Annotated in this window: 58 protein-coding genes and 1 pseudogene (1 of these 59 running past the window's edge); 31 read left to right on the top strand and 28 right to left on the bottom strand. The window is 32.1% G+C overall.

Annotated features, from left to right (window positions below):
* Nucleotides 1-1,187, top strand: partial view of an MFS transporter gene (locus OQH62_RS04205; protein ID WP_266014223.1) — the 3' portion only. The gene continues 103 nt to the left of window position 1, outside the view; 1,187 of the gene's 1,290 nt are visible here — the last part of the coding sequence; its start codon lies off the left edge, out of view; the stop codon is at nt 1,185-1,187.
* Here the strand turns inward: OQH62_RS04205 and cheQ are convergent.
* The 6 genes from cheQ to OQH62_RS04175 form a co-directional block, all read right to left on the bottom strand.
* Nucleotides 1,184-1,660, bottom strand: coding sequence for a cheVAW transcriptional regulator CheQ (cheQ, locus tag OQH62_RS04200; protein WP_266014220.1), 477 nt, complete (start codon nt 1,658-1,660; stop codon nt 1,184-1,186). The genes OQH62_RS04205 and cheQ overlap by 4 nt on opposite strands.
* Before the next feature lie 18 nt (nt 1,661-1,678).
* Entirely contained in the window at nt 1,679-2,542 is an 864-nt protein-coding gene (locus OQH62_RS04195) for an HDOD domain-containing protein (RefSeq protein WP_266014217.1), read from the bottom strand.
* A 124-nt stretch (nt 2,543-2,666) separates the two neighbouring features.
* Nucleotides 2,667-3,854: a molybdopterin molybdotransferase MoeA gene (locus tag OQH62_RS04190; RefSeq protein ID WP_266014214.1), complete on the bottom strand. Its 1,188-nt coding sequence runs from the start codon at nt 3,852-3,854 to the stop codon at nt 2,667-2,669.
* 15 nt (nt 3,855-3,869) lie between these two features.
* Nucleotides 3,870-4,313, bottom strand: a complete 444-nt coding sequence (locus OQH62_RS04185; protein ID WP_266014211.1) for a molybdenum cofactor biosynthesis protein MoaE — start codon at nt 4,311-4,313, stop codon at nt 3,870-3,872.
* Nucleotides 4,314-4,535: a MoaD/ThiS family protein gene (locus OQH62_RS04180; protein WP_266014208.1), complete on the bottom strand. Its 222-nt coding sequence runs from the start codon at nt 4,533-4,535 to the stop codon at nt 4,314-4,316.
* A 13-nt stretch (nt 4,536-4,548) separates the two neighbouring features.
* The gene (locus tag OQH62_RS04175; protein ID WP_266014206.1) at nt 4,549-6,120 is read right to left on the bottom strand and encodes a multicopper oxidase family protein; all 1,572 of its coding nucleotides are present in this window, start codon (nt 6,118-6,120) and stop codon (nt 4,549-4,551) included.
* Between the two features lie 133 nt (nt 6,121-6,253).
* Here OQH62_RS04175 and nspC point away from each other — a divergent pair, with 133 nt between their 5' ends.
* From nspC to OQH62_RS04140, 7 genes are all read left to right on the top strand, one after another.
* The gene (nspC, locus tag OQH62_RS04170) at nt 6,254-7,408 is read left to right on the top strand and encodes a carboxynorspermidine decarboxylase (protein WP_266014204.1); all 1,155 of its coding nucleotides are present in this window, start codon (nt 6,254-6,256) and stop codon (nt 7,406-7,408) included.
* Nucleotides 7,409-7,503: 95 nt separating this feature from the next.
* Nucleotides 7,504-9,600: a type I DNA topoisomerase gene (topA, locus tag OQH62_RS04165; protein WP_266014201.1), complete on the top strand. Its 2,097-nt coding sequence runs from the start codon at nt 7,504-7,506 to the stop codon at nt 9,598-9,600.
* 203 nt (nt 9,601-9,803) lie between these two features.
* The gene (locus OQH62_RS04160; protein WP_266014198.1) at nt 9,804-10,640 is read left to right on the top strand and encodes a biotin synthase; all 837 of its coding nucleotides are present in this window, start codon (nt 9,804-9,806) and stop codon (nt 10,638-10,640) included.
* The gene (locus OQH62_RS04155) at nt 10,621-11,790 is read left to right on the top strand and encodes a cation:proton antiporter (protein WP_266014195.1); all 1,170 of its coding nucleotides are present in this window, start codon (nt 10,621-10,623) and stop codon (nt 11,788-11,790) included. The genes OQH62_RS04160 and OQH62_RS04155 overlap by 20 nt, the downstream gene beginning before the upstream one ends.
* Nucleotides 11,791-11,930: 140 nt before the next feature.
* Nucleotides 11,931-13,196 (top strand): citrate synthase, encoded by a 1,266-nt coding sequence (locus tag OQH62_RS04150; RefSeq protein ID WP_266014192.1) that lies wholly within the window; start codon nt 11,931-11,933, stop codon nt 13,194-13,196.
* A complete protein-coding gene (locus OQH62_RS04145; RefSeq protein ID WP_266014190.1) occupies nt 13,193-13,954 on the top strand; it encodes a 3'(2'),5'-bisphosphate nucleotidase CysQ family protein in 762 nt (253 codons plus the stop codon). The genes OQH62_RS04150 and OQH62_RS04145 overlap by 4 nt, the downstream gene beginning before the upstream one ends.
* Before the next feature lie 39 nt (nt 13,955-13,993).
* Nucleotides 13,994-14,722 carry a hypothetical protein gene (locus tag OQH62_RS04140; RefSeq protein ID WP_323053681.1) on the top strand — a complete coding sequence of 243 codons (729 nt, stop codon included), beginning with the start codon at nt 13,994-13,996 and terminating at the stop codon, nt 14,720-14,722.
* 16 nt (nt 14,723-14,738) lie between these two features.
* On the opposite strand, the gene OQH62_RS04135 is transcribed toward OQH62_RS04140, so the two are convergent.
* The 7 genes from OQH62_RS04135 to OQH62_RS04105 are packed head-to-tail and all read right to left on the bottom strand — an operon-like array spanning nt 14,739 to nt 20,006.
* Complete coding sequence (locus tag OQH62_RS04135; protein WP_266014187.1) at nt 14,739-15,614, bottom strand: ATP-binding cassette domain-containing protein; 876 nt, start codon at nt 15,612-15,614, stop codon at nt 14,739-14,741.
* A gap of 1 nt (nt 15,615) precedes the next feature.
* Nucleotides 15,616-16,290 (bottom strand): molybdate ABC transporter permease subunit, encoded by a 675-nt coding sequence (gene modB, locus OQH62_RS04130; RefSeq protein ID WP_266014184.1) that lies wholly within the window; start codon nt 16,288-16,290, stop codon nt 15,616-15,618.
* Nucleotides 16,291-16,674, bottom strand: coding sequence for a molybdenum-pterin-binding protein (locus tag OQH62_RS04125; protein WP_266014182.1), 384 nt, complete (start codon nt 16,672-16,674; stop codon nt 16,291-16,293).
* Nucleotides 16,671-17,414: a molybdate ABC transporter substrate-binding protein gene (gene modA, locus OQH62_RS04120; RefSeq protein ID WP_266014180.1), complete on the bottom strand. Its 744-nt coding sequence runs from the start codon at nt 17,412-17,414 to the stop codon at nt 16,671-16,673. The genes OQH62_RS04125 and modA overlap by 4 nt, the downstream gene beginning before the upstream one ends.
* A 57-nt stretch (nt 17,415-17,471) precedes the next feature.
* Nucleotides 17,472-18,185 (bottom strand): methyltransferase, encoded by a 714-nt coding sequence (locus OQH62_RS04115; protein ID WP_266014178.1) that lies wholly within the window; start codon nt 18,183-18,185, stop codon nt 17,472-17,474.
* Nucleotides 18,182-18,805, bottom strand: coding sequence for a pimeloyl-ACP methyl esterase BioG family protein (locus OQH62_RS04110; RefSeq protein WP_266014176.1), 624 nt, complete (start codon nt 18,803-18,805; stop codon nt 18,182-18,184). Before OQH62_RS04110 ends, OQH62_RS04115 begins: the two co-directional genes overlap by 4 nt.
* Nucleotides 18,806-18,821: 16 nt before the next feature.
* Entirely contained in the window at nt 18,822-20,006 is a 1,185-nt protein-coding gene (locus OQH62_RS04105) for an aminotransferase class I/II-fold pyridoxal phosphate-dependent enzyme (RefSeq protein WP_266014174.1), read from the bottom strand.
* 193 nt (nt 20,007-20,199) lie between these two features.
* Between OQH62_RS04105 and OQH62_RS04100 the strand changes: the two genes are divergently transcribed.
* Nucleotides 20,200-21,495 carry an adenosylmethionine--8-amino-7-oxononanoate transaminase gene (locus OQH62_RS04100; RefSeq protein WP_266014172.1) on the top strand — a complete coding sequence of 432 codons (1,296 nt, stop codon included), beginning with the start codon at nt 20,200-20,202 and terminating at the stop codon, nt 21,493-21,495.
* A 15-nt stretch (nt 21,496-21,510) separates the two neighbouring features.
* Here OQH62_RS04100 and OQH62_RS04095 read toward each other — a convergent pair whose 3' ends face one another.
* From OQH62_RS04095 to OQH62_RS08800, 5 genes and pseudogenes are all read right to left on the bottom strand, one after another.
* On the bottom strand, nt 21,511-22,137 hold the full coding sequence (locus OQH62_RS04095; protein WP_266014170.1) for a dethiobiotin synthase: 627 nt from the start codon (nt 22,135-22,137) through the stop codon (nt 21,511-21,513).
* 60 nt (nt 22,138-22,197) lie between these two features.
* Entirely contained in the window at nt 22,198-22,512 is a 315-nt protein-coding gene (locus OQH62_RS04090) for a DMT family transporter (protein WP_266014168.1), read from the bottom strand.
* Between the two features lie 7 nt (nt 22,513-22,519).
* Nucleotides 22,520-22,885, bottom strand: a complete 366-nt coding sequence (locus tag OQH62_RS04085; protein WP_323053609.1) for a multidrug efflux SMR transporter — start codon at nt 22,883-22,885, stop codon at nt 22,520-22,522.
* A 52-nt stretch (nt 22,886-22,937) separates the two neighbouring features.
* Nucleotides 22,938-23,378 (bottom strand): methyl-accepting chemotaxis protein, encoded by a 441-nt coding sequence (locus OQH62_RS08805; RefSeq protein ID WP_416333344.1) that lies wholly within the window; start codon nt 23,376-23,378, stop codon nt 22,938-22,940.
* A gap of 792 nt (nt 23,379-24,170) precedes the next feature.
* Nucleotides 24,171-24,929, bottom strand: a pseudogene (locus tag OQH62_RS08800) (cache domain-containing protein); the annotation flags it as partial.
* A 207-nt stretch (nt 24,930-25,136) separates the two neighbouring features.
* Here OQH62_RS08800 and OQH62_RS04075 point away from each other — a divergent pair.
* The 18 genes from OQH62_RS04075 (at nt 25,137) to ubiE (ending at nt 45,974) form a co-directional block, all read left to right on the top strand.
* Nucleotides 25,137-26,678, top strand: coding sequence for a glycerol-3-phosphate dehydrogenase/oxidase (locus OQH62_RS04075; protein ID WP_266014164.1), 1,542 nt, complete (start codon nt 25,137-25,139; stop codon nt 26,676-26,678).
* Nucleotides 26,679-26,690: 12 nt separating this feature from the next.
* Nucleotides 26,691-28,199 carry a glycerol kinase GlpK gene (gene glpK / locus OQH62_RS04070; RefSeq protein ID WP_266014162.1) on the top strand — a complete coding sequence of 503 codons (1,509 nt, stop codon included), beginning with the start codon at nt 26,691-26,693 and terminating at the stop codon, nt 28,197-28,199.
* Entirely contained in the window at nt 28,196-28,936 is a 741-nt protein-coding gene (locus tag OQH62_RS04065; protein WP_266014159.1) for an MIP/aquaporin family protein, read from the top strand. Before glpK ends, OQH62_RS04065 begins: the two co-directional genes overlap by 4 nt.
* 114 nt (nt 28,937-29,050) lie before the next feature.
* Nucleotides 29,051-29,587, top strand: a complete 537-nt coding sequence (locus OQH62_RS04060; RefSeq protein ID WP_266014156.1) for a 50S ribosomal protein L25/general stress protein Ctc — start codon at nt 29,051-29,053, stop codon at nt 29,585-29,587.
* Nucleotides 29,584-30,129, top strand: a complete 546-nt coding sequence (pth, locus tag OQH62_RS04055) for an aminoacyl-tRNA hydrolase (RefSeq protein WP_266014154.1) — start codon at nt 29,584-29,586, stop codon at nt 30,127-30,129. Before OQH62_RS04060 ends, pth begins: the two co-directional genes overlap by 4 nt.
* A 2-nt stretch (nt 30,130-30,131) precedes the next feature.
* On the top strand, nt 30,132-31,190 hold the full coding sequence (locus OQH62_RS04050; RefSeq protein WP_266014151.1) for an LptF/LptG family permease: 1,059 nt from the start codon (nt 30,132-30,134) through the stop codon (nt 31,188-31,190).
* A 20-nt stretch (nt 31,191-31,210) separates the two neighbouring features.
* Complete coding sequence (lysA, locus tag OQH62_RS04045; protein WP_266014147.1) at nt 31,211-32,413, top strand: diaminopimelate decarboxylase; 1,203 nt, start codon at nt 31,211-31,213, stop codon at nt 32,411-32,413.
* Nucleotides 32,414-32,718: 305 nt separating this feature from the next.
* Nucleotides 32,719-35,100 carry an autotransporter outer membrane beta-barrel domain-containing protein gene (locus OQH62_RS04040; RefSeq protein ID WP_266014144.1) on the top strand — a complete coding sequence of 794 codons (2,382 nt, stop codon included), beginning with the start codon at nt 32,719-32,721 and terminating at the stop codon, nt 35,098-35,100.
* Between the two features lie 92 nt (nt 35,101-35,192).
* Nucleotides 35,193-35,963 (top strand): HAD-IIA family hydrolase, encoded by a 771-nt coding sequence (locus OQH62_RS04035; protein WP_266014141.1) that lies wholly within the window; start codon nt 35,193-35,195, stop codon nt 35,961-35,963.
* Nucleotides 35,947-37,020, top strand: a complete 1,074-nt coding sequence (gene pheA, locus OQH62_RS04030; RefSeq protein ID WP_266014138.1) for a prephenate dehydratase — start codon at nt 35,947-35,949, stop codon at nt 37,018-37,020. The genes OQH62_RS04035 and pheA overlap by 17 nt, the downstream gene beginning before the upstream one ends.
* Nucleotides 37,010-38,110 (top strand): histidinol-phosphate transaminase, encoded by a 1,101-nt coding sequence (hisC, locus tag OQH62_RS04025; protein ID WP_266014294.1) that lies wholly within the window; start codon nt 37,010-37,012, stop codon nt 38,108-38,110. The genes pheA and hisC overlap by 11 nt, the downstream gene beginning before the upstream one ends.
* A gap of 76 nt (nt 38,111-38,186) precedes the next feature.
* Nucleotides 38,187-39,872, top strand: coding sequence for a flagellar basal-body MS-ring/collar protein FliF (gene fliF, locus OQH62_RS04020; RefSeq protein ID WP_266014134.1), 1,686 nt, complete (start codon nt 38,187-38,189; stop codon nt 39,870-39,872).
* On the top strand, nt 39,872-40,900 hold the full coding sequence (gene fliG / locus OQH62_RS04015) for a flagellar motor switch protein FliG (RefSeq protein WP_266014131.1): 1,029 nt from the start codon (nt 39,872-39,874) through the stop codon (nt 40,898-40,900). The genes fliF and fliG overlap by 1 nt, the downstream gene beginning before the upstream one ends.
* Before the next feature lie 4 nt (nt 40,901-40,904).
* Nucleotides 40,905-41,699 (top strand): flagellar assembly protein FliH, encoded by a 795-nt coding sequence (fliH, locus tag OQH62_RS04010; protein WP_266014128.1) that lies wholly within the window; start codon nt 40,905-40,907, stop codon nt 41,697-41,699.
* Nucleotides 41,692-43,533, top strand: a complete 1,842-nt coding sequence (gene dxs, locus OQH62_RS04005; protein ID WP_266014125.1) for a 1-deoxy-D-xylulose-5-phosphate synthase — start codon at nt 41,692-41,694, stop codon at nt 43,531-43,533. The genes fliH and dxs overlap by 8 nt, the downstream gene beginning before the upstream one ends.
* 89 nt (nt 43,534-43,622) lie before the next feature.
* Nucleotides 43,623-44,033 carry a peroxide-responsive transcriptional repressor PerR gene (gene perR / locus OQH62_RS04000; RefSeq protein WP_266014121.1) on the top strand — a complete coding sequence of 137 codons (411 nt, stop codon included), beginning with the start codon at nt 43,623-43,625 and terminating at the stop codon, nt 44,031-44,033.
* The gene (locus OQH62_RS03995) at nt 44,005-45,264 is read left to right on the top strand and encodes a hypothetical protein (RefSeq protein ID WP_266014119.1); all 1,260 of its coding nucleotides are present in this window, start codon (nt 44,005-44,007) and stop codon (nt 45,262-45,264) included. The genes perR and OQH62_RS03995 overlap by 29 nt, the downstream gene beginning before the upstream one ends.
* A gap of 2 nt (nt 45,265-45,266) precedes the next feature.
* The gene (ubiE, locus tag OQH62_RS03990; RefSeq protein ID WP_266014117.1) at nt 45,267-45,974 is read left to right on the top strand and encodes a bifunctional demethylmenaquinone methyltransferase/2-methoxy-6-polyprenyl-1,4-benzoquinol methylase UbiE; all 708 of its coding nucleotides are present in this window, start codon (nt 45,267-45,269) and stop codon (nt 45,972-45,974) included.
* On the opposite strand, the gene OQH62_RS03985 is transcribed toward ubiE, so the two are convergent.
* The 3 genes from OQH62_RS03985 to OQH62_RS03975 are packed head-to-tail and all read right to left on the bottom strand — an operon-like array spanning nt 45,971 to nt 48,897.
* On the bottom strand, nt 45,971-47,464 hold the full coding sequence (locus OQH62_RS03985; protein WP_266014114.1) for a tripartite tricarboxylate transporter permease: 1,494 nt from the start codon (nt 47,462-47,464) through the stop codon (nt 45,971-45,973). The genes ubiE and OQH62_RS03985 overlap by 4 nt on opposite strands.
* A 1-nt stretch (nt 47,465) precedes the next feature.
* Nucleotides 47,466-47,921 carry a tripartite tricarboxylate transporter TctB family protein gene (locus tag OQH62_RS03980; protein ID WP_266014111.1) on the bottom strand — a complete coding sequence of 152 codons (456 nt, stop codon included), beginning with the start codon at nt 47,919-47,921 and terminating at the stop codon, nt 47,466-47,468.
* A 4-nt stretch (nt 47,922-47,925) separates the two neighbouring features.
* On the bottom strand, nt 47,926-48,897 hold the full coding sequence (locus OQH62_RS03975) for a Bug family tripartite tricarboxylate transporter substrate binding protein (protein ID WP_266014108.1): 972 nt from the start codon (nt 48,895-48,897) through the stop codon (nt 47,926-47,928).
* 167 nt (nt 48,898-49,064) lie between these two features.
* Between OQH62_RS03975 and xseA the strand changes: the two genes are divergently transcribed.
* Nucleotides 49,065-50,228 (top strand): exodeoxyribonuclease VII large subunit, encoded by a 1,164-nt coding sequence (gene xseA, locus OQH62_RS03970; RefSeq protein WP_266014105.1) that lies wholly within the window; start codon nt 49,065-49,067, stop codon nt 50,226-50,228.
* A gap of 10 nt (nt 50,229-50,238) precedes the next feature.
* Entirely contained in the window at nt 50,239-51,312 is a 1,074-nt protein-coding gene (serC, locus tag OQH62_RS03965; RefSeq protein WP_266014102.1) for a phosphoserine transaminase, read from the top strand.
* A gap of 216 nt (nt 51,313-51,528) precedes the next feature.
* Here the strand turns inward: serC and OQH62_RS03960 are convergent, their stop codons facing one another.
* Complete coding sequence (locus OQH62_RS03960) at nt 51,529-51,738, bottom strand: 4-oxalocrotonate tautomerase family protein (protein WP_266014099.1); 210 nt, start codon at nt 51,736-51,738, stop codon at nt 51,529-51,531.
* Between the two features lie 167 nt (nt 51,739-51,905).
* Between OQH62_RS03960 and OQH62_RS03955 the strand changes: the two genes are divergently transcribed.
* Nucleotides 51,906-53,045, top strand: coding sequence for a YbfB/YjiJ family MFS transporter (locus OQH62_RS03955; RefSeq protein ID WP_266014096.1), 1,140 nt, complete (start codon nt 51,906-51,908; stop codon nt 53,043-53,045).
* Between the two features lie 101 nt (nt 53,046-53,146).
* Here OQH62_RS03955 and OQH62_RS03950 read toward each other — a convergent pair whose 3' ends face one another.
* Genes OQH62_RS03950 through ndk form a run of 5 tightly spaced genes read right to left on the bottom strand, consistent with a single transcriptional unit; the run spans nt 53,147 to nt 56,059 of the window.
* Complete coding sequence (locus OQH62_RS03950) at nt 53,147-54,151, bottom strand: beta-ketoacyl-ACP synthase III (RefSeq protein ID WP_266014093.1); 1,005 nt, start codon at nt 54,149-54,151, stop codon at nt 53,147-53,149.
* Nucleotides 54,129-55,112: a phosphate acyltransferase PlsX gene (plsX, locus tag OQH62_RS03945; protein ID WP_266014090.1), complete on the bottom strand. Its 984-nt coding sequence runs from the start codon at nt 55,110-55,112 to the stop codon at nt 54,129-54,131. The genes OQH62_RS03950 and plsX overlap by 23 nt, the downstream gene beginning before the upstream one ends.
* A 6-nt stretch (nt 55,113-55,118) precedes the next feature.
* Nucleotides 55,119-55,265: a 50S ribosomal protein L32 gene (rpmF, locus tag OQH62_RS03940; RefSeq protein ID WP_266014087.1), complete on the bottom strand. Its 147-nt coding sequence runs from the start codon at nt 55,263-55,265 to the stop codon at nt 55,119-55,121.
* A gap of 22 nt (nt 55,266-55,287) precedes the next feature.
* Nucleotides 55,288-55,644 carry a hypothetical protein gene (locus OQH62_RS03935; protein ID WP_266014085.1) on the bottom strand — a complete coding sequence of 119 codons (357 nt, stop codon included), beginning with the start codon at nt 55,642-55,644 and terminating at the stop codon, nt 55,288-55,290.
* Nucleotide 55,645: 1 nt separating this feature from the next.
* On the bottom strand, nt 55,646-56,059 hold the full coding sequence (gene ndk, locus OQH62_RS03930) for a nucleoside-diphosphate kinase (RefSeq protein WP_266014082.1): 414 nt from the start codon (nt 56,057-56,059) through the stop codon (nt 55,646-55,648).
* 427 nt (nt 56,060-56,486) lie between these two features.
* Between ndk and OQH62_RS03925 the strand changes: the two genes are divergently transcribed.
* Nucleotides 56,487-57,083, top strand: coding sequence for a peroxiredoxin (locus OQH62_RS03925; RefSeq protein ID WP_266014079.1), 597 nt, complete (start codon nt 56,487-56,489; stop codon nt 57,081-57,083).
* A 136-nt stretch (nt 57,084-57,219) separates the two neighbouring features.
* On the opposite strand, the gene OQH62_RS03920 is transcribed toward OQH62_RS03925, so the two are convergent.
* Nucleotides 57,220-57,465 (bottom strand): hypothetical protein, encoded by a 246-nt coding sequence (locus OQH62_RS03920; RefSeq protein WP_266014076.1) that lies wholly within the window; start codon nt 57,463-57,465, stop codon nt 57,220-57,222.
* Between the last annotated feature and the right edge of the window lie 206 nt (nt 57,466-57,671).

Raw genomic sequence — 57,671 nt, 5'->3', positions numbered from 1 at the left:
ATTTCATTTCACAGCATTTTTTTCCACACGATTTAAGTGAATTTTGGAAGGTTTTAAATACTTATGGAACTTTTGCCGCGGGATATTTGGCACGTCCTTTAGGCGGTATTGTAATGGCACATTTTGGAGATAAATTTGGTCGTAAAAATATGTTTGTGCTTAGTATTTTACTTATGGTACTTCCTACTTTTTTATTAGCTTTTTTACCCGGTTTTGAAAGTATAGGATATGCGGCTCCTGTACTTTTACTTCTTATACGAATTTTTCAAGGCATAGCTATTGGTGGAGAATTGCCCGGAGCTTGGGTTTTTGTTACAGAGCACGCTCCAGAGAATAAAAAAGGGATATATCTAGGTGTTTTAACTGCTTGTGTTGTTGGTGGAATTTTACTTGGTAGTGTAGTTTCTTTGATTATGAATGTACTTTACACTCAAGAAGAGCTTCACGCTTGGGCTTGGAGAGTACCATTTTTTCTAGGAGGAATTTTTGGTATTATCTCTTTGTATTTAAGGAGATTTTTACAAGAAACTCCTGTTTTTAAACAAATTCAACAAGAAAAGAGTATAGAGAATTTTCCTTTAAAAGAAGTACTTAAGAGTGCTAAGTTTGAAGTGTTTGTTTCTATGCTTATTACTTGGGTTTTAACAGGTTGTGTTGTTATTTTTATTTTAATAATGCCAAATTTCGTGCAAAGTACTTTAGAAATTAGTACTTTAGAGAGAATTTATTTACAAATGTTAGGGATAGTATTTGCTTGTTTTGGTTGTATTTTCAGCGGGTATTTGTCTGATAAATTTGGAATTTTTGTAATATGTTCTTTCTTTGCATTCTTGCTTGGGATTTCAAGTTTTTGTTATTTTAATGTTTTTTATGCTCTAAAACCTTCTTTACAAAATGTTGTAATTTTTTACCTTATGACTTGTTTTTCAGCGGGAATTACGAATTTTTGCCCCCTTATTATGAGCGGGCTTTTTGATACAAAAGTTCGTTTTTCAGGACTTTCCTTTTCATATAATATCGCTTATGCTATAGCCGGAGGTTTCACACCGCAACTTCTTACTATCTTGCATAGTTATGCTTTAGAGAATTTAGAGCATTGGAGCAGATTTTTTCTTAGTTTTTATGTTTTATTCTTAGCTTTTATTGCTTTGCTTGTTGCTTGTTTGGTGCGTAAAAGACTTGGTTAATAGTATCCAACACACATTGTATCAGTGATTTTGATTCGTTTTTCAAAAGGTGTAGGAGAAAAAAAGCGACATTTTTCTATATAAATATGTTTATTGTAATCAAGCTGTAATAGCTCATAAAAAGCTTTGAGATTGACAAATTTAATTCCGCATACTTCTTTGAGTTCTAAAAGTTTGTAAATAGAAGAATTATTTTTTTTTACTAGATGTGAAGGTGAGAGTGTAGTAAAAGAACAAAAAGCACTTGCAAGAACAAAACCACTTAAGTCGCTACATTTTTTTAAGCTGTTGTAGTGTTTTTCTAAAATGCAATTTTTATGTAAAAATATTATTCGTGTGCCTTGGTATCTTCCAATCTCTACTTTTTTCCAAAATTTATAGGCATTTTTTGAAATTCCGGCTAAATGATGGAATTCTGTATTTAGCACATAATGATCTAAAAACTCATTTGGGGGTAACACAATACTTTTCATTTTTTAAGACACAAAGTTTCATTCTCTTTTTTTGAGATTCTCTTTTGCTTTGCTAGGGAGTTTTTCAAGAAAATTTTCTACATTAAAATAAATACCTTTATGCACAGCCTCTTTGATTAAAGCTAAGGCAGCACGAATATTGAAAGGAGAGGATCCGTTATAAGGAGCAAAAATATGATCTATTATAGCCAAAGCATAGGCAGATTTTTTTACTTGTTTGCTTGCAGAATGCGGGGTACGGACAAAACAAATGCTTTCAATTAAAGTTTCATCAAAATTCCAACGATACAACAAGAAGCCTAAAAATGAAATGTGATCAACACCAAAAAATTCATTTTCTATTACAGAAATATCATCAAATTTATTCTTTTTTAAAAAAGTTAGAAATTCTTTATCTTTGCCATTTTGAATAAGAAAATTTGAAAAAATTACTATACCAAGTCTTAAAAGCATAGCACAAGGGACAAGAAGATGAGAAAGATTTTTATCCTCGTCATTAAGCCAATTTGAGATAAAACTTATTTCATCGCTACAAGCATTAAGAAAATTATATGTGTCTAAACCATATGGTGAAACATCGATTGTGAAGTTTTCTTTTATACAATCAGCAATGATGATATTCTTGACATTGTTAATTCCAAGTAAAGTAATAACTTGAGTTATTGTAGAAATTTCTCTTGAAAAACCATAATAAGGCGAATTTGCTAGTTGTAGAAGTTTTGCTGTTACTAAAGGGTCGCTTGAGATAATTTCTACTATTTTACTTGTTTCTGCATTAGAACCCGCTTCATTGATGTATTTTTTTAGTTTATTTACAGTATCGGGCAAAGGAGGCAACTCTGCGACGCTTTGTAATAACAACTCATTTATATCTGTATTCATTGATTGTGTCCTTATCTTGCTTTAAACGATTAATAATCAAAATAGCGATATTATAGCTAAAATTGAATTTACTTAATTCTTTATTATCCTAAAATGTTTTTTTAAACAGTGTTAATTTTTAAACTTAAGGCAGAAAAAAAACTTCTACTAAACTTCCTTTTTGTACTTCTTTACTATCCTTTGGTACAAGCATTAAGGCTGCTTTATTATTAAGATTTGTAATGATTGCGCTTGAGCCTTGTTTTTTTCCTTCTAAATTTGCAACGATTTTTCCGTCTTTGAAATTCACATTGCAAGCTACAAATTCAAAATGCGGGCTTTTTTTCTTATATGTTTGTTCTAAAAATGCCCTGCAAAGAGATTCTTTCTTTTGTAAAAGCCAAAAAGAGACAATTTCTTTGACATAAAGGCAAAATGTTACGATAGCTGAATAGGGAAAACCCGGGAGAGCAACAAGAAATTTTTGAGAGACTTGAGCGATTTTAATATGTTTTCCCGGTTTTATATCTACCTTGTCAATAAGAAGTTTATACTCTTTAAGTGCCATTTTTATACAATCAAAATCTCCAACAGAAACTCCTCCTGTTGTAACTAATATATCGCAACAAGAAAGAGCATTTTTTAAGGCATTTTTTGCAAGATTTACATCATCGTGTATAAATGGAAATATTCTCGTCTCACAACCAAATTTTTGTGCTAAATTTGATAAAGCAATATGATTGCAAGAGCGAATTTGAGCAGGATGTTCTAAGTTTTCTCCTAAATCTTTAATTTCATTTCCACTGCTTAGAATTCCAATTATAGGTTTAATAAAAACACTAATGTGAAAAAAGCCAAGTTCAGCTAAGAGAGCAAGTTCGCTATATCCGAGTTTTGTGCCTTGAGTAAGTAAAAGTTCGCCTTTAGAATAACTTTCCGCGATTTTTCTTACAGCAAAGCCTTTTTTTACAATTTCTTTGATGAGAATTGTACCATCTTGTATTTCAACATTTTCAAGAGGAATAAGCGTATCAGTACCTTCACTCATCAAAGAACCTGTGAAAGTTTTGACGCATTGACCATTCTGAACGGTACAAAATGGTAAAGCTCCAGCTTCAACAGAACCTAAAATTTTTAAAGTTTGATTCTGATCCTCAAATTTTATTGCATAACCATCCATTGCTGCAGTTTCAAATTCAGGGCAGTTTCTTGGCGCGTATATATTTTGAGCTAAGATGCGATCTAAACATTGTGTTATAGCGATTTTTTCAATTTTCTCATAGGCTTGCAAATGAGAAGAGAGAATTTCTAAACTTTTTTCATAAGAAACCAATTTATATATACTCCTTTAACTTAGAATTCCAAATCCCTTTAGCGTTTTTGCTTGTTCTTTGGCATAAATACGTTGTTTGTCTTTGATAAAGTACTTCCAAATTGGTGCACAGGCTTTAAAATCTTCAACAAATTCATTGATTAAATTGAGCCCAAGTTTTCTTTGTTTGCTAAGTACTCCTGCCATATATGAACTTTGAAAAATACTTACATCGCCTTTTGAGTGTGCAAAAAACACACTCGCTTTTTGTTTTGCAACTTTTTCTTCCCAACGAACAAACCATTGTCGCAACAAAGGCTCGTATATATCAAAACTTAAAGCTTCTATCCCTTCTTCATCACGCACTATACCACAGAAAGTAAGCAAAGCACCGCAGTTTTTTTTCTGTGCTATATCATACCAAATTGTATAAATTTGAGTTACATCTAAAGCCCCATCAACAAGAATGAAATTTTGCATTTAGCCTCCGCATACGGGTGGCAAAAGAGCTATTATATCACCATCCTTCAGATTTTGTTTTTCATCAAAAATAAGAGTTCCATTTAAAGTTACAGCACAAAGTTTCAGCCATTCTTTTAAACTTTCATCTTTATTTAAAATTATTTTAAGCTCTTGCAAAGAATCAACTTGAAATTCTTGACTTTTTTTATTGATGGGTCCTAAAAATTCAACTTTTACCATACTTATTCTTTTGTTATTCTTCTACTTCTAAATTTCCCATCATACCTAAATCCTCGTGTTCTAGGATATGACAATGATACATTCGTGTGCCCGTAAAATTTTGCACCATTCTTAATCGTAGTTCTTCATTAGGACGGACATTTATTGTGTCTTTAAGACTTCTAAATTCAGCTTTTTGTACTTTTCCATTGATTTTTGAACTTATAAGTTCAAATTGTGTACCGTGTATGTGAAAAGGGTGGTCCATATGAGAATTATTAGTAACAATCCATTCCTCGACTTCATTAAGTTTGGAATGTAAGTCAATGCGTTTTATATCGAATGTTTTTCCATTAAGCAAAAACATTGAAGCCAGCACTGTTTTGATTTCTTTTTCATTTTCACTATTGAATACATTCGCATCATCTAAGCTATGCAATTTCATCATATTTGCTTCACTCATCTGAATTTCTTTGAAGGCTTTGGCTTGTTTGAGTGGTTGAAATTTTCTTAAGGTTTGAGGGTATGCAGCAGTGGTATGTTGTATGGAAATGCTAGCAAGAGTAAGTGTGTTTTGCTTTTCTTGTACAAGCATTTTATTTCTGTTGTAGTACACAGTTTCAAGCTCAAATTGCCCTTTTTTTGTAGGTTGAAGCAGGACTTCAACGCGTGAAGCAGGACTTAAAAAGAGTTCTTTGAGTAGTTGAGGTTTTTCTAAAAGTCCTCCATCTGTTCCAACAAGTACAAACTGCACCCCTTGAATGCGTAAGTTCAAATATCTTGCTGCACAGCAATTATAAATGCGAATTCTTTCAGCTTCATTGAAAGTGATTTGAGGTTGAAACTGTCCATTAATCAGTACAAATTCTCCCTCTCTACCATTAAGCCAATCAAGCAGAGTATTTTCTGGAATTTGTGCTTTTTCATCAAGACGCAAATCGCTTATCATTAAATCCCTTTCTTTTAAATGCGATAAGGCATCTTTTTTTGCTTTTACAACAAACACTCCAGCTAAGCCTTTAGCGACTTGTTTTGAGCTTAAAAAATGCGGATGAGGGTGATACCAATATGTACCTGCAGAATTTTCGGGTAATTGAAAGCGGTATATTCTTTCCCTGTTTGGTGCAATAGCATCGTGAGGATTGCCATCGTGTTCAGGAGGGACAGGTAGACCGTGCCAATGGATGGTTGTTGGTTCTTTGAGTTTATTTTTTACGAGAATTTCAACAGTATCACCCTCATAAACCTCTATCTTAGGACCGGGCACGAGTCCATTATAGGTAAAACAATGGGTTTTTTTTCCTTTGATAAATTCTTTTTCATTTTCTGCAATTTCTATACTTGCTCGAAAAAAATTGCTTTCTTTACTTTCGTTTTTTAAAAGTTCTAAAGAGGCTAAATCAACTCCACGTTCAAAGGCTTTTTCGTCTAAAAGTTGAGTCTTGGGTGCAAGTGTGATAAAAGAAGTATCGGTATTTACTGCATCAATATTTGAATGATTCATAGTGTGTGTCATATGGTGGTTTTGCATATCATTGCTTGCATAGCTTAATGAAGTACTTGCTAAAGCAAGTGCGTTTAGTTGCAAAAATTGTCTTCTATTCATTCTTTTTTAATCCTTTTTCAAAGTTTTCTATAGAATTTTATTATAAGCATTTTGTTTAAAAGCTAAGTAAATAGTTTTTAAATACAATAGGGAATTTATTTCTTTGTGTTATGATTATAAGAAAAGGAAAAATATGTTTGATGTTTTAGAAACTCTCAATACTCCAGCTTATATTTTAGAAGAAACAAAATTACGTAGAAATTGTGAGCTTTTAGCTAAGCTTGCTGAAAAAAGTCAGGCAAAGGTACTTGTGGCTTTAAAAGGTTTTGCTTTTTCTAAGGCGATGAGTATTGTAGGTGAATACCTTTCAGGTTGCGCTTGCAGCGGGCTTTGGGAAGCAAAATTCGCCAAAGAATTTATGGATAAAGAAATTCATACGTACTCACCTGCTTTTAAAGATGATGAAATTGATGAAATTGCCAAGCTTTCCCATCATATCGTTTTTAATTCTGTGCACCAATTGATGCAGTTTCAAACGAAGATAAAACAGAGTAAAATAGGACTTCGTTGTAATCTTGAGTTTTCTATGGCTCCAAAGGAGCTTTATAATCCTTGTGGAGCCTTTTCGCGTCTTGGAATTCGTGCTTGTGATTTAGAAAATACTGATTTAAATAGAGTAAGTGGACTCCATTTTCACGCACTCTGTGAAGAGAATGCAGAATCTTTAGAACAAGTTTTAAAAGTGTTTGAAAAAAAATTCAAGAACTTTCTTCACAGAGTGCAATGGGTCAATTTTGGCGGTGGGCATCACATTACGAAAAAAGGTTATAACATAGAAAAACTTGTAGAGCTGTGTAAAAGATTTTCTGATAAATATGGAGTACAGGTATATCTTGAACCCGGAGAGGCTGTTGGTTGGCAATGTGGAGTACTTGCTGCTAGAGTTCTTGATCTTGTTTCTAATGAAAAGATGATAGCTATTTTAGATACATCCAGCGAGGCTCATATGCCAGATACTTTACTTATGCCTTATACGAGCGAAGTGGCGAATGCTAGAATTATAGCTACAAGAGAGGGAGAGAAAATTTCAGAAAAAAGACAGGGAGAATTTGTTTATGTACTCGGTGGCAACACTTGTTTGGCAGGAGATATAATGGGTGAGTATGCTTTTAAAAAAGAGCTTGAAAGGGGCGATGTAGTATTTTTTTTAGATCAAATTCATTATACTATTGTTAAAAATACAACATTTAATGGAGTACGTTTGCCAAATTTAGTGCTTTATACTTCTGAAAAACAATTTAAAATAGTACGGGAGTTTTCTTATTTGGATTATGCAAAACGCAATTAAATTGCAAAGAATTCTTTTTTGTTTTGAAGCAAAAGTAGATTAAATGAAATTTTACGAAATTTTTGTTAAATTCCATTTTTTATTAAAGGGAGTGTATGAAAAAAAAATTGATTATAGTTGAATCTCCAGCAAAAGCACGAACTATAGGGAATTTTCTTGGTCAAAATTATGAAGTTATAGCCTCTAAAGGACATATTAGAGATTTACCAAAAACGAGTTTTGGTATTGATATTACAGATGATGAATTTAAACCACAATATCGTATAAGCAATGACCATTCAGCCTTAGTACAAGAGCTTAAAAGCAAAGCGAACAAGGCTGATGAAATTTATCTTGCAACTGATGAGGATAGAGAAGGAGAGGCCATTGCCTATCATATTGCTAAAGCTATTGAAAAAGATGAAAATTCACTCCCTCGCATTGTTTTTCACGAAATTACGAAAACTGCCATCGAAAATGCTTTAAAAAATCCCAGAAAACTTAATATCAGCTCGGTAAATGCACAACAGGCAAGGAGGTTGCTTGATAGGATAGTAGGTTATAAATTAAGCCCTCTTTTAGGACAGAAAATTCAAAAAGGTTTGAGTGCCGGACGTGTTCAAAGTGCAGCTTTGAAAATTATTGTAGATAGAGAGAGGGAAATTAAAGCATTTGTCCCAATTGAGTATTATAGCATTGATATGATTTTTCAAAAGGACTTAGAAGCTGTACTTGTTGAATTTGAAGGTAAAAAGATAGAAAAGCTTACTCTTACCAATAAAGACAGAGCAAAAGCAGTTTTTGAGTTTTGTAAAAAAGCTGTTTATATTATAGAGGAACTTGAGAGCAAAGAGAGAAAGACTTTACCCTCTCCACCTTTTATGACTTCAACTTTGCAGCAAAGTGCAAGTACAAGACTTTCTTTCAATCCAAAAAGAACAATGTCTCTAGCTCAAAAACTTTATGAAGGAGTGAAAACTCCAAAAGGAGTAATGGGGGTGATTACTTATATGAGAACAGACAGTTTAAATATAGCTAAAGAAGCCCTTACAGAAGTAAGAGCTTTTATACAAAATAGTTTTGGTATGCAGTATCTTCCTCCAAAAGCTGTTGTCTATACAAGTAAAACAAAAGGTGCGCAAGAAGCACACGAAGCCATAAGACCTACGGATTTAAGCTTTACTCCAGAACTTGCTGAAAAATTCTTGGAAAAAGATGAAAGCAAGTTGTATGCACTTATTTATAATCGTTTTGTAGCTTCTCAAATGACACCGGCTGTTTTTGGTATAGAAAATGTTTTTATACGCGGCGACAAAGCGCTTTTTAAACTTAACGGAACGAAACTTCTTTTTGATGGTTTTTATAAAGTTTATGGACAAACAGACAAGGATACGCTTTTACCACCTCTACAAAAAGGGCAAGAGCTTAAGGTGCAAGATTTGCAGTTGCAGTCTCATTTTACAGAACCTCCATCAAGGTATTCTGAAGCAGGACTTGTAAAAAAACTTGAAAGCTTAGGTATAGGCAGACCATCAACCTATGCCCCAACTATTTCTATACTTACAAGTAGAGCTTATGTTACCTTAGAAAAAAAACAGCTTATACCAACTGAAATGGCTTTTGTTGTAACTGAAGTTTTGGAAAAAAATTTTAGTGATATAGTTGATAGTGAATTCACCTCTAAACTTGAAAATACCTTAGATGAAATTGCTGAAAACAAAGCGGATTGGCAGCAGACTTTGAGAGAATTTTATTACCCTTTTATGAGAAAAATTGATGAAGGTAAAAATACAATTCAAAGCCAAAAAATTGCTGTTAAAATTGATGAAGATTGCCCACAATGTGGAGGAGAGCTTGCCATACGAAAAGGGAGGTTTGGTGAATTTATCGCTTGTTTGAATTTTCCAAAATGTAAATATTCCAGAAATATGAAACAAGAAAGCGCAAGTGAAAATCAAACGGCGAAAAAAATAAAGAGCATAGGTATAATTTGTCCAAAATGCAAAGAAGGTGAAGTGGTAGAAAGGTTTTCAAGACGAGGACGCTTTTATGGTTGCAGTTTGTATCCAAAATGCACTTTTGTTTCAAATTACAAATTAAGTGATGAAAAATGCGAACAGTGTGGTCAGATGATGATTATTAAAGAATTAAAAAAAGGTACTTTTTTAGAGTGTCCTCAATGTAAGATAAAAGAGCAAATGAATGAGGCTTAAATACGAATATTTGATGTAGAATGAAGTAATTTTAGTCGCAATAGTTGGAGGTGTGTTTTAGATGAATTTTCTCCTCTTGTTTTTTAGATTAATGTAAAGACTAGAGGATTAATTTGATTTGTATTGAAATGATGCAAGAGCGTAAGAAATCAAAAATGATTTTTACAAGAAAATATAAAAACTCATTGATTAAAGGATGAAAGATGCAAATAATGCTTTGTGCTATCTGTAATATTGCAAGTGGAAATTGTTCAGAAGATTGTAAGTACTGCACTCAAAGTTCTTATGTAAAAACAAATATTCAAAAATACCGACGTAAAGAAATTGCACAAATTGTTTTAGAAGCAAAAATGGCAAAAAAAAATGAAGCTTTAGGATTTTGTCTTGTTACTGCAGGACTTGGACTTGATGATGAAAAACTTGAATATGTCTGTGAGGCTGCATATGCGGTCAAAAAGGCTGAACCAAATTTACTTCTTATTGCTTGTAACGGTCTTGCTACTTTAGACCAGCTTAAAGAATTAAAAAAAGTTGGATTTTTTTCTTATAACCACAATCTTGAAAGTTCAAAGGAATTTTTTCCTCAGATTTGCACAAGCCATACTTGGGAGAGTAGATTTGAAACAAATTTGCGAGCAAAAGAAGCAGGATTGATGCTCTGCTGTGGCGGAATTTATGGTATGGGTGAAAGTCAGGATGACAGAAAAAGCTTTCGAGAGTCTTTAAAAGAATTACAACCTTTTTCTTCGCCAATTAATTTTTTTATTGCTAATGAGAATTTAAATTTGCAAGTGCCTAAAATGAGTGCTGATGAAGCTTTAGATATTATAAGAGAGAGTAAAAGAGATTTAGGTGAGACTATTTTAATGGTTGCTGGTGGAAGAGAGTGGGTTTTAGGCGAAAGGCAATATGAAATTTTTGAAGCTGGAGCAGCTGCTATTGTCGTTGGTGATTATCTTACTACTAAAGGTGAAGAGCCAAGTAAAGATATTATTAGATTAAAAGAAATGGGATTTTCCTTTGCTAGCGAATGCCATTGATGGTCAAGCTTTTATTGATTTAAAAATACTTGTAGTTATTGCTTTGTGTTTGCTTTTTTCGCCTTATATTGCGAAATTCTTACGTCTGCCAATAGCAGCTACTGAAATTATTTTAGGTGCATTAATAGCTTCTTCTGGTTTTATAGGAAAAAGTGAAAATTTTGAGCTTTTAGCAGATGTTGGCTTTTATTATTTGATGTTTATTGCAGGTATGGAAATTAATTTACGCACTTTTTTTAATATGGAAAAAGATCTTGTCAAAAAGAGTGTTTTCTATCTCGTTTTGTTGTACCTGCTTTCTTCTCTCATAGTATGGGCTTTTGACCTTTCTGTGGTTTTTGTGATTATTATTCCTGTGATGAGTGTTGGGTTACTATCTTTGCTTTTTAGAGATTTTGGTAAAGAGTGTTATTGGCTCAATGCAGCAATGATTGTCGCTACACTTGCAGAAATCATCTCCATAGTCCTTTTAACTGTAGTAGGAGCGTTTTTACATGAAGATACAGGTATTATTGATGTAGCACAGAGTTTGTTGTACTTGCACATCTTTTTAGCACTTTGTCTGCTTGGTTTTAAACTGCTTGGAGTACTTTTTTGGTGGTATCCTCAACTTAAGGTCGTACTTATGCCTTGGGAGGATAAAAACGAAAAAGATATACGATTTTGTATGGCAATTTTTATACTTATTATTATTGCTATGGTTCTGACAAAACTTGAAGTTGTGCTCGGTTCTTTTATCGCTGGTTCTTTTATCGCTACTTTTTTTGATCACAAAAAAGATTTAGAGCATAAAATTTCAAGTTTTGGACACGGTTTTTTAATCCCGATTTTTTTTATTCATATAGGTTCTACTTTTGATCTTGAAACTCTTTTAGATTATATGATGCTTTTTAAAGCCTTTTTATTGATGTTTATAATGGTAAGTTTGAGAATATGCTGTGCAACGGTTTTTTTACGAAAGATAGGTTTTAGAAATATGATTTTGTTTGGTTTGAGCCATTCTATGCCATTAACTTTACTTATTGCCACAGCTGCACTTGGGTATTCTGCAAAGGTTATTAATGAAGAATTGTATTCTGCTTTGATACTTACAGCTTTATTTGAGGCAATTTTAGCTATGAGCGCCATTAAATTTATAAGCAAATATTAAAATGTAATTATATTTACAATATGTTACCTTTTTACCCAATAGCTTTAAGTGGAGATAAAATTTCGAAGAGTAAAGAGTTTAAATGCTTGTTTTTTCTGCTAAAATTAATAAAAATATAATGAAAAAGGAGAGAGAAGTTAATGTCAAATTCCGTAACTATGACTGATAATAGAAATAACAAGACATATGATTTTCCCATTTATGATGGAACAACAGGACCAAGTGTTGTTGATATGTCAAGTTTTTATAAACAAACAGGAATGTTTTCTTATGATGAGGGTTTAACTTCAACGGCAAGCTGTAAATCAGAAATAACCTATATTGATGGAGAAAATGGCATTTTGATGCATAGAGGCTATCCTATTGAATGGCTTGCTGAAAATAAACTTTTTTTAGATGTTGTACATCTTTTACTTTACAAAGAACTCCCTAATGAACAAAGACTCAATGCTTTTCGGTATGAACTTAAAAAACGTTCTTTTATACATCAAGGAATGCATAAGCTTTTTGATGCTTTTCCTGATAATGCCCATCCTATGGCAGTTTTACAGGCAGCAGTATCTTCGCTTTCAGCTTTTTACCCAGATCATTTAAATATAGATGTAAAAGAAGAATATATGGAAATGGCAGCGAGAATTGTTGCAAAAATTCCTACCATAGTTGCTACTGCATACCGTTACAAGCACGGTTTTCCTATGGCTTATCCTAACTTAGACCGTGGTTTTACTGAAAATTTTTTATATATGTTAAGAACGTATCCTTATGACCATGTAGAGCTTAGACCTATTGAAATTAAAGCTTTAGATACTGTATTTATGCTTCACGCAGATCACGAACAAAATGCTTCAACTTCTACAGTTCGTGCTGTTGGTTCAACTTATGCCCATCCTTACGCTTGTATTTCAGCTGGTATTGGTGCGCTTTGGGGACACGCTCACGGAGGAGCCAATGAAGGTGTTATAAGAATGTTAGAGCGAATAGGAACTGTAGATAAAGTAGATGAGTATATTAAAAAAGCAAAAGATAAAGATGATCCATTCCGTTTGATGGGCTTTGGACATAGGGTGTATAAAAATTTTGATCCAAGAGCAAAGGTGCTTAAAAAATTAAGAGATCAACTTATTGATGAGATCGGTATAGATACAAGTCTTATAAAGGTTGCTGCAAGAATAGAAGAAATTGCTTTGCAAGATGAATATTTTGTAGAAAGAAATCTTTATCCTAATGTTGATTTTCACAGCGGTTTGATTTTAAAAGCATTGGGCATTCCAAATGAAATGTTTGCCACTCTTTTTGCAATAGGAAGAACTCCGGGTTGGATAGCACAATGGATAGAACTTAAGGAACAATCAACACTTAAAATAGTCCGTCCAAGACAACTCTATCTTGGTGAGACAAAAAGATGAATTTAGATTCTTGTTTAAATTTAGCAATAAAAGCTGCAAATGAAGCTTCAAAGGCTATTTTAAATGAGAGAATTCAACTTCAAACTTGGAAAAAAGATGATGGTTCTGTGTTAAGTTCTGCAGATTTGCTTGCAAATGAAATTCTTACAGAGATACTTCAGGCAAGCGGGTATAAAGTTTTTTCAGAAGAGAAAATTTTAAGTTTTCAAGAAAGAAAGCATTTGGAATATTTTTGGCTTATAGATCCGCTTGATGGTACAAGTGGCTTTGTAAAAAATAGTAATGAGTTTTGTGTAATGATAAGTCTCATTCATAAAAATCGTCCTGTGCTTGCTTTGATTAAAAATCCTACCAATGGTGATATTTTCTATGCTCATAAAGAAACAAAAGTGTATAAAAATGATCAAAGTTTAAATGTTGAAAAAAGCAAGTTTGAAAAAAATAAATTTAAAGCTCTATTAAGTGTAAATCATTTAAGCAAAGAAGAAAGTGAATTTGTACAGCATTATAAACTCCAAGCTATAAATAAAAGCTCAGGGCTCAAATTCTGCACACTTTTAGAAGGAGAGGCTGGAGTGTATAAGAGGTTTCAAAATTTAAGTATTTGGGATATAGCTGCGGGAGATTTTCTTGTGAATCATAATGGTGGGTTTGTCGGAGATTTTCAAGGAAAAATGATTGATTATAATGCCAAAGAGCATAAAGCACCTCTTTTTCTTTGTGTAGCACAAAAAGCTTTTTTGCTTGAATTTTTATGAGATATTTTATAAATTATGAAAAGAATATTTTGTATTTTTTTGAGTTTTTTTGTATTGATGAGTGCAAACGATTTTTCTCAAAAAAAAATTCTTAAAATACAAAAGAATAATGATATTTTTGAGCTTATTGATTTAAACCAAGAAGAAACAAGTAAGAATTTAAACCAACAAAAAGCTATTTTTGATAGTTCTAATGTTAAAGATAAAAAATTAAGTTTGAATACAGATGAAGATATAGATTTTGCTTTATTTGTGAGTTACAAACCAAATTTTGCTTATGTCTTAGATAGTTTTAAAGTTGTAGCAAAAGATTTTAGCGCACTTTTTACACAGAATTTTATCAATACTGTAAAACTTCATTTTGCTAATGCAGCTGCAAATGCAATCTATCAAAATCAAAAAACACTCAATGCCTTTAGCACTAAAAACTCTCATATCCTTGATGTGGCTCCATTCTTAAAAAAAGAAAAAAATAAAAATCAAATTTATGCTAAATTTTTAGAGTATCTTTTGGTGATTACTTTAAATGATTTTTATATAGAACTCACAAATTTTTTCATTGGCTCAAGTCAAGATGCCTATGCTTTGCTGAACTACAAAATCATCTCTTTAAGTTCAGGCAAAATAGTAAGTGCGAAAAATGTTAAATTAAGACTTAAGCTTGATAAAGAAAAAAACGCACAAGAGAATTATAAAGAAGTAGTGAGTCAAATGCCCTTGCTTTTAAGTAAGCTTATTCAAAAAGAAGTCAAAAAATATAGCAAATAGATTTAATGAGTTGCTATTAAATCGTAACAATCATTGGATTAAAAGCTTTTATAGCGATAATAAGAGTATCACCGCTTTTAAGAGTTTTATACTTTTCTTCAAATTCATTTTCGCTGACTGTTATTTTAATCATTTCCTTGCCCACCATAAGAGTTATAATGAAAATAATATCATTTTTTTGAATTTCAAGTACAGTTGCATTAAGGCATAATTTTGCACTAAGATTGTTTGAATGAAAAAAGTCTTTTGTAAGGCTGTTTTTTACTACTATACCATTTTGAAGTTCTATAATACGCGAACTCAATTTATAGATTTCGCTTAAATCGTGACTTACAAGTAAGGTTGTAATCTTAAAATGCTTGAAAATTTTCTCAAGCTCATCTTGCAAAAAGCTTCGCATCTTAAAATCAAGCGCACTTAAAGGTTCATCTAAAAGTAAAAGTTGAGGTTCTCTTGCTAGAGCTCTTGCTAAAGCTACTCTTTGAGCTTGTCCTCCTGAAAGTTCTCTAGGAAAAGCTTTCTCAAGCTCACGAAGACCCATAAGTTCTAAAAGCTCATCAATTCTTTTTACATTTTTTGTTACATAAGAGAGTTGGGAGCGAATATTCATATTTGGAAAAAGGGCATAATCTTGAAAAACAAAACCTATTCTTCTTTTTTGAGGAGCCAGATTGATTTTTTTTGTTGTGTCTATCCACACTTCATTTTCTACTTTTAAGTATCCAAAATGAGGTGTAATAAGCCCCGCGATGATTTTTAATAGAGTTGTCTTTCCCGCTCCACTTTCTCCAAAAATCGCGTGTACCGCGCCTTTTTCTAAAAAACTTTTAAATTCTAAATCAAGCAAACCTTTTGCTGTGTTTATGGGATGTTTAATGTGAATTTGAAGCATTTTATCCTGCTGTGAATTTTTTATTGACTACATACAAACTCAAAAGTATGATAAAGCTTAGGGCAAAAAGTACGAAAGCGTATTGATGTGCTAAAGCATAGTTTAAGGATTCAAGTTCATCATAGATAGCTATACTTGCGACTAAGGTTTCATTTTTTTTATGCCCACCTATCATCATCACAACCCCAAATTCTCCTATGGTATGTGCAAAAGCCATAGCACAGCCTGTAAAAATACCCGTCTTAGAATTTGGCACGATGACGCGAAAGAGTGTAGTGATTGTACCTTTGCCAAGTGTGTAAGAGGCATTAATGAGATTTGTGTTGATCGAAGAAAAAGCACTTTGGAGAGGATTGACCATAAAGGGCAAAGAAAAAAGTATGGAGGCAAAAACCAGACCTTCAAAACTGAATACTAGTGAGATATTAAAATTATCTTTTAAGAAAGACCCAAGAAAGCTGTTTGGTGAAAAGGTGATTAAAAGATAAAAACCTAAAACACTAGGAGGTAAAACTAAAGGCATTGCAATGATGATTTGCAAGATGCTTTTGAATGGAAATTGCACAAAACTTAAAAGATATGCAAAAAAAATACCAAGAAAAAAAAGCAAAAAGGTTGTAATAAAAGAAAGTTTGAAAGTCAGCCACAGGATTTGCAAAAATTCAGTATCGAACATTTATACCCTTAAAATAATATCATTTGCTTTTACAAAACACAATTTTTCATCGCCAATTTTCAATCCAAGTTCTTTGCCTTTTTGTGCGGTGATAAGAGAGCTTAGATTGCAAAAATCGAAAAATATCTGCCAAAAGAATTCCCCTTGTTTGATTTTACAAATTCTTGCGTTGAAGACGTTTTCTATGCTTAAAACGCAATTTAAATTTCCAAAGCTCAATTCGTGTTCTTTAAAAAGCAGTTGAATTTTCATTCCGATGTGCAAGATCGAATACATACCATCAAGCATTATGATAGTAAAAAGCTGTTTTTCAACTTCTGCTTTAGCAAGTACGAGTTCGTTTGTTCGGTTGAGTTCTACAAGTTTAGCACTTAAAATATTCACGGAGTGTTAAATCCGTATTTCTTAATGATAGCTTTGCCTTCTTGTGAGCTTACAAAGTCTGCAAATTCCTTTGCTAATTTGTTGGTTTTTGCATATTTTGTAATAACAAAACTTTGTTTTAAAGGTTCAAAAAGTTTTTCATCTATAACAACAGCTTTGCCTTTTGGTTTAGTAACAGCACTGACTAAAGAATACGCTACTATACCAAGTTCAGCTACACCTGTATCAACGTGAAATACCGGTTGAGAAATATTGTCGCCAAGTACAATTTTATCTTTATAAATGGCATCAAGATGGAGATTTTCAAGTACTTGAGTCGCTGCTACTCCATAAGGAGCCACTTTTGGATTAGCTATACTAAGATGTTTTATCTTGTTTGATTCTTTTTTGAGTCCTTCTATTCCATCTTGGAGTAAATTTTCATCCAAACTATAAAGAGCAACTACTCCTAAGGCATAAACTTTTGGTTGGCTAATGGCATTACCATCAGCTGCAATTTTTTCAGCGTATTTTGCATCAGCTGAAAAAAACAAGTCAAATTCTCTCCCTTCTTTTAAAAGTTGGTAGTGTTTTCCAGAAGCCCCAAAAATAAGTTCTACTTCATCATTAGGATGGTTTTTCATAAATTCATTTTTTACTTCACTCATAGCTTTTGATGCTGATGAGGCTACAAAAACATTTATTTTTTCAGCATTTGCACTTATAAGAAAGAAACTAAAAAAGATAAGAATCTTTTTCATAATTTTTTACCTTTATTGAAGAATATTTCTAAGTATTATACTAGAAAATTGGATATTTTATTTTTTTTGACAGAGTAAAAAAACAGGGTTGTAGTTTAATTTATTATGAAAGTTCTGTTCAAAATTTTTCAGAAATTGTTTCCCTAGAAAGAAATGTCCTAATGAATTGACCCCGCTAAGCTTTAAATGTCTAAAAAGTTCTAAAGTGCTTGAAAATTGAATTTGAATATTTTGTTCGCTTAAATGTAAGAGGGTAAAATATTTGCTCATTTCCTTTTTTAATTCTTTGGGAGTAAGGTATTTAAGGCTTAAACCTGTGCTTTGAGTGATTTGTTCTAAATTTCTTTTTCCAAAACTTGAAAGTAAAAGCAGTCCTTGAGGGAGGAGCATTTCAGAGAGGCTTGGAAGAATTGTTTTGAGATTAAGCCATTGTAGAGTTGCATTTGATGTGATGAGGTCAAATTTTTGATGTCTTAAATTGTGTTTTGCAAGTTCATTCATATCAAAGCATTCAAATAGTATCCTTTTGTCTTTAAAGTCGATTTGATAATCATTAATATCGTTGCAAACAAAACTTTCAAAATCTAAAGTTTTAATAAGCATTGTAGTGAATTTTCCTTGTCCGCAGCCAAATTCAAAGATTTTTTTTATTTTTTCTAATTTCTGTTTTTTAATAAGATTTATAAGTTGTTTTGCCATTTGATTCTGTATAAAAGAGTGCTGTTCGTAAGTATTTTTTGCCTTTAGAAAATTGAAAGCATAGTTTTTCAAATTTCCTCCCAATATGTAAAATGAAAAAAAGCAAAATGTGGTTCTTTGATTGTGTGAATTGCGCTAAAGCATTTTTGTAAAGCTGCATTTGGAAAGATTTCATCATTAAGACTCATATATACTTTATCCCAAGTACAATTTTCATTAGAATTTTTTTGAGTACAATGCCATAAATTTTCAAGTTCTTTTTGTAAATCTTGCTCTTTTTTAAAGACAAAATGTTGTGTTTTATGTAAATGTTCTTTAAAGAGCATATTTTGAAAGTTTTTAAGTGCAAAATTTTTCATCGTTTTTTCAAAGATTGCAGGGTGAATGCCTTTTATTCTATCAATGCCCTGATTGGTACCATTGATGGCAATTTTTTGTGTGATTTTTTCATTATAAACGCTGTCTTTTAAAAACCAACTTGCCACACTTACACCTAAAGAGAAAGCTATAATAGTAATTTTTTCGAAAGTGGGTATGTTAAAATCGAAATTGCAATCATTGTAATCATAGAGCATCACAACATTTTTCTTTGTTTTTAAGTGTGAAAAATGACTTGGATGAGAAGCAAAACCGCCAAAAAAAAGTATCATCTCATCGCAGTAAGTATTACGATAAAGAAATTCTTGTTTCAAATTCGACCTTTTTATTTTATTGTAACAAAGATTTAACGATTTTTTCTAGATCTTCTTCATCAAGATCGCAGTGTAAAGAAAAACGGATTCTTGCTGTGTTTTTAGCTACACTTGGTACTTTAATGGCTGGGGCAAAAATACCGCATTGAAGAATTCTGTTGGCAAGTTCATCGGCTTTTTCGTTGCTTTTACACATCAGAGAAATAATATGGGCTTGACCTAAAACTTCAAAACCATTTTGAAGAAGAGTGTTTTTCAAAAATTGACTTTTTTCTTGTAGATTGTGTCTTTGTTGTGTAAAAGTACTTAGTTTTTCAAAGATGAAATGCGTCCAAGCGACATTTAAAGGAGGCAAAGCTGTTGAGTAAATGAAAGCTCTTGCCTTATTGATAAAAAATTCCTTAAATTCTTTTTTTGTGATGATACAAGCTCCTGTTGAAGCAAGAGCTTTGCCGAAAGTGAAGACTAAAAAATCAATTTCTTGATCAAGCCCTAAATACCGAGCAAAACCTAAGCCACTTTCATCAAAACATCCAACAGAATGAGCTTCATCTATATAGAGTAAAATATTTTTATATTGTTTTTTGAACTCTATGAGTTTTTTGAGTTTTGTAAAATCTCCATCCATACTGAAAAGTGCTTCGCTAATAAGAATGATATTTTCATATTTTTTATAATGTTGTTGGAGTAGAGATTCTAAATGAGACATATCATTATGCCTAAAGCGTACAAATGTACTTGTGCTTAATCTCAAACCATCAATCACACTTGCGTGAATTGATTTGTCAGCTATAAAAAGAGTGTTTGCTAGAGTGCCTAATGCTTGAATACAAGAGAGATTTAGTTGGTATCCGCTATTAAAATGCAAAACTTCTTTTGTATCTTTGCTTTTCATTTGTTTTAGGCTGTGTGGATTTGTTTTGTTCATTTTTTGAGCTAAATCATTTTCAAACTTTTCATAAACGCTACAATTTCCACTTAAAGACCGAGAACTTGAACTTGAGAGAAAAAAATCTTTTTTTTGAATTTGGCGAAAAAATTCCTCTCTTAAATTTTCATTTTTTGCTATATTTAGATAATCATTACCAGCTAAATTCAATACTTTTTTTCCCTGATAAAGAACATATTTTCCCTCATATTGAATTGTTTTTAGGAACCGGTAATTGTTTTCTTTTTTAAGGTTTTCTAAAATTTGTTTCATTATATTCTTTACAATTGTTTATAGAATTTTCTTTGTTATCCAAAACTAGAACAGGCTCTAAAGGCGATTTTAGTTTGTGCGTATTGTAGCAAATTCTCAACATTTTTTATTCAAAGTGGAATTGAAGCTTAAAAATATTATTCTTGTGATGTATGAAATATTGTAGTTGAAAACTTGACAAGTGGGAAAAGCAATGCAGAAAAATAATGAATACTTAAAAAATCTTGATTTAGCTTATATTTGGCATCCTTGCACGCAGATGAAAGACCACGAAAATTTGCCTTTAATTCCAATTCAAAAAGCACAAGGATTGTATTTATATGACTTTGAAAATAAAAAATATATGGATTGTATAAGCTCGTGGTGGGTGAATCTTTTTGGACATTGTAATGCTTTTATCGCAAATGCAATAAAACGGCAGCTTGATGAATTAGAACATATTATAGTTGCAGGATTTACTCACGAGTCTCTTATCAAATTGTCCCAAAGGCTTTGCACTCTTTTGCCTGAAAAATTTCATAAATGTTTTTATGCTGATAATGGTTCAAGCGCAGTTGAAGTGGCTTTAAAAATGAGTTTTCATTACCATTTGAATTTGGGACAAAAGCGAAACAAATTTCTAGCTTTAAGCAATGCCTATCACGGTGAAACCTTGGGAGCTTTAAGTGTGAGTGATGTAGCTTTGTATAAGCAAAGCTATAAACCTTTGCTTTTAGAATGTTTAAGTACTCCTGCTCCAAAGGGTAGGGATTTTGAAAAAGAATTACAAGTTTTGAAATCTACTCTTTTCAAATACGCTAATGAAATTTGTGCCTTTATACTTGAGCCTTTAGTGCAATGTGCGGGAAATATGAATATGTATAGTGTTGAATTCATTGATGAGGCTATGAAACTTTGTTCTGAATTTGGCATTCAGGTGATTTTTGATGAAATTGCTGTTGGTTTTGGACGCACAGGTACGCTTTTTGCTTTGGAGCAATGCAAACAAAAACCTGATTTTTTATGTCTTTCAAAAGGTATTACCGGTGGATTTTTACCTCTGTCCGTGGTTGTAACAAGTGATGAGGTTTATAGAGCTTTTTATGCTCCTTATGAAGCACAAAAAGCTTTTTTACACTCGCATTCTTATACAGGTAACGCCTTAGCGTGTGCAGCTGCAAATGCTGTGCTTGATTTGTTTGAAAACGAGGATATTCTAAGAAAGAATCAAAAGCTTTCAGTGTGTATTGCCAAACAATTTCAAGTTCTACGCCGTTTTGATTTTCTAGGCAATTTCAGGCAAAAAGGAATGATTTATGCTTTTGATATTTTAAAAAGCTCCCATCAAAGAGTTGGTCTCTTTGTTTTTGAAAAGGCTTTGCAAAAAGGTTTGCTTTTAAGACCTCTTGGAAATACTTTGTATTTTATGCCACCTTATATCATTAAAGAAGAAGAGATTCAATACGTTGCAAAAAGTTTGGAAGATATTTTTAACGAATGTAAGCTTTGAATTTTTATTTATACATTAGTTTGTTGTATCAGACCTTTCAAATTTTTCTACAAGATTTTGTAGTTCTTTTTTTATTTGTCTGCTTAGTGTTGTAAAGTTGTTTGCAGTATAAAAAGGGAGGTGAAAAAGTGAAATTTGAGTATAAGAGAGGATAAATTCATCAAAAGGTTCATTTTTTTCTCCCATCATCACTAAAGCCATAAGTGGAATTTTTCTTAGTTTTAAAGCTTGCAAACTTAATAAGATATGATTGATAGCTCCAAGGTAGTACTTTGCTACAAGGATACAAGGATGTTTGAATTGACTTATATAATCAATCATCGTTGTCTTCTCATCGATAGGAGTAAAAAGCCCACCTGCTGTTTCTATGAGTACATTTTTGCTAGATGGCAACCTTATATCAAAGGCTTCATAATCAAGCTTTTCATTTTTTTTTCCTATATGCGGTGAAGCAGCAGTTTGTAAAAAAATTCCTTCTTCAAAAAGGAATGTTTTTGGACTCAAACTTGCTATAAATTCACTATCTTTTGGGATTCCAGCTTGTACAAGTTTAAAATAATCATATCTAAAAGCTTCACAAAATGCTGCACTAAAATATGTTTTTCCAACATCAGTATGTATGCCACAAATATAAATTTTCATTGCTCTTTATTTTCATATTTATTGTTTAAAACCTTCATTTTCATTAGTACAAAACCGAGTTTAAACAAGTGTTTTTAAACCTATACTAGAAACTATAATCAAGCTTAAAAAGAAGAATTTTGTAAAATTTTTTTCTTCTTTAAATAAGAAGGTAGTGATAATAACACCTCCACCCGCTCCTATCCCTGTCCAAAGTGCATAGGCTGTTGCCATAGAGAGTTCTTGCATAGCCCAAGATAAAAAGCTAAAACTTATTAAGAAAATCAAAGCAAGTAAAGGGATAAAAATTCTTTTTCCGCTTAGAATAAAATATTTCATCACTACTATACCTATGATTTCCATTAAAGATGCAACAAACAAATAAATCCAGCTCATTGTTTCATCAACTTGTTTTAGAAATTTTAGAATGTGTTTCTTTGCTTGAAATTTTTAAGCCTATGACACCTAGTATGAGAAGAAAAATCAAGAGACTTTTAAGCCAAGAGAATTCTTCGTTAAAGACAAGGACTTCAAGTATAACAGTTCCACTTGTACCAATACCTACAAAAACAGAGTAGCTTATACCCACTTCGATTTTTTTCATAGCTAAGATTGCACAGGAGAAAGAAAAGATTATGCCTAAGGCTGTGAGAGCATACAAGAGAAGAGAATTTGAGTGCTTTAAGCTACTTACCCAAAAGCACTCTACTATTCCGCCTAGTACTAATAAAAACCAAGCCTGATTTTTGCTAAGGTTAAATTGAAACATAATAACACCTTAAAAAAGCGTTATTATATCAAAAAAATCACAAATCCAAGTTTTAAAATTTTTTATTCTGAACATCAGTTAAGATGAGGTTTGAGATATTAATAATTTCTGTACTTATGGTATCTGTTGTATTTGCAATATTAGAATTCTCTTCCGCAAGATTTTTAAGCGAAATCACAATATCGTTTATACCGGCTATACCTTCAACTTGAGTTTGTACTGATTTGTGTGTATCATTAATATTTACAACCAGTGTTTTGATGTTATTTTCAACTTCATTTAAACTTTCATCTGTTTTTTCAGCAAGTTTTCGTACTTCATCAGCAACCACAGCAAAACCTCTGCCAAGCATTCCCGCTCTAGCCGCTTCAATAGCAGCATTTAAAGCAAGCAGATTTGTTTCATCAGCTATATCTCTTACTATACTTACAATATTTTGAATATTTCTTGCATCACTTACTACTCTCTCCGTTTTAAATTTAATGTTTTCCATTGAAGAACTCATTTCTTCAGTAGTGTGCATAGATTTTGAAAGAGAAGTAAATTGAGCTGTAGAGCTATTGACAAGTTTTTCTATAATTTCTTTAAGCTTACTGCTTTCTTTGTCAAGACCTTGTGCAAATTGTAGGGCAAGAGTTAGTCTTTTTCGAACATCGCTGCCTAAAACATTAACTATCGTTTCCATTTCTCCTTTTGCATCTGGAATGTGTGCAGTAAAATCAAAATGCTGATAACTTTTAAGTACTTTTTCAAGCTCATTAACGTCTTTGCCAATTTTATTTTCTAAATTTTCAAGCATAGTATTGATAACAAACTTAAATTTTTTCAGTCTATTATTTGCTGGATTAGATTCGATACGAATATTTAAAATTCCTGTTCCTATCTCTTCTGTTTTTTGTATACTTTCATTCATAAATTCCTTATCTTTTGATAAATTGATTTGAGTAAGACGCAATTGTTCATCTATTTCGTGAGCAATAAAATCAAGTTCATCTTTTTTCCCAAATTTTTTTAGATTGATTTGAGGAAAATCTTTTCTCTTATGATTTAAAAAGTCAAAAAATTCATTTAAGCTGTTTTGAACTCTTCGAATTTTTTTAAGAAATTGCTCTAAGGTTATGCTTATAATTATGATGATTAAGACAACAAAACCAAGTCCGAAAAGACCTTGTACAATTACAAGATTGCGTAAAATCGCATCATAGTCGCTTACTGCATTTGCAGAGCAATATAAATATTGTTTCTCATCAGTCATACATACAGCCGCTCTTTGTTCTCCTCTTAAATCATAAGTGATAAGTTCTGTAGTTTGATTGACTGTTTCGTTTGCTTTCTTTCTAAAAAGCTTTATAAGATTTACAACTTCAGGACTTTTATCTGCTTGAAGTTTGCCTGAAGAATGCGCAAGAAGTTCGTCGTTATTATTAATGACAAAGACCGCATTGTTTGCTGAAATATCTAATTTATTAAAATTATTTTTGAAATCCTCTAGTGAAATTTCTCCAGACAAAACACCTTTAAAATTGCCGTTTATGTAAATAGGTTTTGAAAAATTAATAATTAATTGATGGTTAATTTTGTTTATAAAAGGATCGGAAATGGAAAGTTTTTGACTTTCTTTTGCATTTCTATACCACGGCCTTTCCCTTGCATCGTAATTGTTTTGTTTTGTAACAAATGAAACCTTTGTAGGCGATTTTTCATCAATGTAAATTAAAACACCATCTTCTTCTTTGCCTATATAAAGAGCGCGGAAAGGTTGTAATGAGAAGTTGCTTTCTAAAAATTCTGACAAAATTCTATCGTTAAATTCGTTATTTTCTAAAAATTTGTTTAAAACTTCTATTTGTTCGAGTTCTGTTTTAAAATAAAAATCTGTAAGGGTTTTTACACCATTAACACTTTCTTTTTTTGTTAGAGTTGAGCTGTATAAAACATCATTTTTCAAAATGTAGTAATTTACTACAGTAAAGATACAAAAACCTAAGATTAAAGCTAAAAAAATTCTAAGGGCTATCTCTCGTGCTACTATTGTTTTTAACATTAAAAACCTCCTTTTTCATAATTATAAAACTCTAAATCCTATATCGACTAGAATACAAAAAAAAAAAAAAACAAAATTGAGAATCTCTATAATTAAAATATGTAATATATAAATAATGTTACTTTTTTAAACATTTGAAAGAATAAATCTAAAATTTTTTTCTAATTTTTCAAAGTTATGTTAAGCTTAAGCAAAAAAGGTTACTTCTTGAAAAGAGATGAAGGTTTTTTAAGACTTAAGGAAAATAATAATTTTGATGTTATCATCATAGGTGGAGGAGCTACAGGTTCTGCTTTGGCTTTTGATAGTGCAAGTAGAGGGTATAAAACTCTGCTTTTAGAAGCTTATGATTTTGCTAAGGGCACTTCATCGCGTTCTACCAAACTTTTACACGGAGGAGTTCGTTATCTTGCTCAAGCTAATTTTAGCTTAGTGAGAGAAGCTTTGCGTGAAAGGAATCGCTTTTTTAACAATGCTCCTCATTTATGCAAACAGCAAAATTTTATCATCCCAAATGAAGGCATAACTGAAGCTTTATATTATTATTTAGGTTTAAAACTTTATGATATGCTCGCTGGTAAATTTAATTTTAAAAAAACAAGTTTTTTAAATAAAATAGAGTTAAATGCTAAGCTTTTAGGGCTTGATCGGACCAAATTTAATTATGGTATAAGTTATACAGATGGACGCTTTGATGATGCGAGAATGGCTTTGAGTTTGATACAAAGTGCTTATGAATACAAAGCTTTGGTGTTAAATTATAGTCTAGTTACAAATTTACTCAAAGATGAGCAAGGTTATATCAAAGGGCTTATTTTCGAGGATTTGATACATCAGCAAGAATTTGAAGTATATAGTAAGTGCGTGATTAATGCTACCGGGGTCTTTGCTTCAAATATCTTAAAAATGGATAAAAGCTCTAACGATCTTGTCTTGAGTCAGGGTGTGCATATAGTGTTGGATAAAGAATTTTTTCCTAATGAATATGCCTTGATGATACCAAAGACAGAAGATGGCAGAGTGCTTTTTATCATACCTTGGTATGACAAACTTTTGCTTGGTACTACTGATACTGAAGTAAAAAAACTTTCTTATGAACCAAAGGCTTTTGAAGAAGAAATTGATTTTATCCTTAATGAAGCTTATAAAATGCTTGTAAAAAAGCCTCAAAGAAGTGATATAAAAAGTGTTTTTGTAGGGCTTAGACCTCTCATTAAAAGTAGTGCTAAGGAAAGTAAAAAACTTTCAAGAAGTCATAAGATAGAGCTTCACTCAAGTAGGCTTATAGATATAAGTGGGGGCAAATACACTACCATAAGGGCTATGGCTGAGCAATGCATTCAAAAGGCTATAAAATGGGGACTACTTGAGTCAAAAGTATGTAAAACAAAGAATTTAAAGCTTATTTTTTACGATGAAAAAATGCAGTTTGATGAAAGATTAAGCGTGTATGGTACACAGGCTACAAAGATAAAAGAGCTTGAAAAAACAAAACTTGCCAAGAAAATTCACCCAGAGTATCCCTATACTTACGCTCAAGTTTTTCACGCTTTAGAAGAAGAAATGGCACAAAATGTAGAAGATATTTTAGCCAGACGCATAAGGCTTTTATTTATAGACGCTAAGGCTTGTATAGAGTGTGCCAAAGAAGTGAATGACTTTGTTGCTCAGTATTTTAAGTGGGATAAACAAAGAACCGATAGGGCGTTAGCTGAATTTTTAAGCTTAGCTCGAAAGTATCAAATTTAACAAGGAGCTTGTATGAAAAAATATCTCTTAGCTCTTGATCAAGGTACTACCTCTTCAAGGGCTTTAATTTTTGATGAGTATTCAAACATCATTGCTGTGTCTCAAAAGGATTTCACTCAGCTGTATCCAAAACCTTCTTGGGTAGAGCATAATCCAAAAGAACTTTGGAGTTCTCAAATCGCTGTCTTAACTGAAAGTTTAGCAAAAGCTAATTTAAATGCTAGTGATATAGCTGCTATTGGCATTACGAATCAAAGAGAGACAACCTTACTTTGGGATAAAAAAACAGGAGAACCGATATACAATGCTATAGTGTGGCAAGACAGACGTATGGCTGATTATTGTGAGTATTTGAAAAAAGACTATGCTGAAGTTATAAAGCAAAAAACAGGACTTGTAGTAGATGCCTATTTTAGTGCTACTAAGCTGAAATGGATACTTGATACTATAAGCGGAGCAAAAACTAAGGCACAAAAAGGTGAACTTTGCTTTGGCACGGTTGATACTTGGCTTGTGTACAATTTAACTAAAGGCAAGGTACATATTACTGATGTAAGCAATGCAAGTAGGACTATGCTTTTTAATATCAACTCGCTTGAGTGGGACGAGGAACTTTTAAGACTTTTTGATATACCAAAGGCTATTTTACCCGATGTAAAAAGCTCAAGCGAAATTTATGGTTATACAGCTACTAGGTGGGTTGATCATGAAATTCCTATAGCAGGTATAGCAGGTGATCAACAGGCTGCACTTTTTGGACAAATGTGTACTGAAAAAGGTATGATGAAAAATACCTATGGCACAGGTTGTTTTTTACTAATGAATACAGGTGATAAGGTAAGCTTAAGTAAAAATCAGCTTCTAAGTACTATAGCTTGGAAGATAGGCAAACAAACTTGCTATGCTTTAGAAGGTTCTGTCTTTATAGGAGGAGCAGCTATTCAATGGCTAAGAGATGGACTTAGGATGATACGAACTGCAGCTGATATAAATAGCTTAGCAGCAACTGAAAAAGATAATGGTGGAGTGTATTTTGTACCTGCTTTGGCTGGACTTGGTGCACCTTATTGGGATCAGTATGCAAGAGGATCTATCTTTGGTATAAGCAGAGCTACAACTGATGGTCATATAGCAAGGGCTTGTTTAGAGGGTATTGCTTTTCAAGTTTATGATATAGTAAAGGAAATGGAAAAAGATTTGGGACATTCTTGTATAGAACTTAGAGTTGATGGGGGAGCTAGTGCGAGTGATTATTTAATGCAAATACAAGCTGATTTGTTTCATTTTGAGATTAAAAGACCAAAAAACATAGAAACGACAGCTTTAGGAGCCGGATATTTAGCTGGCATTGCAGTGGGTTATTTTAATGATATACAAGCCATTAAAAAATCTTATCAAATAGATAAAATTTTCAAGCCTCAAAAGGATAAAAATGAAGTTGAAGCTATGTTTAAATCTTGGCATAAAGCCGTACAAAGAACTTTGCATTGGCAAGATGAAGTTAGCAAGGAGAGCAAATGAATATTTTTACAGCTGAATTCATAGCAACAGCTTTGATGATACTTTTAGGAAATGGAGTTGTAGCAACTTGTTTGCTTAAAGATACTAAATGTGAATTTTCATCTTCTCATTCTTGGCTTATTATCACTACAGCTTGGGGCTTTGCTGTTTTTGTGGGTGTAACGGTGGCAGGAAATATTAGCGGGGCACATTTAAATCCTGTAGTAAGTTTAGCTTTGGCCCTTACTGGTAGGGTACCTTGGGAAGTAATACCCCTTTATTTTGCAGGGGAATTTTTAGGAGCAGCTTTTGGGGCTTTTTTGGTATATGTTTTTTATAAAGAGCATTTTAAAAGAACTGAAGATGAGGCTTTAAAAAGGGCTTGTTTTTGCACAGAACCTGCTATTAGAAAATACAGCTCAAATTTTTTTAGTGAATTTTTAGCGACCTTTGTTTTAATCTTTGTAATTTTATATATCACAGGAGCTAATATAAGTTTAAGTATTGATAATAATGCTTCAATAGGGCTAGGCACTATAGGAGCTTTGCCAGTGGCTATTTTGGTTTGGGTTATAGGGCTTTCACTTGGTTCAACTACCGGCTATGCTATCAATCCTTGCAGGGATTTATCCCCTCGCATAGTACTTGTTTGTTTGCCTTTAAAGATAAAACCTGACTTTGCTTATGCTTGGGTGCCATTCTTTGCTCCTATTTTAGGTGGGACTTTGGCTAGTTTTTTATACTTGCTTTTAATTTAAGAGTTTTTAGATTCTAGTTTTGATGAGAACTAATACGAAAATTTTTTACTTTTACTTTTCAATTAAGCGAAATTAAGCTACAATCACAGCTTATTTTTTAGAAAGGAATAAAAGATGTTAGAAGGTATAGTTAGAGAGAGTATCGGAAAAAAAGCTAGCAAAGCTTTAAAAAGAGATGGTTATCTAATCGCAAACATCTATGGAAAAGGATTAGAAAATATCAATGCTGCTTTTAAGGTAAATGATTTTATTAAAAGTGTGCGAAAGAAAAGTACTTTAGCTTTTGAGGTAAAAGTTGGGGAGAAAATTCTTAATGTTGTAGTTGTAGATTATCAGAAAAACCCTGTTACAAGTGAATTGTGGCACGTTGATTTAAAAGTAGTGCAACAAGGTGTTGTTTCTAAATATATGATTCCTGTAAAGATTGTAGGAACAGCTCTTGGGCTGAAAAATAAAGGAGTTTTAATCCAGTCAAAAAGAAGACTGAAGGTCAAATGCACACCTGAAAATTTGCCAACTTTCTTTGAACTTGATGTAAGCAAACTTGATGTTGGTGATGCTTTGCTTGTAAAAGATGTAGTTGTTCCAGAAGGTGTAACTCTTATCGATGCAGACAGAGTGGCTGTGGTAGGTGTAGAAAAAGCTCGATGATTCTAGTCGTAGGGCTTGGAAATATTGGTAAAGAATATGAAAATACAAGGCATAATGTTGGTTTTATGCTTCTTGACAGAATTCTTAAAGAACTTCAAATTGAAACTCTTGTAAAGGCAAATTTTAAAGGAGAGCTTTATAAAAAAGACTCTTCTTTTCTCCTTTTAAAACCACATACTTTTATGAATGCTTCTGGTATAAGTGTGAGTGCTGTTAAGGCTTTTTATAAATGTGAAAGAATGATTGTTATCCACGATGATATTGATTTGCCTTTAGGCACTTTAAAATTTAAAGATGGTGGCGGTAATGGTGGTCATAATGGGCTTAAAAGCATTGACAAGTATTGTACTAATAGATATGAAAGAATACGTATAGGTATAGGCAAAGGTACAGATGTAAATTCTTATGTTTTGGCACCTTTTAAGGAAGAAGAAAAGCCACTCTTAAATAGTGTTTTAGAACAAGCACAAAAAGCTTTATTTGAGTTGCTTAGAGGCAGTCAAATATATACCGTTGGGTCTGAGTTTAGCTTGAAAGCCTAAAAATGTGGATTTTATTTCGTTTTCTTTCAGGATTGTATCTTAAAAATTTTTTTATTATTTTTTTTTCACTCTTAAGTTTTTATATCGGTATTGATTTGCTTGTCAATTTCAATTCCCTTCCTCATTCTGCAAATTTGACTCTATTGTATATTTTCTTTTTGATGTGTTCTGCTATCGCTTATGTTTTACCACTTTCTTTAGTTTTTGCCTTTGTGCTTGCATTTATTTCTATGATACGAGCGAATGAATTGGTAAGTCTTTATGCTTTAGGACTTAGTAAAAATAAGGTTATATTTTTTCCTTTTTTATGGGCAGTGTTTTTTTGTTTTGTTTTTATAGGGCTTAATTTTACTTCTTTTGCCTATGCAAGTCAGTATAAAAGCAGTATTATCCGCAATGGAACATTGATAAAGCAAAGCGGGGAAGCTTTTTTAAAATTGAATGATGATTTTGTTTATATACAAAAAATTGAAAATGGGCAAAATGCTCTAAAAGAAGTAACGATTTTTCACATTAAAGAAGGGAATTTAACATCTTTCACTAAGGCTCAAAAAGCTGAATTTAAAGACAATGCGTGGTTTTTGGAAAATGGGAGTGTTAGTATGCTTCCTCAAGAATATAAACTTGGTGCAACAGGTTTAGAAAGAAATGAATTTGAAAACATACAGAGTCTTAAGGATTTTAAACCAAAAATTATAGAAAATTTGGCAAATCAAAGCGGATATTCTTTAAGCGATATTTTTGAGAGCTTTAAAGTGCTTCGTGCGCAAAATATTAATACAGACAATTTAAAAATTGTTCTCTATAAATTTGTTATTATGCCTTTTTTTGCTCCTTTTGTAATGCTTATTTTATATTTCTTTTTTCCTGTGATTTCTCGATTTGTAAATCTTGCTTTTGTGGCTTTTACTTCTTTTGTGATTTTGCTTTTGGTCTGGGGAATGTTGTTTTTACTTTCGCGATTAAGCGAAAATGGAGTGCTTCAAGCAGAATTGGGCATAATTTTACCTATAATAGTATTAGCTTTTTATAGCGGATTTTTATCATATAAGCACCGTTAAATTATTTATGAAGGAAAAGAATGGATTATAAAAAACTCAAGCAAGAATTTCAAACCCCCTTTTATTTGTATAATTTTGACATCATTGAAGAGAATTTTTTCAATTTAAAACAAGCTTTTAAAGCAAGAAAATCGCAAATTTTTTATGCTGTGAAAGCAAATTCAAATTTAAGTCTCTTGCAGATGCTAACCCGACTTGGGAGCGGTTTTGATTGTGTTAGTATAGGAGAAGTTAAAAGAGCTTTAAAAGCTGGTGCAAAACCTTATAAAATTATATTTAGTGGGGTTGGAAAAAGTAATGATGAGCTTGAACTTGCTTTGCAGTATGATATTTTATATATCAATTTAGAAAGCGAAGCTGAAATGTTGCTTTTAGAATCCAAAGCAAAAGCATTGAGTAAAAAAGCACGAATTAGCATAAGAGTCAATCCTAATGTTGATACAAAAACACATCCTTATATTTCTACCGGACTTCGGGAGAATAAATTTGGAGTAGAACTTGATGTTGCAAGAAAAATGTATCTTTATGCTAAAAATTCGCCTTTTTTAGAGCCGGTTGGTGTGCATTTTCATATAGGTTCGCAATTACTTGATTATACTTCTATACACGAGGCAGCTCAAATTGTTGCAGGGCTTGTAAGAGAACTTCAGGCAATTAAAATAGAATTGAAATTTTTTGACATAGGTGGAGGTTTAGGAGTTGGGTATGAAGGTGAAAAAGAACCAGATTTATATGAGTATGCTCAAGGAATTCTTGCTTGTTTAAATGGGCTTGATCTTACTATAGGTTTAGAACCAGGTCGTTTTTTAGTTGCAAAAAGTGGAGAGCTTGTTTGTAGTGTTTTGTATGAAAAAATAAATTATAATAAAAGATTTATGATTATTGATGGGGCTATGAATGATTTACTTCGTCCAAGTCTTTATGGAGCTTATCACAGGATAATTTTACCATATAAAAAAGAGCAGCAAAGTCTTTGTGATGTTGTAGGCGGAATTTGTGAGAGCGGAGATTTTTTTGCTAAAGACAGATTACTACCAAAAAGTGAGAGCGGAGATATTGTAGTTGTGAAAAATGTGGGAGCTTATGGTTTTAGTATGAGTAGTAATTATAATACAAGAAATAGAGTATGTGAGCTTGCTTTAGAAAAAGGTTTGATACGTTTGATTAGGCGAAGAGAACGATTTGAAGATCTTATAGCTTTAGAATTAGAATTTTTACACTAAAAATTTTCACCACCAAACAACTTACAACTAAATACTCGAGAGAATAAAAATGTTTTTATTAAGGTTTGAGCTAATGTGATATTGTAAAATAACAAAGGTTTTGTTGATGAATCTTGCTTATTAAATATTGCAAATAATTTTTAAACAAATGAAAACTCTATTAAGCAAAAAAACACTTGTTTTAAAATGTTTTTTAGGGTGTAGCTTATATAATTGAAAACTTTTTTATAATAGAATTTTTCTTAACAGAATGAAAATATTCTATTTTATTTGAAATCAAAAAATCTTGTCGAAAGTTTATATAGATGAAAAAGATACAAATTTCTTTAATGATACTTAGCAGTTCTTTGTTTAGTGCTGATATTACTTCTTTAAACTCAAATATTTTTTTAATGGTAAATGAAAAAAGAGAAGACAGAACTATATCAACAAAAGGAAATGGTGTTGGATACTATATTCGTAGTCAAAATACTCCTTTAAATGTAAGTGGTCCAAGTGGTTCAAGTTATACTTTAAATGCAGACAATGACCTAATAACTTTTTATCTTGGCAAGAATACTGTGAATTCAAGTGCAACTTTAAATTTTAAAGGTTATAATACGCTTGCTTATGAAAATGGTGGTATTTTGGTAAATTCAGGTGGAACGTATAATGCTGAAATGTCTAATAATATCATTAATGCTCAATTTACAGATTATGGCGGTGCATCTAAAGTGCGTTTTTCAAGTCGTGCTAATTTAGAATTAAAACAAAATGCTACTGCTAATTTTTCTAAAATGAAATTTTTTATTGCTGATTCGCAGGTAATTCTTGAACCAACTTCTAGACTCAATGTGCAAGCTGAAACGATACGAATTCAAAAAACCTTAACGAATGATAATGCACATATTCAATTTACAGGTGATGTTTATAATATAGGTTCGCCAATAGCCGGTTTTTTAGATTCTATTTCAACATTTGAGATTAGAAACAAAGGAAATGTTATAGTTGATGGTGATTTTTATAATGGGGGAGATGCAAAAGTTGATGCACAAACTGGTTTAGTACTTAATCCTTTTGATGCTAATTTTAGTGGCGGCGGCGATTTGAGGCTCAATGATGCTTTTATGGAGGTAAAAGGTAAATTTGTCTCTGTAGAAGGGGGAGATCTTTCTGTAAAAGCATCTTCAGTAGATCTTTATGGTAGCGTGTTAAAAGTAGGAAATGGATTTGAAAATAAAAAAGGTTCAAGTCTTACTTTTGGAATTTATAATGATGTTATGGGTAAGCTTGATGGAAGTTTAAACAATGATAAAGGCATTGTTTTTGTTGATACAACAGGAGTGAAAGAGCAAGATTATCAAATCATTACAGGTACAATTACAGGACTTAGTGAAATTCAGTTAAAAAATCCTAACAATAACTTAGTTCTTGCCTGTAAAGACGGGAGTATAAGTGTAACAAAAGCTTTGGTTGGACAAGGTGCCCAGTCAAATATTATCTGTACTATCACTCCGCAAATTTCCCCTTCTTTACCAGTAAATCCTTCTCCTGTGCCATCAAATCCTGTGCCGCCGAGCACTACCAATAAAGTTCCTGTTACAGTGTATGATTCTTGGAAAGGAAATTTAGATACTTCAAAATCTCAAGTTGTGAGTTTGTTAGAAAATAAATTCGGAGGAGAAATTTTTTCTTTAGGTTCTTCACAAGAGCTTGATTTGATAGTTGATGATATTGAAACAAGCACAAAAAATTATACACGAGAACCAACAAAGATTCTCAACGCTTTTAAAGCAGATACGACTTTATCTATGCCGGTACATTTTATCCCTTCGAGTGAATTGTTGGCTTCTGGAGAGCATATTGTTTTAGATAATGGTGCAAGTTTGGGCAGTCCTTTGGTTTTTCCTGAAAATAAAAACATCTATGTAAATACTTTTGGCGGGGTATTAAAAGGGAATAATTTAGATGGTTATTTAATAGGAATGAATTTAGGATTCAATCATTTTAGTGATACCAATTTTTTTCAAGCACAATTTAGTTATGCTTATGGAAATAATGAACAGAATTTAAAAACCCAAAATACCACGACGCGTTCAAGACTTTATGCTTGGTCTTTGTATGATAAAATTGCCTTTTATAGTAATTATGAGAGCGAGTTAAAAGCAAGTGTTTTAGCGGGAAAATTTGATATTTCAAGGGAATATAATGCTGCAGTTGGAACTGTTTTAAATACTTCCGAAGCAGAATTTAATGCCTATCAAGTTAATCTAGGCGGTAATATCGGTTATCGTTTCGGTGAAGAACTTTCTTTTAAGCCTTATATAGGATTGGAGCATTATATAGATATGCAAAAAGCCTTTAAAGAAGATGGAGGCTTAGGACTTCAATCAAGAGGTTATACCCATTACCTATTAGCTTTGGCTTTAGGAAGTGAGTTGAAGTACGAAAAAGAGCGCTATTTTTATTATGCTAAACTTCACTATGAAAACAAACTGTATAATTCTCATAAAAGTGTATTCTTTGAATTTGATAGAGGAAACAGACTTCGTTATACTAACGAGTATGACAATACCCTTTCACTCATCTTAGGTACTCAGCTTTTTGTTTATAGCGGTTTAAGATTGAATATAGAAGCCTTATACAGAAATTATTCTTCTGGAGTGAATTTCTTTGGTGGAAATCTTTTATTTAAATATGTTTTTTAGTAAAGCAGGAATTTTCTAATCCTTGCTTTATACAAAAATCCTTATAAAAATATGTTAAAATTCTTGTACCTTAATAAATAAGGAAAAAGAAAATGTTTTTTATTGATGTACAAGGAACCTTGCTTTCTGATTCTGATAAATCTTTAATAGCTGGAGCAAAAGAGCTTTTTGCTTGTTTAAATTCAGAGAAACAGTCTTATGTAGTGCTTACAAACAATACAAAGAATCTTGATTTTTTACATTTTCTGCGAGAGAAAGGATTGCAGATTAAAGATAAAGCTTATTTAGATCCTTTTTGCGTGTTTGCAAATATTTTAAAACCTTGTAAAATTGCTGCTTTTGGTTCGGAAGAATTTTTGCAAAGTCTTCAAAGTTTAGGTTTTAAATTTGACTATAAAGAGCCACAAGCTTTGCTTATAGCCAGTTATGATAATTTTTCTTTTAAGGATTTTGCAAATATGATAGCGATGATAAAGAAAGGAGTAAAAGTTATTGCTATGCACGAAACAAGCATTTATAAAAAAGATGGATATTTTTATCCCGGTGTCGGGAGTATTATGCTTATGCTGTTAAATGCCGTACATTTTGAATATCAAGTTGTAGGAAAACCGAGTGTAGCTTTTTATGAGGAGGCTCTAAGACTTCTTCAGATGCAAGATCCAAAAGCGCGGTTTGAAAATACTATTTTGATTAGCGATGATTTTAAAGGTGATTTGATTCAAGCAAAAAAACTTGGAATGAAAACTGTTTTAGTTTTAAGTGGAAAAACAAGTGATACAAAAGGCATTGATACGAACTTTCTTGATGCAATATATCCAAGCATCTTAGAATTTACAAAGGAATATAATGTCAAATTTAGATGAATTAAGAAATAAAATTGATGCGATAGATGATGCCATTTTAGAACTCCTCAATGAAAGAATGAAATATGTGAAAAGTGTAGGAGAGCTCAAACAGAAAAGCGGAGGGACCATTTACAGACCTGAACGTGAAAGAGCTATTATTAATCGCTTGAGAAATGCGAATTTAGGGCTTTTAAATCAAAATGCCATTGAGGCAATTTATCAAGAAATTTTTGCCGTTTCAAGAAATTTAGAAATGCCACAAAGTGTTGCATACTTAGGACCTGAAGGTACTTATACTCATCAAGCAGCACGTGGACGTTTTGGTGCTATGAGTCGTTATATACCACTTGCTACTGTTGAGGATGTATTTAAAGAACTTTCCAATAAAGAATCAAAATATGGAGTTGTTCCTATTGAAAATAATACCGAAGGGGCTGTTGGGATAACCTTGGATTGTCTTGGTCAATACACCGAACTCAAAATTTTTGGCGAAATTTTTATGGATATACACCATTCTTTTGTAGGTATTAATGAGAATTTAAAAGAGATTAAACGTATCTATTCTCATCCACAAGGTTATAATCAATGTCGTAAATTTTTAGAGAGTCACGAACTCAATACAGCAGAATTTATACCTTCAAAATCGACAGCACACGCAGCTTATTTAGCTTCGCAAGATGAGCATTCAGCCTCTATTTGTTCAAAAATTGCAGCCAAATTGTATAATGTACCTGTACTTTTTGATAAGATTGAAGATAATGCAGCAAATCGTACCCGTTTTTTAATTTTAAGTGATATAAAGAATCCTAAAATGCCAAATTGCAAAAGCTCTATTCTTGTAAGAACTGCCCATAAACCTGGAGGATTAAGCAATTTACTTGAGGAATTTAAAAAAGAAAATATCAATCTCACGAAGCTTGAATCAAGGCCTGTCAAATCAAAAGATTTTTTGCATAGTTTTTATATAGATTTTGAAGGGCATATTGATGATGAAAATGTACAAAGAGCTTTAAGCAAGACTGGTGAATTTATTTGGCTTGGTTCATATTTATCAGGAGAGAATGATGAATTTTAATCCTCTTATCGAAAAACTTCATACCTATGAGCCGGGTAAAGATATAGAACTTATAGCTAAGGAATACGGATTAACAGAGGTAATAAAACTTGCTAGTAATGAGAATCCTTTTGGTGCATCCCCTAAGGCTGTTGAAGCCATAAAAGCTATGGCATATAAAGCAAATCTTTACCCTGATGACAGTATGAGTGAGCTTAAAGCAAGATTAGCTATAAAATTTGGTGTTAATGAGAAAAATATCATCATAGGAGCAGGGAGTGATCAAGTGATAGAATATGCTGTGCATTCTAAATTGAATACAACAAATGCTTTTTTGCAAAGCGGAGTTACTTTTGCGATGTATGAAATTTATGCAAAGCAGTGTGGGGCAAAATGCTATAAAACTAAAAGTATTGTCCATAATTTAGATGAATTTGCATATCTTTATACGCAACACAGAGCCCAGATTAAAATTATTTTTTTATGTGTGCCAAACAATCCTTTAGGAGAATGTTTAGATTCTTTGGCTATAAAAGAGTTTTTACGCGGTATTGATAAGGATTGTATGGTTGTGCTTGATGGGGCTTATAATGAATTTGCAAGTTTTAAGGATAAAACAAAGCGTTTAAACCCGAAAGAATTAATCGCTGAATTCTCAAATGTAGTATATCTTGGAACATTTTCAAAACTTTATGGACTTGGGGGGCTTCGTGTGGGGTATGGTGTAGCAAATGAAGAGCTCATTTCGGTTTTTTATAAACTCAGAGCACCTTTTAATGTGAGTAATATTGCACTCAAAGCCGCTGTTGCCGCTTTAGATGATGAAGAATTTGTGAAAGAAAGTTTGCAAAATACTTTTTTAGAAATGCAAAAATATGAAGAATTTGCTAAAAAACATCATTTGAAAACTCTACAAAGCTATACAAATTTTATTACATATTTTTTTGATGAAAAAAATAGTACAGATTTGTCTGAAAAATTGCTTAAAAAAGGTATAATAATACGCAATTTAAAAAGTTATGGTTTAAATGCCGTGCGAATCACGCTAGGAACGCCTTATCAAAATAAAAGATTTTTTGAAGAATTTGAAAATATTTTGCAAGAAAATTGAAAAATTATAAATTGCTAAAATTGATATAGTTTGGAAGATGAATTGAGTATAATTCGGATATTGAGGGTAGAAATTAATGGATTTTAAAGAAATGTTGCACCAAGTTGGGCAACTTTATTTGAATTTAACTCGCAGACAACGTATAGTTATCGCAGCTTCTATCGCAGTGGTGATAGGATTTCTAGTATTTTTAGCACTTTTTCGTGGTGGAGGTACAGGAATTAATGATGGTTATGCTGTTTTAGTGGAAAATGTAAGCCCAAGCTCATCAGCTGCCATTGTTTCAAAACTTGAACAAAATAATATCCCTTATAAATTGCAAAATGAAACTACCATTTTAGTTCCTCAAGAACAAGTCTATCGTCAAAGGATGTTTATTGCAAGTGAGGGTTTGATTAAAGACAGTCGTGTGGGATTTGAAGTGTTTGATTCTCAAGGTTTTGGTGCTACAAACGAAGAACAAAGAGTGAAATTTCAAAGAGCCATTGAAGGTGAATTGGCTCGTACTATTGAGACTTTAGAACCTATACGGTCTGCTGTTGTTCATATAGCCTTTCCAAAAGAGAGTGTTTTTACAGAAAGGCAGATTCCTCCAACAGCTTCAGTAGTCTTAAATGTACGAGAGGGTTTAAGATTAACGACAAAACAAATTGATGGGATTAAAAATATTGTTTCTTCTGCTGTACCAAAATTAACTAAAGAGAATGTTAAAATTAGTGATCAAAATGGAATTCCTCTTGATGAGCAAGAGGCTTATGAAAGCGATATTATTGCTGCACAAGTCAAATATAAAAGAGATCAAGAAAGGCAGCTTGAAGAAAAAATAATCAATTCTTTAGTTTCTTTTGCAGGTGGTAGGGACAAACTTGAAGTAAGTGTGAATATAGATTTTGACTTCTCAAGACAAGAATCTCAAAGTGAAATTTATGATCCTAATCCCATCATAAGAAGTGAGCAGACTTTAGAAGAAGAAAGACAAGGTAGACAAGCACCTGAAATTCAAGGTGTTCCCGGAGCTGTGTCGAATATAGGACCTGTTGAAGGACTTGATAATCAAGGACAGATAGAATTGTATAAGAAAAATCAAGTTACCACTAATAATGAGCTTTCAAAAACAATTACAAACACGAGAAAACAGTTTGCAACAGTCATACGCACTTCAGCAGCTGTAACTATAGATGGGAAATATCAAGAAGTTATAGATGAAAATGGAGATATAAAAAGCGAGTATGTGCCGCTTAGTCCTGAACAGCTTGCAAGTGTTGAAAGCATAGTTAGAAGTACTATTAATTATAATGCTGCTAGAGGTGATAGTGTTGTAGTTCAAAATTTACCATTTTACCGAGAGAGTGTTAAGGTTGAAAATAAAGTTAAGACTTTTTATAACCGTTTTATTGAGCCATTTATTCCACCTGTGAAGTATTTTGTTGTTGCAATTTTGCTGTTTATTTTTTATAAAAAAATTATTGCTCCTTTTGCGCAAAAAATGCTTGAAGATATAGCGGCACAAGAGGAAGAAATGCGAGCACCAAATGCTATTATTGATGATGCTGAAGATGCTTTAGAAAAATTTAATGCTGCAAGGAAGAAAGTTGAAGAACAACTTGGCTTAGGCGATAATTTCAATGAAGATTCTATTCAATATGATGTTTTACTTGAAAAACTTCGTGCTTTGGTGAGTGAAAAAAGTGAAGAAATTTCTATGCTTTTGCAAAATCTTATCCAAAATGATGGAGAATTTAGTGAAAATAAGGATTTATAATGATAAAGCTTAGCGAAGAACAAAAAATGGTTTATGATGATTTATCAATGCCCGAAAAGGTAGCGATATTTCTTATTCAGCTGGGTGAAGATGCGACAACTTCCATATTTTCTCATATGGAAATCGATATTATTACAGAAATTTCCCGTTATATCGCGGTAGCAAAAAATGTTGATAGATCTGTTGCTACGGCAGTTTTGGAGGAATTTTACACTCTTCTTCAATCGAATCAATATATTAAAAATGGAGGTTTAGAATACGCTAAAGAAATATTATACCGAACTTTTGGACCAGAAATTGCAGATAAAATTTTAGAAAAACTCGCTAAAAGTATGGAAAATAAGCAAAATTTTGCTTATTTAGCGCAAATAAAACCTCAACAGCTTGCTGACTTTATCACAAAAGAACATCCTCAAACCATAGCCCTTATTTTGGCACATATGGATTCTATTCACGCTGCTGAAACACTTGAATATTTTAGCGATGAACTACGCGCTGAAGTTGTGATAAGGATAGCCAATTTGGGAGATATTTCTCCAAGTATTATTAAAAGAGTTTCTGCTGTTCTTGAAAGCAAGCTTGAAAGTCTTACTTCCTACAAAGTTGAAGTTGGAGGTCCACGTGCTGTGGCTGAAGTGTTGAATAGATTAGGACAGAAAGCTTCAAAATCGACTATTACTTATATAGAACAAAGCGATGAAAAGCTTGCTGAGACTATTAAAGAACTTATGTTTACTTTTGATGATATACAAAAACTTAGCACGAATGCTATACGTGAAATTCTTAAGGTTGCTGATAAAAAAGATTTAATGATAGGTTTAAAAGGTGCAAGTGAAGAACTCAAACAGAAATTCTTAGCTAATATGTCCGCTCGTGCTAGCGAAGCTTTTTTGGAAGAAATGGGCTTTTTGGGTGCTGTACGTGTTAAAGATGTTGAAGAAGCCCAAAGAAAAGTTGTTGAAGTTGTACAACGACTCGCAGAACAAGGTCTTGTACAAACAGGCGATGCAGATGAAATGATAGAGTAAAATAATGGCTAATCGTAGTAATGTAATTTCAAGCGCAAATTCAGATCAACATAGTGTTGAGGATTACCGTTTTAAGGTTATTAGTGAGTTTGATTCTAATGTTGAAAAACCTACAAATTCAAATCCTCAAGTGGAGCAAGTTGAAAATGAAAAGCTTTCAGCTCCTGAGCTACAAAAAGAGCTCGAGATTCCAGCATTTCAACCAAGTTTTGTCGAAGATTTGCTTAAAAAAACTGATGAAATGTCAAGCAATATCATTAAACTTCAAATGCAAATTGAAAGCCAAGAAAGCGAATTTAACAATCGTTTAAATTTAGAACTTGAAAATGCAAAGGAAAAATTCTTAAAAGAAGGCTATGAAAAGGCTAAACTTGAATTTGAAAAAGAATTAGAAGAGTTGAAAGAAAAATATATAAAAACCTTGTCAAAGCTTGATGAAGCTTGTGCGAATTTGGATTCCTTTGTACAAAAGAATGAAAGAGAACTTGCTGATACAGCTATAGATATAGCTAAAGAAGTAGTTTTAAAAGAGCTTGAGAGTAATTCTGCAAAGGTAGCTTATAATTTAGCTAAGGATTTGATAGCCGAACTTAAAGGAGCAAGTGCTATCGAACTTAAGGTTAATTCAAATGATTATGAATACCTTAAAGGGCATTTTAGCGAGGATGTCCATATTAAAATAAGTCTTGATGATGCTATTAGTAAAGGCTCTGTTGTAATTTTGAGTGATGTTGGGAATATAGAATCGAATTTAGAGAGCCGTTTAAGAAAAATCAAAAAAATGGTTCATAATGAGTAAAAAGCTTGCTTATAACCAAAAAGAATTGGAGCTTTTAAGTCTTGAAGAGCTTAAAGAGCTTGCCTGTGATTTGCGGAAAAAAATCATCTCAGTAGTAAGTAAAAATGGAGGACATTTAAGCTCAAATTTAGGAGTTGTTGAGCTTAGTATAGCTATGCACAGAGTTTTTGATGCAAGTCAAGATCCTTTTATTTTCGATGTTTCACATCAATGCTATGCTCATAAACTTTTGAGTGGTAGAGTGAAAGAATTTGAAACTCTTAGGCAGTTTGGAGGTTTAAGTGGTTATACAAAGTCAAGCGAGGGAGATTATTTTGTTGCTGGACATTCAAGTACTTCTATTTCTTTAGCTATTGGAGCGTGTAAAGCTATATATTTAAAACAAGAGCAGAGGATACCTGTTGTTCTAATAGGAGATGGAGCCTTGAGCGCAGGAATGGTTTATGAGGCTTTAAATGAGCTTGGAGATAGAAAGTATCCTTGTGTAATTCTTTTAAATGATAATGAAATGAGTATTTCAAAACCTATAGGTGCAATTTCAAAATATCTTTCTCAGGCTATGGCAAGTCAGTTTTATCAAAAATTTAAAAAAAAGGTGGAAAAGATTTTACATCTTTTACCAGAAAGTGCAAGCTATATTGCAAAGAGGTTTGAAGAAAGTTTAAAACTTATTACCCCCGGTCTTTTATTTGAAGAGCTTGGGCTTGAATATATAGGTTTGATTGATGGGCATAATATTGCAGAGCTTTTGTCCGCACTTAAGCAGGCAAAAGCTATGGGAAAACCTTGTATAGTTCATACGCAAACTCTTAAAGGCAAAGGGTATGCTTTGGCTGAAGGCAAGCATACAAAATGGCATGGAGTGAGTGCTTTTGATGTGCAAAGTGGTGAGAGTCTTAAAAAGGGTGTTATAAAAAAAAGTGCTACCGAAGTTTTTTCTCATACTCTACTTGAACTTGCAGAAAAATATCAAAATATAGTAGGTGTAACTGCTGCTATGCCTAGTGGAACAGGCCTTGATAGACTTATAGAAAAGTTTCCAAATAGATTTTGGGATGTTGCGATCGCTGAACAACACGCTGTAACATCTATGGCTGCGATGGCAAAAGAAGGTTTTAAACCTTTTATCGCTATTTATAGTACCTTTTTGCAAAGAGCCTATGATCAGATTATACACGACTGTGCACTTATGAATTTAAATGTTGTTTTTGCTATGGATAGAGCCGGAATTGTAGGTGAAGATGGTGAAACACATCAGGGTGTTTTTGATGTGAGTTTTCTCTCTGCTCTTCCAAATTTAAGTTTGATTGCAGCCCGTGATGAAGCAATGATGAGAAAAATAATGCACTATGCTTATTTTCATCAAGGCTGTTTGGCTTTTCGTTATCCAAGAGGTTCTTTTCTTTTAGAAGATGAATTTAAACCATGTGAAATAGAACTATCCAAAGCACAATGGCTTGTGAGAAATGATAGTGAAATTGCGTTTTTAGGATATGGACAGGGTGTTGGTAAAGCTTGGCAGGTTTTACAGGAGCTTCGCAGCAGAAACAAGCAGGTAAATCTTATAGATCTTATTTTCGCTAAACCTCTTGATATTGAGCTTTTAAAAGAGTTGGCATCGAAGACAAAACTTTGGTTTGTTTTTAGTGAAAATGTGAAAAATGGAGGAGTAGCGAGTTTAATAAATACGTTTTTACAAGAAAATGATTTGTCTGTAAAAGTTGTGAGTTTTGAATATGAAGATTCTTTTATAGAACACGGAAAAACTAGCGAAGTTGAAGCGAGTTTAGGTTTAGATATGTCTTCTTTATTGCAAAAAGTCCTTTCGTATTAAATGAAGGGTAAAATATCAAAAGCATAAACTTTTTTTAATAAATTTTAATATATTATTAGCCTTATTTAAATAAGAACTTAGGATAAATAATGCAATTAGTACAGATGCTTAAAAAATACGATTTAAAGGCTACTCCTCAAAGGCTTTGTGTTCTTAAAATTCTTAAAAGACACGAACATCCTAATATAGAACAACTTTATGCGGAAATTAAAAAAGAATATCCTTCGATTTCGCTTGCAACAGTATATAAAAATATTAACACATTGCAAGAACAAGGTTTGGTAGTTGAAATTAATGCAACTAATCAAAAGACTTGTTATGATATTTATGAAGAAAAACACATTCACATTCTTTGTTTGAATTGTGGAAATATAGAAGATGCAGGTTTTGAAGAAATTGGATTGAATGAATATCAAGCAGTTTTAGAACAAAAAATAGGTAAAACTATAAAACATCTAGCAGTCTGTGCTAATGTCCAAATGTGTCAAAAATGTCAATAAAATTGTAAAAATTTGTAATATCTACAATCAGGATTGTAGTGTGTGTGAAATACAAAGAGTCTTTTTACTTCAAGATTCTTGTTTGCTTGAGGATTTATTAAATAAAAATGGTCTTTTGTTTAAAGAAAGCCGTTTTGAAATCTTTTATACTCATATTAGTTTAAACAAAAATATACAGTTTCAAAATATACATAAGAGTTTTTATAAAATCACATTTTTAAAGAATGAAATACAACAAAAACAAAGGATTTCTAAACGAGAATTTAAAAAGGCGCGAAAAAAAGCACTTGTGAGAAGTCTTCATAAAAAAATTTATGAATTGCAACTTTATTCCTTTCAAGCTTGTATTGAGTTTTATAAAGAGTTGAGAATTAGTGTTTTGAAAGTATTTTTTCATACTTTAGAAGAAAGACACAATTTTGTTTTTCCAAAAGACTTCGGTATTGAAAAAGAGATTACCGAGAAAGAAAATTTGAATTCTAAATCTCTCATTCTTTATGGATATGAGGGTAGATTTAATATTGAGAAATGTTTAAAGATTATTGATAGTAATGTCAATTTTACATTGAATTTTCCTGATTCTCTTTATACTTTCGATGGTTTAAGAATTTTTTTGTTTTATCTTTTTAAGAAATTGCAATTTTGGCATAAACTTTCTTTAGAAACGAGACAGAGAAAACACTGTTATCAATTTTTTCTTTATGCACAAAAGATTTTTATTGTTTTCTTTAGTTTTGATTCTGTTTTTGATAAAAATTTAAGTAAAAATTTATCCGGTAGGTTTAAAATACTTAGTGAGAGCAGTTTGCAAATTTTAAACAGCAGGAATTTTGATGAAAAATTACTTTTGTTATTGACAGGAGAAAGAGTTTATAATTTGTTTGGTGATTTTGACTTTTTTATTAAAGAAAATTCTTTTTATCAGAATAAACCAAAAGAGAAATTTTTTAAACAGCTTGTAGCTTTAGAGCTTAGAAGAAAACTTGTAGTGTTTAAAAGGCTTTTTTATAAAAATGATGAGTATGAAATGCTTGAAAGAAAATTTATAGAATTAAAAGTATTTTTAGAGTATTTTTGTTGTCTTTTTCGATGTAAAAGTTTAGAAAAACTTGCCCAAAAGTATTTTTCATATACACAAACAAATGTTTTTTTACTATTTAGTATGAAAAAACAAAAATTTTTTAAACTTATTGATAAATCAAATTTAAATCTAAAAATGTATAAAGGATAAAGATGCAAGAGCAACAGAAGATTATAGAGATGTTCAATCAAATTGCTCCTACTTACGATAAAGCAAATCGTATTTTGAGTTTTGGAGTGGATAGTTCTTGGCGAAAAAAGGCTTGTGAAAGAGTTTTGAAATTGAGTGTGAAAAATGGTTTAGATATAGTTGATGTTGCCTGTGGAACCGGTGATATGATAGTACTTTGGCAAGAAAGAGCAGAATTTTTACATAAAGAGATACAAAGTATTAAAGGTATTGATCCAAGCACCGCTATGCTTCAAATAGCAAAAGAAAAATTACCAAAAGTAGAATTTATAGAAGCACAGGCACAGAATTTGCCTTTGAAAGATGAGAGTGTCGATATACTTAGTATAAGTTATGGTATTCGTAATGTCATTGAACGTTCAAAAGCTTTGCAAGAATTTGCAAGAGTATTGCGAAAAGATGGTATTTGCGTAATCCTTGAATTTACCAAAGTTGAGAAAGGCGGCTTTATAGCTTTTTTTAGAGATATATATCTTAAGAAGATACTCCCCTTTTTAGGGAGTTTAATTAGTAACAATAAAAGTGCTTATCGCTACTTGCCTGATTCTATAGAATGTTTTTTGAAACAAGAAGACCTTGTAAGAGAACTTCAAGATGTTGGTTTTACAATGCTTGAAGTTCAAGGTTTGAGTTTTGACATAAGTTCTATGTTTATAGCAAAAAAAATCTAAGCCCGAAGTTTTTTGTATTTTTTATAAAATGGCGGAATAATAATGAGTAAAATTGCACTTATAAGCAAAGTTGCAGTAATAGTTCCTTGATAAAGTATAGAAAAATCCCCATTGCTAATAGAAAGAGCTCTTCTTAAATTAACTTCCAAAAGTTCCCCTAAAACAAAGCCGAGTATCAAAGGTGCCATAGGAAAAGCAAGTTTTCTTAGAATATAGCCTATTATACCAATGATAATAATTAAAAATAAGTCAAAACTTGTGCTATTGATAGAATAAATCCCGATTGCAGAAATTACAGCTATCATAGGAGCCAAAACCCAAATTGGAATGGTTAAAATCTTAACAAAAAATCTAATAAGAGGGATATTAAGCAGCAGGAGTAAAATATTTGCTATAAACAATGAAGCTATAAGACCCCATACTATATCAGGTTCTTCAACAAACATTGTAGGACCGGGATTTATATTGTAGAGTGTAAGAGCACCGATCATTACAGCAGTTGTTCCAGAACCCGGAAGTCCAAGTGTTAGCATAGGAATAAAAGAGCCACAGGCTGAAGCATTATTTGCTGCTTCAGGAGCTGCAACTCCTCTTAGATCTCCTTTTCCAAAATTCCCTTTTTCTCCGGCAAGTTTCTTTTCATTCATATATGTTACAGCACTCGCTACAGTTGCACCAGCTCCCGGTAAAACACCTACAAAAAAACCTGTGACTCCAGAACGGATAATAGTAAAAAAGCAAAAAGATAATTCTTTTAACGAAATAAGCAGTTTTCCTGTTTTTTTTACGACTTTCTGACCGCTATGTGTGTGTTCGAGAAGAAGTAAAATTTCGCTGACTGAGAATAAGCCAATAACAAGTATAATAAAAGGAATACCATCATAAAGATGAGGATTGTCAAAAACAAATCGATAAACTCCAGAATTTCCATCTATGCCTATGGTAGTAAGGAATAAACCTATAAGTGCGGATAAAAACGAACGTACAGGTCTTTGCGCTAACATTGATCCTAGAGCAGCTAAGGCAAAAATAATGAGAGCAAAATATTCAGCAGGACCAAAAGTTAAAGACCATTTAGCAAGTAAAGGGGCAAAAAGAATAATACCTATGATGGCAATAAAAGAACCAATAAAAGACCCTATGGCTGAAATACAAAGTGCTTTCCCAGCTTGGCCATTTTTTGCAAGAGGATGTCCATCTAAAGTTGTCATAATAGCAGCGGCATCGCCGGGTATTCCAAGTAGTATAGAAGAAATTCTCCCTCCATATTCACAGCCTAAATATACAGAGGCTAACAATATAAGAGCCGAAGTAGGTTCAAAACCCATAGAATAGGCTAAAGGAAGCAAGATGGCAACCCCATTAATAGGTCCGAGTCCGGGCAACATCCCGACAATAGTTCCTATTAAACAACCTATTGCAGCGATACAAAAATTTTGAAAACTTAGAGCTACGGTAAAACCGTGCATTAAATATGTCCAAGTATCCATTTTATCCTTTCTTATAGAAAAATTTTTCGAAAAATGTTCCTTGTGGCAAGGTAATTTGCATTAAGGTATCAAAACCAACAAAGAAAAGTATGGCGCAAAGAACGGCAAAAACAAAAGCCGGTATCAATCTTGCTCCAAAAATTAAAGCTGCACAAAAAAGAAAAATAATACTCGAAGGTATAAAACCTATGATTTCAAATAAGAAAGCGAAAAGAAAAAATACAATGAGTAAGAAAGCAATTTTAATGAGGGCTTGTTGATTCCATTTTACTTCAGTTTTTTCAGCAAAAAAGAAAAGCAAGAAAAAGCCAAGAGCGATTAAAATTAAAGCCGACAGGGGAAAAGCTCTTGGTCCTAAGGGCTCATAAGCAAATTCGGTTTTTATGCCAAAGCTTTCATAAAGCAAGAATAAGGATAGAATGAAAACAAAAAGTGAAAAAACGCGTATGCTTGCCATCTTGTTACTTTATAAGATTAAATTCTTTTGCTAAACTACGGAATTGTTGTGTTTGAGTTTTTACAAATTCTTCAAGTTCTTTACCGTTTTTATTAAATTCTTGTAAGCCTCTTTGTTGTCGTTGTTCTTTAAAAGTTTCCGTTTGTTGGGCTTTTTCAAAAGCTTCTAACCACCAATTATACTGCTCATCAGAAACTTTCGGAGCCATATAATAGCCTCTTACAGAACCCCATATTACATCAAATCCAAGTTCTTTTGCGGTGGGTATAGCTTGAGCTTTTTCACTTTGAATTTTCAATCTTTCATCAGCAAAAAGAGCTAAAATTCTTATATTTCCTGATTCTAAATAAGGTAAGAATTCACCTATGTTTCCAATAGCAGCATCTACATGCCCTCCAAGCAAGGAAATCATAACATCTCCACCTCCCTCGAAAGCAACGTAGCGAGTTTTTCGAATATCTATATTTGCATTTTTAGCAAGCAGAGCAGTTACCATCCAGTCCTGCCCTCCAACAGAACCGGCAGCTCCGAAACTTATAGCCTGCGGGTTTTTCTTTAAAGTATTGAGTAAGTTTTCTAAACTTTGATAGGGAGAATCATTTCTAACAGCAACAGCTGAATAATCAATTCCAGCAGAGGAGAGCCACCTTACATCATTTTCATTATATTTGCCGTGTTTGCCGGTAGCTATATTAAGCAGGGTGCCACTTGAAAAAGCCACAATAATATTGCTATCTTTTGCTTTAGAGTTAATCATAGAATTATATGCAACAACACCAACTCCACCAGGCATATAAGTTACTCTCATAGGTTTAGAGAGAAATTTTTCATTAACAAGGACTGCTTGGGCTAATTTACAAGTCAAATCAAAACCACCTCCTGGTTGAGCTGGTGCAATGCATTCGGGTCGTACAGGTTCTTTTGCTAAAGCAATACTAAAACAGAAAGTAAGGAAAAAAAGAAGTTTTTTTGTCATTATATGAATCTCCATTCTTTGTTGATTTTAGAAATATTATAGTATAATTAATAAAATTTTTCTATCAGTTTATTTTTTATTAGTGGTAATAATTTATTTTTTGTAACTTAATTACACAACCGAATTATTTTAAGCTGTATGTATCGACTTTTATTTTAAGGTTATTTATGACACCGACAGAACTTAATTTGAAAGCAAAAACTCTCCTTGAAACACACTTTAATATGATTTCTTTGACTGGAGAGCTTTCAAAAATCACTCTCCATAGCTCAGGACATTGGTATTTTGAACTCAAAGATGAAAAATCAAGCATAGCTTGTGTTATGTTTAAAAGTGCAAATTTAAAACTTCATTTTAAGCCTTTGGTTGGGGATTTATTAGAGCTTGAAGGTACGGTGACTTTGTATGAGCAAAGCGGTCGGTATCAGTTTGTAGTCTCTCATATGCAAAAAGCAGGTTGTGGGGATTTAGAGGCGAAATTCCTTGCATTGAAAGAGACTTTAGAGAGAGAAGGCTTGTTTGAACAAAAACATAAGAAGCCTTTGCCACAATTTCCAACAAGAATCGGCATTATTACTTCAAATACTTCTGCAGCTTTGCAAGATATGTTAAAGCTTATTGTTCAAAAAGAATATTTTTTAGCAACAGTTTTTATTTTTAATTCACTTACACAAGGTTTAAATGCTCCCAATTCATTAATCAATGCTATTAGAAAAGCTGATAAATTCAAACTTGATGTTTTGATTCTTGCACGAGGTGGAGGGAGCAGAGAGGATCTATTTTGTTTTAATGATGAGGCTTTGGCAAGGACAATTTTTTCAGCCCAGACTCCTATAATTTCAGCTATTGGTCACGAAATTGATTATGTTATTAGTGATTTTGTCGCAGATTTACGAGCCCCAACTCCATCAGCAGCTATTGATATGCTTTTGTATTCCAAGCTTGATTTAGAACAGAATTTAGATTTCATACAACAACAGCTTGATACTCTTTTACAGAGAAAATTCACTGATGCTTCTGCTACACTTTCACAATTACAAAAAATATATCAGGCAAATGCTTTACCTTTAATCATAGGTCAAAAGATTGCATTTAGTAAAAACCTTGAACAACAAATGCAAGGTGCTATACAAATGAGACTGCAAAAAGCAAATTTAGAACTTGAAAAAGTTGATAGTGCTCTTTTGCAACATAATAATTTCTTTGAAAAGAGTAAAGATCTTATTACTTTGACACGAAAAGGTGTGAAGGTGAGTTTAGAACAATTGCAAAAGGGTGATAGAATTATTTTAAATTCATTCAATTCACAAAAACGAGCAGAAATTTTATAAAGGAGAAAAATTGAGAAGAATTAATTTTAGTGCAGGGCCTTCAACTTTACCTTTAGAGCTTTTAGAAAAAGTTCAAAATGAGCTTGTTGATTATCAAGGAAAAGGTTTTTCTATTATGGAAATTAGTCATAGGACAAAAGTGTTTGAAGAAGTACATTTTGATGCTATGAGTAAGGCAAAGGAACTTTATGGTTTAAATAATGAGTATGAAGTGCTTTTTTTACAAGGTGGAGCGAGTTTGCAATTTGCAATGATTCCTTTAAATTTAAGCAATGGTGGATATTGCGAGTATGTTAATACAGGAATTTGGACAAGAAAAGCTATTAAAGAAGCACAAATTACAGGTGCTAATGTAAGAGTTGTAGCAAGCAGTGAAGATAGCGGCTTTAATTGTATTCCAAGTGTACAATTTAGTGATACTGCAGATTTTTGCTATCTTTGTTCGAATAATACAATTTATGGAACACAGTACCAAGAATATCCAAAGACAAAGAGTCCTTTAGTTATAGATGCTTCAAGTGATTTTTTTTCAAGAAAGGTTGATTTTTCTAATACAGCTCTTTTTTATGGAGGAGTGCAAAAAAATGCAGGAATTTCAGGACTTGCCTGTGTTTTTATCCGTAAAGATATGCTTGAGAGAAGTGCAAAAAAAAATATTCCAAGTATGTTAAAATATAGTATTCACAGTGAAAATAATTCTCTTTTTAATACCCCACCAACTTTTGCTATTTATATCTTTGCTCTTGAAATGCAATGGCTGTTGCATTTAGGTGGTTTGGAAGTTATAGAGAGAAAAAATAAGCAAAAAGCACAACTTTTATACAGCTGTATCGATGAAAGCGGAGGCTTTTATAAAGGGCATTCTAAAAAAGAATTTCGTTCTTTGATGAATATAAGTTTTATCTTGGAGACAAAAGAACTTGAAAGTGTTTTTGTGCAAGAAGCAGAAATTGCTGGAATGCTAGGGCTTAAAGGCCATAGACTTTTAGGTGGAATTCGTGCTAGTCTTTACAATGCTATTACATATGAACAGGTAAAAACTTTGTGTGAATTTATGAGAGAATTTCAAAGAAAATATGGATAAAGGCATCGGTTTAGAAAAATATTAAAATAATCAACACACAGCGTTAAAGCAGTCATAATTGTTCAAGAAATTCTTTGTTTTCTAAATTTTTTTAAATCAAATCTTTTCATCTATTGCAAAAGCATTTGCTTGTGCGGTTTATTACAATGACAAAAGTAAGACTGCAGTCAAATTATAGACATTCTTTGTGATAACAAGTGAAAAAATATTTCTCAATTACTTTTTCTGTGCTCTTACTTCTGTAATGCTTTTACCACCCAAGCCGTAATTGTCTGTGTCAATTTCATCAATAATGACTACGGTTGAATCTTTATTTTTGTTAAGTACTTTCACAAGTAAATCAGTAACTCCGGTGATAAGTTCTTTTTTTTGTTCTTTGCTTGCCCCGCCATTTTCTTTAGTGATTCGAATATTTACAAAAGGCATAATTACTCCTTGTTTAATTTTTGTAACAATACTAGCATAAAATGTTAATAATTTTTGCGCTATTGTATATAAGTTGATTTTTTTAAACTCAATGAATTTGATGTTGATTTGGCCTCATATCTTGATTTCGGATATGATTGTCAATGCTTTTTTGGAAATACTTGTCTATGATTTGTCGACTCTTTACTTGTTTTTTAGCAACTTTTGTTTCAAATGGTTTAGCTCGTTTTGGATATGTAGTGCTTATTCCTTTGCTTATACTTTCAGGTAAGATGAGTGAAATTCAGAGTGTGCATTTAGCAATTGCTATTTTAATAGGCTATATTTTCGGATCTTTTATGATTAATATTTTGCATAAATACATCAGTCTTGAAGCCATCGCAAAGCTAAGTTTTCTCATCATTGCTCTAAGTTTTTTAGCCTTTGTTTTTGATTCTTTACCCTTTATTTTTGCTTGGTTGTTCCGATTCTTCGCTGGAGCGGCAAGTGCAGCCTTAATCGCTCTTGCCGCTCCTTTGTTTCTCCCGCTTGTTCAAAAAAACAAAAGTTCGCTCTTTAGTGGTTTGATTTTTAGCGGTATAGGATTTGGAGCTGTATGCAGCGGCTTTATTTTACCTTATGTGGCTAGTTTTAATATTGATTTAGTATGGATTTTACTTTTCTTAGTGAGTTTGGTGAGTTTTCTTTTTGCTCTTTTTAGTTTAAAAACACTCAATCCTGCAAGAAAATACATTCAAAAAGAGCAAAAATTTCATATTTCTTTTTTTCTTTGGCTTTTACTTCTTTCTTATGGTCTTAATGCTATAGGTTATTTAGCACACACGCTTTTTTGGGTGGATTATTTAGTGCGAGAACTTGGCTTTTCAAGTATGCTTGCAGGTACTTCGTGGGCATTTTTTGGTATAGGCTTAGCACTTGGGGCTTTTGGTAGTGGAATTGTTGCTGATACAATAGGATTAAAAAAAGCTCATATATTTGTGCTTTCATTAAAAGCTTTTTCGTGCTTTATTGCTGCTTATTCTAAAGACATTTTTTTACTTAACCTTTCTGTTTTTATTATGGGTTTTACAACTACAGGCAATGTCGCTTTGACAAATACTATGGCTTTAAATATTGTAGGCAAAGAGTATTTTGCAAGAGCGTCAAGTATGTTGACTTTGAATTTTGGTATTTTTCAAGCTTTGTTTTCATTACTCTTTGCTTTCTTGTTAAGCTTCATAGGTTATTTTTATCTTTTTATTATTTGTAGCTTTTGCTTGGTAGTAAGTTTTTTAATACTTTTGCCATTAAAAGATTACAAAATTTGATTAAGAAGTTTGGTATAAATAAAAATAAGTTTATAAGCTGACGTAGCGATTGTAAATTAAGCTTGCAAGATGGTGTTTTACTAACAAAAAGAAGAGTAAAATTAAATTTTTAAATTTGTATAATTTTCTCCACCAAAATACAGCAGAGATGAACCCCAAGTAAAACCCCCGCCAAAAGCATCAAGTAAGATGAGTTTTCCTTTTGTTAATCTGCCTTCTTCATAAGCATCATTCATTGCCATAGGTATGGAGGCGGCTGAGGTATTGCCGTATTTATGTATTGTAATGACACATTTTTCATCACTTAGTTGAAGTTTTTCTTGCACCGCTTTAATAATGCGTAAATTGGCTTGATGTGGTATAAAAAGGTCTATTTGTTCAGGTTTAATATTGTTTTTTTGAAGAATCCTTATTACATCATTGCAGAGTGTTTGTACTGCTATTTTAAAGACTTCATTGCCCTTCATTTTCATAGCTAAAGGTTGAGATAGATTGGAATGTTGAGAACGTTCTGTCTTTAAAAGTTGTCCAAAATTCCCGTTGCTTGCTGTGTGTACATCAATGATAGGATTTTGTGTATCAAGACTTACAACCGCAGCACCAGCACCATCTCCAAAAAGTATGCAAATACTTCTATCAGTGTAATCCATTATAGAACTTGTTTTTTCAGCGCCTATAAGAAGAACATTTTTTTTTAACCCACTCTCTACAAGAGCTTTGGCAACTTCAAGCAGATAAATAAAACCTGAACAAGCTGCTGAAATATCAAAGGCAGTGGTATTTGTAAGACCTAAATTAGCGGCAATTGTGCAAGCTGTCGAGGGCATAGTAAAATAATCAGGACTTAATGTACCTACAATAACAGCATCAACATCGCTAGGATGTAATTTTGCTCTTTGTAAAGCTTTGATAGCTGCCTTTGTACCTATATCACTTGTTTTTTCATCATCACAGGCAATATGTCTTTGTTTAATTCCTGTACGTTTAATAATCCATTCATCGTTTGTATCAAGTGTTTTTTCAAAATCACTGTTGCTAAGAATACGGCTTGGAACATACGAAGCTATACTTTTAAGCGAGGCTTTAGCTGTATTTTTCAAGTTCATCTTCTATTATTTCGTTAATAGGGGATTGGCTAAATTCTATAGCTTGAAAAATAGCGTTTTTTATAGCCCTTGAATCGCTTTTTCCGTGACTTATAATAACACAGCCATTGACTCCAAGTAAAGGCGCACCGCCATATTCTTGCCAATCAATATGTTTTTTTAATTTATAGAAAGAATTTTTCATAAAAATTGCACCTATTTTTGAATACAAAGAATGAGAGATTTCATTTTTTAGAATTTGAAAAATTGCTGTTGCCACACCTTCACAAGATTTTAAAATCATATTGCCTATAAAGCCATCGCATATAAGAACATCAAATTTTGCATTGAAAATATCTCTACCTTCAGCATTTCCTAAAAAGCTTGGAATAGTTTTCATCATTTTGTGTGCTTCTTTTGTGAGCTCATTACCTTTGCTTTCTTCTTCTCCATTTGAAAGTATTCCTAGACGAGGTTTTGGTATTTTCATCACTTCTTTGGCATAAACTTCGCCCATTATGGCGAATTGAAGTAAATTTTCAGCTTTACAGTCTGTATTTGCTCCAACATCTAAAAGCAAAGTTTTGTTTATTATATTAGGCATTAAAGTTGCAATTGCAGGTCTTAAGACTTTTTTTAATCTTCCAAGTCGAAGAGTTGCTAAAGACATACTTGCTCCGCTATGTCCTGCTGATACTACAGCTTGTGCTCTCCCAGTTTTAACTAATTCTACTGCTTTGTAGATAGTTGTTTCTTTACGTTTTAAGACATCAGTAGCACTTTCATTCATAGAAAATACTTCATTTGCCTCTTCGTACTCAATAAAAATTTTTAAATTTTCGGGAATCAAAGGTTTTAAGATTTGAGAATCCCCTACCAAAATAGCTTTAAAAGGTTTTTCATTTAAAGCTTTAATAATTCCTTCTATAATAGGTTTTTCTCCAAAATCTCCACCCATTGCATCAATAGCAATGTTTATCATAAATTTTTAGTATTCCTTAGTTATTGGGTTGGCACGATGTGGCATTTTATAGCTTCCGTCTTTATCTTTTACAGGCTTGGGAAGATTTGTTTTATAATGAGTTCTGCGTTTCGCTGCACGAGTTTTACTTACTCTTCTTTTAGGCACAGCCATATTTTCTCCTTAATATTAAATTTTACATTTTATTGCAGTTTTCGCAATAAAAATAATCACTTAAATAATTCTCAAATTCACTAGTAGCTATTTCTTTTAAGTCAATTTGAGAATTAAAGAATTCAATAGTGTTACTTAATGTATTTTCATCATCTTGAAAAAGTCCATCACTAGCGAAAAGCTTCAAATTCTCTTTTATATCAAGCTTTATTTCTTGTCCGCAACTATCACAAGGACGATAAACAAAGCTTCTCATTATAGCATTAATTTTGACAAGTTTATGATTTATTTTAAACAAATTTCCTTCAAAGCTTATATTTTCAAGATCAAGCTTAAAAGTGTATGGTGTATTGCTGATTTTAGAAAAAGCGATTTTCATTTCAGCAAAGTTCATTTGCTTGAAAGAAAAAATTTATTTCTGTCTTTGCATTTTCTAAACTATCACTTCCATGAACCGCATTAGCGTCGATACTTTCGGCAAAATCTGCTCGTATAGTTCCGGGCTTTGCTTCTTTCGGATTTGTTGCCCCCATTAAATCTCTATTTTTAAGGACAGCTTCTTGACCTTCTAAAACAGAAACCACAACAGGCCCACTGCACATAAATTCTACTAGATCTTTAAAAAAAGGTCTGTTTTTGTGAATAGCATAAAATTCTTCAGCATCTTTTTTATGAAGCTGTATTTTTTTTATTGCTGCAATTCTTAAGCCATTGCTTTCAAAACGGTCTAAAATTTTTCCTATCACTCCTTTTTTAACAGCATCAGGTTTTATAATTGATAAAGTTCTTTCCATAATTGCACATCCAATTCTAAATTAAATTTTCTATATTGTTATATTTTTTAGAGCTTCGAATTATACTTGTATTTTTTTAAATAAAATTGAAGAAGCTAAGAGTTTAATTAAACAGAGTTGAAATACAAGAAAATGTTTTTATGATATTATTTTTAGTTAATATTTTATTTATATAATATTAAATTTTTGTAAATTGTATTTAATCAATGAAATAAATAAAGATTTTTTAAGCATTCTGTTTATTTTTTATAAATATAGTATATTTTTTGATTAATTTAGATTTTAAGATTTGTAGATTTCGTAAATAATATTGAAATTCTATAATAATATTGTCAAATATTTTCATTTAAAAATATTTTAAAGATTCAAACGATATAATTTTGTTATCAATAAATTTTATTACTTATAAAAAGGAGAAACTTAAATAATGGTTGTTACAAAAAAAGCTTTAGATTTTACTGCTCCAGCAGTATTGGGAAATAATGAAATAGTTCAAGATTTTTCTCTTTATAAAAATATAGGACCAAAAGGTGCAGTTGTATTTTTCTATCCAAAAGATTTTACTTTTGTATGTCCTTCTGAACTTATAGCTTTTGATAAAAGATATCAGGATTTTAAAGCAAGAGGCATTGAAGTAATTGGAATTTCAGGTGATAATGAGTTTTCACATTTTGCTTGGAAGAATACTCCTATTAATCAAGGTGGTATAGGAAATGTTCAATATCCTTTAGTTGCAGATTTGACAAAACAAATAGCAAGAAATTTTGATGTTTTATTTAATGAAGCAGTAGCTCTTCGTGGATCTTTCTTACTTGATTCTGATGGTACTATTAGACACGCTGTTGTTAATGATTTGCCACTTGGTAGAAATATTGATGAAATGATTAGAATGGTAGATGCTATGCTTTTCACAAATGAGCACGGTGAAGTATGTCCTGCAGGCTGGAATAAAGGTGATGAAGGTATGAAAGCAAATCCTAAAGGAGTAGCTGAGTATCTTAGCAAAAATGAATCCAAGCTCTAAAGAAAATTTCTCTATCTTAAAAAAATTTCAATAATTTCAACAAAAGCCTCTTTTGAGGCTTTTTAGTATAATAACTATTGGCATTTATATAATATTTTACTAGGATTTTTTATAAAATCGGGACATTTAATAATAACTATTTTCCATAATAGTAATAAGCTAAAACAGCTCCAGCTACAAGCCATAGTTCCCACCATCTGAAAAGAAGAATAAAGGGTAGGACAAATATCATATAAATTAATATCCCTAAGGTTGTTGTTACAATACTTTCTATTTTAACATACCAATTCCAGCGAATAAAAAATCTATTACGCAAAAATACTACAAAGACAAAAATTAATCCGAGCAACCAAAAAAATATGCCAATGACTTCACCAACCATATTTGCTTGAAATTTTGCAGATTCTTCTTGCTGTCGTTCTTATTCCTCACGGAGTTTTTTGTTGTTATATTCGTTTCTATCCATTATATCCCTGTTTTACTTGTCTTAGGAATCTCATAACTATTTTTTTACAAAATCTCTGTATAGTCTCTTCCTCTTCTTGTGCCAATTTGCTTAAGAAATTATAATCACTCCTGTTTAAATAA

The organism is Campylobacter sp. MIT 21-1684 (assembly GCF_026241315.1).
Taxonomy (GTDB): Bacteria; Campylobacterota; Campylobacteria; order Campylobacterales; family Campylobacteraceae; genus Campylobacter_D.
This window is presented reverse-complemented; position numbering and strand designations above follow the sequence as displayed.

Bases quoted from the DNA above. Each gene is read 5' to 3' on its own strand.
- cheQ (WP_266014220.1), bottom strand. From the start codon at position 1,660: ATGAAAAGTATTGTGTTACCCCCAAATGAGTTTTTAGATCATTATGTG.
- OQH62_RS04195 (WP_266014217.1), bottom strand. From the start codon at position 2,542: ATGAATACAGATATAAATGAGTTGTTATTACAAAGCGTCGCAGAGTTG.
- OQH62_RS04185 (WP_266014211.1), bottom strand. From the start codon at position 4,313: ATGCAAAATTTCATTCTTGTTGATGGGGCTTTAGATGTAACTCAAATT.
- OQH62_RS04180 (WP_266014208.1), bottom strand. From the start codon at position 4,535: ATGGTAAAAGTTGAATTTTTAGGACCCATCAATAAAAAAAGTCAAGAA.
- OQH62_RS04175 (WP_266014206.1), bottom strand. From the start codon at position 6,120: ATGAATAGAAGACAATTTTTGCAACTAAACGCACTTGCTTTAGCAAGT.
- nspC (WP_266014204.1), top strand. From the start codon at position 6,254: ATGTTTGATGTTTTAGAAACTCTCAATACTCCAGCTTATATTTTAGAA.
- topA (WP_266014201.1), top strand. From the start codon at position 7,504: ATGAAAAAAAAATTGATTATAGTTGAATCTCCAGCAAAAGCACGAACT.
- OQH62_RS04160 (WP_266014198.1), top strand. From the start codon at position 9,804: ATGCAAATAATGCTTTGTGCTATCTGTAATATTGCAAGTGGAAATTGT.
- OQH62_RS04150 (WP_266014192.1), top strand. From the start codon at position 11,931: ATGTCAAATTCCGTAACTATGACTGATAATAGAAATAACAAGACATAT.
- OQH62_RS04145 (WP_266014190.1), top strand. From the start codon at position 13,193: ATGAATTTAGATTCTTGTTTAAATTTAGCAATAAAAGCTGCAAATGAA.
- OQH62_RS04135 (WP_266014187.1), bottom strand. From the start codon at position 15,614: ATGCTTCAAATTCACATTAAACATCCCATAAACACAGCAAAAGGTTTG.
- modB (WP_266014184.1), bottom strand. From the start codon at position 16,290: ATGTTCGATACTGAATTTTTGCAAATCCTGTGGCTGACTTTCAAACTT.
- modA (WP_266014180.1), bottom strand. From the start codon at position 17,414: ATGAAAAAGATTCTTATCTTTTTTAGTTTCTTTCTTATAAGTGCAAAT.
- OQH62_RS04105 (WP_266014174.1), bottom strand. From the start codon at position 20,006: ATGAAACAAATTTTAGAAAACCTTAAAAAAGAAAACAATTACCGGTTC.
- OQH62_RS04100 (WP_266014172.1), top strand. From the start codon at position 20,200: ATGCAGAAAAATAATGAATACTTAAAAAATCTTGATTTAGCTTATATT.
- OQH62_RS04095 (WP_266014170.1), bottom strand. From the start codon at position 22,137: ATGAAAATTTATATTTGTGGCATACATACTGATGTTGGAAAAACATAT.
- OQH62_RS04090 (WP_266014168.1), bottom strand. From the start codon at position 22,512: ATGAGCTGGATTTATTTGTTTGTTGCATCTTTAATGGAAATCATAGGT.
- OQH62_RS04085 (WP_323053609.1), bottom strand. From the start codon at position 22,885: ATGTTTCAATTTAACCTTAGCAAAAATCAGGCTTGGTTTTTATTAGTA.
- OQH62_RS08805 (WP_416333344.1), bottom strand. From the start codon at position 23,378: ATGGAAAACATTAAATTTAAAACGGAGAGAGTAGTAAGTGATGCAAGA.
- glpK (WP_266014162.1), top strand. From the start codon at position 26,691: ATGAAAAAATATCTCTTAGCTCTTGATCAAGGTACTACCTCTTCAAGG.
- OQH62_RS04065 (WP_266014159.1), top strand. From the start codon at position 28,196: ATGAATATTTTTACAGCTGAATTCATAGCAACAGCTTTGATGATACTT.
- OQH62_RS04060 (WP_266014156.1), top strand. From the start codon at position 29,051: ATGTTAGAAGGTATAGTTAGAGAGAGTATCGGAAAAAAAGCTAGCAAA.
- pth (WP_266014154.1), top strand. From the start codon at position 29,584: ATGATTCTAGTCGTAGGGCTTGGAAATATTGGTAAAGAATATGAAAAT.
- OQH62_RS04050 (WP_266014151.1), top strand. From the start codon at position 30,132: ATGTGGATTTTATTTCGTTTTCTTTCAGGATTGTATCTTAAAAATTTT.
- lysA (WP_266014147.1), top strand. From the start codon at position 31,211: ATGGATTATAAAAAACTCAAGCAAGAATTTCAAACCCCCTTTTATTTG.
- OQH62_RS04040 (WP_266014144.1), top strand. From the start codon at position 32,719: ATGAAAAAGATACAAATTTCTTTAATGATACTTAGCAGTTCTTTGTTT.
- OQH62_RS04035 (WP_266014141.1), top strand. From the start codon at position 35,193: ATGTTTTTTATTGATGTACAAGGAACCTTGCTTTCTGATTCTGATAAA.
- pheA (WP_266014138.1), top strand. From the start codon at position 35,947: ATGTCAAATTTAGATGAATTAAGAAATAAAATTGATGCGATAGATGAT.
- hisC (WP_266014294.1), top strand. From the start codon at position 37,010: ATGAATTTTAATCCTCTTATCGAAAAACTTCATACCTATGAGCCGGGT.
- fliF (WP_266014134.1), top strand. From the start codon at position 38,187: ATGGATTTTAAAGAAATGTTGCACCAAGTTGGGCAACTTTATTTGAAT.
- fliG (WP_266014131.1), top strand. From the start codon at position 39,872: ATGATAAAGCTTAGCGAAGAACAAAAAATGGTTTATGATGATTTATCA.
- fliH (WP_266014128.1), top strand. From the start codon at position 40,905: ATGGCTAATCGTAGTAATGTAATTTCAAGCGCAAATTCAGATCAACAT.
- dxs (WP_266014125.1), top strand. From the start codon at position 41,692: ATGAGTAAAAAGCTTGCTTATAACCAAAAAGAATTGGAGCTTTTAAGT.
- perR (WP_266014121.1), top strand. From the start codon at position 43,623: ATGCAATTAGTACAGATGCTTAAAAAATACGATTTAAAGGCTACTCCT.
- OQH62_RS03995 (WP_266014119.1), top strand. From the start codon at position 44,005: ATGTCCAAATGTGTCAAAAATGTCAATAAAATTGTAAAAATTTGTAAT.
- ubiE (WP_266014117.1), top strand. From the start codon at position 45,267: ATGCAAGAGCAACAGAAGATTATAGAGATGTTCAATCAAATTGCTCCT.
- OQH62_RS03985 (WP_266014114.1), bottom strand. From the start codon at position 47,464: ATGGATACTTGGACATATTTAATGCACGGTTTTACCGTAGCTCTAAGT.
- OQH62_RS03980 (WP_266014111.1), bottom strand. From the start codon at position 47,921: ATGGCAAGCATACGCGTTTTTTCACTTTTTGTTTTCATTCTATCCTTA.
- OQH62_RS03975 (WP_266014108.1), bottom strand. From the start codon at position 48,897: ATGACAAAAAAACTTCTTTTTTTCCTTACTTTCTGTTTTAGTATTGCT.
- xseA (WP_266014105.1), top strand. From the start codon at position 49,065: ATGACACCGACAGAACTTAATTTGAAAGCAAAAACTCTCCTTGAAACA.
- OQH62_RS03960 (WP_266014099.1), bottom strand. From the start codon at position 51,738: ATGCCTTTTGTAAATATTCGAATCACTAAAGAAAATGGCGGGGCAAGC.
- OQH62_RS03955 (WP_266014096.1), top strand. From the start codon at position 51,906: ATGATTTGTCGACTCTTTACTTGTTTTTTAGCAACTTTTGTTTCAAAT.
- OQH62_RS03950 (WP_266014093.1), bottom strand. From the start codon at position 54,151: ATGAACTTGAAAAATACAGCTAAAGCCTCGCTTAAAAGTATAGCTTCG.
- plsX (WP_266014090.1), bottom strand. From the start codon at position 55,112: ATGATAAACATTGCTATTGATGCAATGGGTGGAGATTTTGGAGAAAAA.
- rpmF (WP_266014087.1), bottom strand. From the start codon at position 55,265: ATGGCTGTGCCTAAAAGAAGAGTAAGTAAAACTCGTGCAGCGAAACGC.
- OQH62_RS03935 (WP_266014085.1), bottom strand. From the start codon at position 55,644: ATGAAAATCGCTTTTTCTAAAATCAGCAATACACCATACACTTTTAAG.
- ndk (WP_266014082.1), bottom strand. From the start codon at position 56,059: ATGGAAAGAACTTTATCAATTATAAAACCTGATGCTGTTAAAAAAGGA.
- OQH62_RS03925 (WP_266014079.1), top strand. From the start codon at position 56,487: ATGGTTGTTACAAAAAAAGCTTTAGATTTTACTGCTCCAGCAGTATTG.
- OQH62_RS03920 (WP_266014076.1), bottom strand. From the start codon at position 57,465: ATGGTTGGTGAAGTCATTGGCATATTTTTTTGGTTGCTCGGATTAATT.